Annotated in this window: 51 protein-coding genes (2 of these 51 running past the window's edge); 20 read left to right on the forward strand and 31 right to left on the reverse strand. The window is 74.0% G+C overall.

Going from position 1 to position 57,671, the window contains the following annotated elements; all coding sequences use genetic code 11:
• Window positions 1–1,105 carry the 3' portion of a hypothetical protein gene (locus tag OG989_RS04895; RefSeq protein WP_327029807.1) on the forward strand. 98 nt of this gene lie to the left of the window's left edge, so only the last 1,105 of its 1,203 coding nucleotides appear in the window; its start codon lies off the left edge, out of view; the stop codon is at window positions 1,103–1,105.
• Between the two features lie 98 nt (window positions 1,106–1,203).
• On the opposite strand, the gene OG989_RS04900 is transcribed toward OG989_RS04895, so the two are convergent.
• Together OG989_RS04900 and OG989_RS04905 are read right to left on the reverse strand one after the other, a co-directional pair.
• Entirely contained in the window at window positions 1,204–2,892 is a 1,689-nt protein-coding gene (locus OG989_RS04900; RefSeq protein WP_327029808.1) for a S8 family serine peptidase, read from the reverse strand.
• Window positions 2,893–3,025: 133 nt separating this feature from the next.
• Window positions 3,026–3,988 carry an EamA family transporter gene (locus OG989_RS04905; protein ID WP_151455301.1) on the reverse strand — a complete coding sequence of 321 codons (963 nt, stop codon included), beginning with the start codon at window positions 3,986–3,988 and terminating at the stop codon, window positions 3,026–3,028.
• A gap of 75 nt (window positions 3,989–4,063) precedes the next feature.
• Between OG989_RS04905 and OG989_RS04910 the strand changes: the two genes are divergently transcribed.
• Entirely contained in the window at window positions 4,064–4,609 is a 546-nt protein-coding gene (locus OG989_RS04910) for a CGNR zinc finger domain-containing protein (protein ID WP_151455300.1), read from the forward strand.
• Window positions 4,610–4,976: 367 nt separating this feature from the next.
• Here the strand turns inward: OG989_RS04910 and OG989_RS04915 are convergent, their stop codons facing one another.
• Window positions 4,977–6,386, reverse strand: coding sequence for a class II fumarate hydratase (locus OG989_RS04915; protein WP_192581441.1), 1,410 nt, complete (start codon window positions 6,384–6,386; stop codon window positions 4,977–4,979).
• 46 nt (window positions 6,387–6,432) lie between these two features.
• Window positions 6,433–6,573: a hypothetical protein gene (locus tag OG989_RS04920; protein ID WP_327029809.1), complete on the reverse strand. Its 141-nt coding sequence runs from the start codon at window positions 6,571–6,573 to the stop codon at window positions 6,433–6,435.
• A gap of 133 nt (window positions 6,574–6,706) precedes the next feature.
• Between OG989_RS04920 and OG989_RS04925 the strand changes: the two genes are divergently transcribed.
• Window positions 6,707–8,521, forward strand: a complete 1,815-nt coding sequence (locus tag OG989_RS04925; protein WP_327029810.1) for a hypothetical protein — start codon at window positions 6,707–6,709, stop codon at window positions 8,519–8,521.
• Between the two features lie 60 nt (window positions 8,522–8,581).
• Here OG989_RS04925 and OG989_RS04930 read toward each other — a convergent pair whose 3' ends face one another.
• From OG989_RS04930 to OG989_RS04940, 3 genes are all read right to left on the reverse strand, one after another.
• Window positions 8,582–10,249 (reverse strand): fumarate hydratase, encoded by a 1,668-nt coding sequence (locus tag OG989_RS04930; protein WP_151455297.1) that lies wholly within the window; start codon window positions 10,247–10,249, stop codon window positions 8,582–8,584.
• 67 nt (window positions 10,250–10,316) lie between these two features.
• Window positions 10,317–11,741 (reverse strand): outer membrane protein assembly factor BamB family protein, encoded by a 1,425-nt coding sequence (locus tag OG989_RS04935; RefSeq protein WP_327029811.1) that lies wholly within the window; start codon window positions 11,739–11,741, stop codon window positions 10,317–10,319.
• Between the two features lie 145 nt (window positions 11,742–11,886).
• On the reverse strand, window positions 11,887–12,375 hold the full coding sequence (locus tag OG989_RS04940; RefSeq protein ID WP_151457783.1) for an Lrp/AsnC family transcriptional regulator: 489 nt from the start codon (window positions 12,373–12,375) through the stop codon (window positions 11,887–11,889).
• Window positions 12,376–12,532: 157 nt separating this feature from the next.
• Between OG989_RS04940 and hppD the strand changes: the two genes are divergently transcribed.
• From hppD to hisC, 4 genes are all read left to right on the forward strand, one after another.
• Window positions 12,533–13,738, forward strand: a complete 1,206-nt coding sequence (gene hppD, locus OG989_RS04945; protein WP_151457782.1) for a 4-hydroxyphenylpyruvate dioxygenase — start codon at window positions 12,533–12,535, stop codon at window positions 13,736–13,738.
• 113 nt (window positions 13,739–13,851) lie between these two features.
• Window positions 13,852–14,478, forward strand: a complete 627-nt coding sequence (locus OG989_RS04950) for an RDD family protein (protein WP_327029812.1) — start codon at window positions 13,852–13,854, stop codon at window positions 14,476–14,478.
• Window positions 14,479–14,500: 22 nt separating this feature from the next.
• On the forward strand, window positions 14,501–15,568 hold the full coding sequence (locus tag OG989_RS04955) for an RDD family protein (RefSeq protein ID WP_442791907.1): 1,068 nt from the start codon (window positions 14,501–14,503) through the stop codon (window positions 15,566–15,568).
• Window positions 15,565–16,668 (forward strand): histidinol-phosphate transaminase, encoded by a 1,104-nt coding sequence (gene hisC / locus OG989_RS04960; protein ID WP_151454123.1) that lies wholly within the window; start codon window positions 15,565–15,567, stop codon window positions 16,666–16,668. Before OG989_RS04955 ends, hisC begins: the two co-directional genes overlap by 4 nt.
• An 83-nt stretch (window positions 16,669–16,751) precedes the next feature.
• Here the strand turns inward: hisC and OG989_RS04965 are convergent, their stop codons facing one another.
• From OG989_RS04965 to OG989_RS04990, 6 genes are all read right to left on the reverse strand, one after another.
• Window positions 16,752–16,877 (reverse strand): hypothetical protein, encoded by a 126-nt coding sequence (locus OG989_RS04965; protein ID WP_327029813.1) that lies wholly within the window; start codon window positions 16,875–16,877, stop codon window positions 16,752–16,754.
• A gap of 53 nt (window positions 16,878–16,930) precedes the next feature.
• On the reverse strand, window positions 16,931–18,211 hold the full coding sequence (locus OG989_RS04970) for an outer membrane protein assembly factor BamB family protein (protein ID WP_327029814.1): 1,281 nt from the start codon (window positions 18,209–18,211) through the stop codon (window positions 16,931–16,933).
• Between the two features lie 272 nt (window positions 18,212–18,483).
• Window positions 18,484–18,957: an SRPBCC family protein gene (locus OG989_RS04975; RefSeq protein WP_151454121.1), complete on the reverse strand. Its 474-nt coding sequence runs from the start codon at window positions 18,955–18,957 to the stop codon at window positions 18,484–18,486.
• A gap of 102 nt (window positions 18,958–19,059) precedes the next feature.
• On the reverse strand, window positions 19,060–19,269 hold the full coding sequence (locus tag OG989_RS04980) for a DUF397 domain-containing protein (protein ID WP_132239904.1): 210 nt from the start codon (window positions 19,267–19,269) through the stop codon (window positions 19,060–19,062).
• A 177-nt stretch (window positions 19,270–19,446) separates the two neighbouring features.
• Window positions 19,447–20,646: a fumarylacetoacetase gene (gene fahA, locus OG989_RS04985; protein ID WP_327029815.1), complete on the reverse strand. Its 1,200-nt coding sequence runs from the start codon at window positions 20,644–20,646 to the stop codon at window positions 19,447–19,449.
• Entirely contained in the window at window positions 20,643–21,515 is an 873-nt protein-coding gene (locus OG989_RS04990; RefSeq protein ID WP_327029816.1) for a hypothetical protein, read from the reverse strand. The genes fahA and OG989_RS04990 overlap by 4 nt, the downstream gene beginning before the upstream one ends.
• 95 nt (window positions 21,516–21,610) lie before the next feature.
• Here OG989_RS04990 and OG989_RS04995 point away from each other — a divergent pair, with 95 nt between their 5' ends.
• The 6 genes from OG989_RS04995 to OG989_RS05020 all read left to right on the forward strand — a co-directional run bounded on the left by OG989_RS04995 (window position 21,611) and on the right by OG989_RS05020 (window position 32,087).
• On the forward strand, window positions 21,611–22,777 hold the full coding sequence (locus OG989_RS04995; RefSeq protein WP_327029817.1) for a homogentisate 1,2-dioxygenase: 1,167 nt from the start codon (window positions 21,611–21,613) through the stop codon (window positions 22,775–22,777).
• Window positions 22,778–23,043: 266 nt separating this feature from the next.
• A complete protein-coding gene (locus OG989_RS05000; RefSeq protein ID WP_225852132.1) occupies window positions 23,044–23,280 on the forward strand; it encodes a thiopeptide-type bacteriocin in 237 nt (78 codons plus the stop codon).
• A gap of 110 nt (window positions 23,281–23,390) precedes the next feature.
• Window positions 23,391–26,180 carry a lantibiotic dehydratase gene (locus tag OG989_RS05005; RefSeq protein WP_327029818.1) on the forward strand — a complete coding sequence of 930 codons (2,790 nt, stop codon included), beginning with the start codon at window positions 23,391–23,393 and terminating at the stop codon, window positions 26,178–26,180.
• Between the two features lie 52 nt (window positions 26,181–26,232).
• Entirely contained in the window at window positions 26,233–27,360 is a 1,128-nt protein-coding gene (locus OG989_RS05010) for a lantibiotic dehydratase C-terminal domain-containing protein (RefSeq protein ID WP_151454116.1), read from the forward strand.
• A gap of 16 nt (window positions 27,361–27,376) precedes the next feature.
• On the forward strand, window positions 27,377–30,295 hold the full coding sequence (locus OG989_RS05015; RefSeq protein ID WP_327029819.1) for a TOMM precursor leader peptide-binding protein: 2,919 nt from the start codon (window positions 27,377–27,379) through the stop codon (window positions 30,293–30,295).
• 13 nt (window positions 30,296–30,308) lie between these two features.
• Window positions 30,309–32,087: a thiopeptide-type bacteriocin biosynthesis protein gene (locus OG989_RS05020; protein WP_327029820.1), complete on the forward strand. Its 1,779-nt coding sequence runs from the start codon at window positions 30,309–30,311 to the stop codon at window positions 32,085–32,087.
• A 136-nt stretch (window positions 32,088–32,223) separates the two neighbouring features.
• On the opposite strand, the gene OG989_RS05025 is transcribed toward OG989_RS05020, so the two are convergent.
• From OG989_RS05025 to OG989_RS05040, 4 genes are read right to left on the reverse strand one after another with little or no spacing between them, the layout of a single operon-like run.
• The gene (locus OG989_RS05025; protein WP_151454113.1) at window positions 32,224–33,249 is read right to left on the reverse strand and encodes a tetratricopeptide repeat protein; all 1,026 of its coding nucleotides are present in this window, start codon (window positions 33,247–33,249) and stop codon (window positions 32,224–32,226) included.
• A 10-nt stretch (window positions 33,250–33,259) separates the two neighbouring features.
• Entirely contained in the window at window positions 33,260–33,742 is a 483-nt protein-coding gene (gene ispF, locus OG989_RS05030) for a 2-C-methyl-D-erythritol 2,4-cyclodiphosphate synthase (RefSeq protein ID WP_089003124.1), read from the reverse strand.
• Window positions 33,743–33,758: 16 nt separating this feature from the next.
• Entirely contained in the window at window positions 33,759–34,454 is a 696-nt protein-coding gene (ispD, locus tag OG989_RS05035; protein WP_132239894.1) for a 2-C-methyl-D-erythritol 4-phosphate cytidylyltransferase, read from the reverse strand.
• A 56-nt stretch (window positions 34,455–34,510) separates the two neighbouring features.
• On the reverse strand, window positions 34,511–34,996 hold the full coding sequence (locus OG989_RS05040; RefSeq protein WP_007073334.1) for a CarD family transcriptional regulator: 486 nt from the start codon (window positions 34,994–34,996) through the stop codon (window positions 34,511–34,513).
• Window positions 34,997–35,322: 326 nt separating this feature from the next.
• Here OG989_RS05040 and OG989_RS05045 point away from each other — a divergent pair, with 326 nt between their 5' ends.
• A complete protein-coding gene (locus OG989_RS05045) occupies window positions 35,323–36,018 on the forward strand; it encodes a hypothetical protein (protein ID WP_327029821.1) in 696 nt (231 codons plus the stop codon).
• An 18-nt stretch (window positions 36,019–36,036) separates the two neighbouring features.
• On the opposite strand, the gene OG989_RS05050 is transcribed toward OG989_RS05045, so the two are convergent.
• The 4 genes from OG989_RS05050 to OG989_RS05065 all read right to left on the reverse strand — a co-directional run bounded on the left by OG989_RS05050 (window position 36,037) and on the right by OG989_RS05065 (window position 39,992).
• Window positions 36,037–36,825, reverse strand: a complete 789-nt coding sequence (locus OG989_RS05050) for a hypothetical protein (protein WP_151454111.1) — start codon at window positions 36,823–36,825, stop codon at window positions 36,037–36,039.
• A 2-nt stretch (window positions 36,826–36,827) separates the two neighbouring features.
• Window positions 36,828–37,916 carry a type III polyketide synthase gene (locus tag OG989_RS05055; protein ID WP_327031109.1) on the reverse strand — a complete coding sequence of 363 codons (1,089 nt, stop codon included), beginning with the start codon at window positions 37,914–37,916 and terminating at the stop codon, window positions 36,828–36,830.
• Between the two features lie 91 nt (window positions 37,917–38,007).
• Entirely contained in the window at window positions 38,008–39,174 is a 1,167-nt protein-coding gene (locus OG989_RS05060; protein WP_327029822.1) for an acyl-CoA dehydrogenase family protein, read from the reverse strand.
• A 44-nt stretch (window positions 39,175–39,218) separates the two neighbouring features.
• On the reverse strand, window positions 39,219–39,992 hold the full coding sequence (locus OG989_RS05065) for a methyltransferase domain-containing protein (protein WP_327029823.1): 774 nt from the start codon (window positions 39,990–39,992) through the stop codon (window positions 39,219–39,221).
• 45 nt (window positions 39,993–40,037) lie between these two features.
• Between OG989_RS05065 and OG989_RS05070 the strand changes: the two genes are divergently transcribed.
• The 4 genes from OG989_RS05070 to disA all read left to right on the forward strand — a co-directional run bounded on the left by OG989_RS05070 (window position 40,038) and on the right by disA (window position 44,675).
• Window positions 40,038–40,877, forward strand: coding sequence for a UbiA family prenyltransferase (locus OG989_RS05070; protein WP_327029824.1), 840 nt, complete (start codon window positions 40,038–40,040; stop codon window positions 40,875–40,877).
• Between the two features lie 139 nt (window positions 40,878–41,016).
• Complete coding sequence (locus OG989_RS05075; RefSeq protein ID WP_151454107.1) at window positions 41,017–41,805, forward strand: hypothetical protein; 789 nt, start codon at window positions 41,017–41,019, stop codon at window positions 41,803–41,805.
• A gap of 91 nt (window positions 41,806–41,896) precedes the next feature.
• Window positions 41,897–43,351, forward strand: coding sequence for a DNA repair protein RadA (radA, locus tag OG989_RS05080; RefSeq protein WP_151454106.1), 1,455 nt, complete (start codon window positions 41,897–41,899; stop codon window positions 43,349–43,351).
• Window positions 43,352–43,493: 142 nt separating this feature from the next.
• Window positions 43,494–44,675, forward strand: a complete 1,182-nt coding sequence (disA, locus tag OG989_RS05085; RefSeq protein ID WP_151454105.1) for a DNA integrity scanning diadenylate cyclase DisA — start codon at window positions 43,494–43,496, stop codon at window positions 44,673–44,675.
• 152 nt (window positions 44,676–44,827) lie between these two features.
• Here disA and OG989_RS05090 read toward each other — a convergent pair whose 3' ends face one another.
• The 3 genes from OG989_RS05090 to OG989_RS05100 all read right to left on the reverse strand — a co-directional run bounded on the left by OG989_RS05090 (window position 44,828) and on the right by OG989_RS05100 (window position 46,792).
• A complete protein-coding gene (locus OG989_RS05090) occupies window positions 44,828–45,550 on the reverse strand; it encodes a hypothetical protein (protein ID WP_327029825.1) in 723 nt (240 codons plus the stop codon).
• Window positions 45,551–45,698: 148 nt separating this feature from the next.
• Window positions 45,699–46,256: a peptide deformylase gene (locus OG989_RS05095; protein WP_327031110.1), complete on the reverse strand. Its 558-nt coding sequence runs from the start codon at window positions 46,254–46,256 to the stop codon at window positions 45,699–45,701.
• A gap of 23 nt (window positions 46,257–46,279) precedes the next feature.
• Window positions 46,280–46,792, reverse strand: coding sequence for a glycine cleavage system protein R (locus OG989_RS05100; protein WP_327029826.1), 513 nt, complete (start codon window positions 46,790–46,792; stop codon window positions 46,280–46,282).
• 143 nt (window positions 46,793–46,935) lie between these two features.
• On the opposite strand from OG989_RS05100, the gene OG989_RS05105 reads away from it, so the two are divergent.
• A complete protein-coding gene (locus OG989_RS05105; protein WP_327029827.1) occupies window positions 46,936–47,835 on the forward strand; it encodes an A/G-specific adenine glycosylase in 900 nt (299 codons plus the stop codon).
• A 105-nt stretch (window positions 47,836–47,940) separates the two neighbouring features.
• On the opposite strand, the gene OG989_RS05110 is transcribed toward OG989_RS05105, so the two are convergent.
• The 4 genes from OG989_RS05110 to lysS all read right to left on the reverse strand — a co-directional run bounded on the left by OG989_RS05110 (window position 47,941) and on the right by lysS (window position 54,293).
• Window positions 47,941–48,591 (reverse strand): C39 family peptidase, encoded by a 651-nt coding sequence (locus OG989_RS05110; protein WP_327029030.1) that lies wholly within the window; start codon window positions 48,589–48,591, stop codon window positions 47,941–47,943.
• 740 nt (window positions 48,592–49,331) lie between these two features.
• Window positions 49,332–51,863, reverse strand: coding sequence for an ATP-dependent Clp protease ATP-binding subunit (locus OG989_RS05115; RefSeq protein ID WP_151456722.1), 2,532 nt, complete (start codon window positions 51,861–51,863; stop codon window positions 49,332–49,334).
• 461 nt (window positions 51,864–52,324) lie between these two features.
• On the reverse strand, window positions 52,325–52,675 hold the full coding sequence (locus OG989_RS05120) for a histone-like nucleoid-structuring protein Lsr2 (protein ID WP_165947879.1): 351 nt from the start codon (window positions 52,673–52,675) through the stop codon (window positions 52,325–52,327).
• 109 nt (window positions 52,676–52,784) lie between these two features.
• Entirely contained in the window at window positions 52,785–54,293 is a 1,509-nt protein-coding gene (gene lysS / locus OG989_RS05125; RefSeq protein ID WP_327029828.1) for a lysine--tRNA ligase, read from the reverse strand.
• 91 nt (window positions 54,294–54,384) lie between these two features.
• On the opposite strand from lysS, the gene OG989_RS05130 reads away from it, so the two are divergent.
• Window positions 54,385–55,125 carry a class I SAM-dependent methyltransferase gene (locus tag OG989_RS05130; protein ID WP_327029829.1) on the forward strand — a complete coding sequence of 247 codons (741 nt, stop codon included), beginning with the start codon at window positions 54,385–54,387 and terminating at the stop codon, window positions 55,123–55,125.
• 13 nt (window positions 55,126–55,138) lie between these two features.
• On the opposite strand, the gene OG989_RS05135 is transcribed toward OG989_RS05130, so the two are convergent.
• The 3 genes in view from OG989_RS05135 to OG989_RS05145 are tightly spaced (at most 32 nt apart) and all read right to left on the reverse strand, a layout consistent with a single transcriptional unit that may run on beyond the window.
• On the reverse strand, window positions 55,139–55,897 hold the full coding sequence (locus tag OG989_RS05135) for a type III pantothenate kinase (protein WP_151456720.1): 759 nt from the start codon (window positions 55,895–55,897) through the stop codon (window positions 55,139–55,141).
• A gap of 32 nt (window positions 55,898–55,929) precedes the next feature.
• A complete protein-coding gene (gene nadC, locus OG989_RS05140) occupies window positions 55,930–56,826 on the reverse strand; it encodes a carboxylating nicotinate-nucleotide diphosphorylase (RefSeq protein ID WP_327029830.1) in 897 nt (298 codons plus the stop codon).
• A protein-coding gene (locus OG989_RS05145; RefSeq protein WP_327029831.1) for an L-aspartate oxidase crosses the window boundary here: on the reverse strand, window positions 56,823–57,671 show its 3' portion. 846 nt of this gene lie beyond the right edge of the window; 849 of the gene's 1,695 nt are visible here — the last part of the coding sequence; its start codon lies off the right edge, out of view — the gene reads right to left on this strand; the stop codon is at window positions 56,823–56,825. The genes nadC and OG989_RS05145 overlap by 4 nt, the downstream gene beginning before the upstream one ends.

Below are 57,671 nucleotides of genomic sequence, written 5' to 3' on the forward strand. Positions count from 1 at the left end.
CAGCTCGGCCTGGCTGCGCCTGCGCCACGACGTCTACGCCGACGCCCGGCTGGACCGGGACCACGCCCTGGCCTGCCGGGCCGCCGCCCTGCGGCTGCCGCCCGAGGCGGTCGTCGCCGGCCCTTCGGCGGCCTACCTGCACGGCGTCGAGCACGCCGCCTCCTTCGCCGACGACGTGCACGTCCTCGTTCCCAGGACGATGCGCCTCGGCCCGCAGCGGGGCCTGCGCGTGCACTCCACGGGCCCGGCCACCTCGCCGTCGTATGCATCCGCCCGGTCCCGAAAGGCTGGCGGCGGTCCGGGCCCGGCGGTCGGCCAGCCCGCTGGAAGCCTGGGCACGGCGTTCGGCCGGCCCTCGGACGGCCTGGGCGTCGCGGTCCGCCAGCCCGCCGTCCACCGGGACGTCCCGGTCCGCCCGGCCGCTGGAAGCCTGAGCACGGCAGCCCGCCCGCCCGACGGCCGCCCGAGCACGGCGATCCGTCAGCCTGAAGGCGGCCCGGCGGTCCGTCAGCCCTCGGGCAGCCGGCGCACCGCGGTCCGCCCGTCCCCGGGCGGCCTGCGGGTGGCGGACCTGCGGACCGCCGGCGTGCCGGTCGCCACGGATCCGACCTCGGCGGCGTGGGAGACGGCGGTCTGGTTGGAACCGCTCCGTGCGGTCGGCATCGTCGACTCGCTGCTCCGGCAGGGGTCGACCAGCCGCGAGGCCCTCGCCGACGTCGCCGACCGCAACGCCGACCGGCCCGGCGGCCGCCGGGCGCGCTGGGTGTTCGGGTTGGCGGATCCGGGCGCCCGGTCGCCGGCCGAGTCCGAGTTGCGGGTGCGGCTGGTGCTGGCCGGGCTGCCGCGCCCCGCCGCCCGGCACCCCGTCCGGGTCGCCTCCGGGCTGGTGCTGCACGTCGACCTGGCGTGGCCGGCGTACCGCGTCGCCGTCGCCCAGGACGGGCAGCACGCCGAGGCCGGCGGCGGGCACCTCGACCGGATCGCCACACTGGTCGGTGCCGGCTGGCTCGTGCTGCCCGTGACCGGCAGGCGACTGCGTCAGGACTTCCCCGGTGTCCTGCGCGAGGTTCGCGCCGCGCTCGGGGCCCGGGGCTGGCGCCAGTGACCGGGGCGCTCCCGCCACCCTCCGGCGGGTCGGCCGCCCACCGCCGGACATGCGAGGGGCCCGGCCGAACGAGTCGGCCGGGCCCCTGCCGTCCTGCCCTACGGGCGGGCGTTGGGCTTGAGCGGGGTCTTCACCGCCGCGTACGCGTCGACGATGCCGTAACCGTAGAAGCCGTTGAAGTTCAGCCCTCCGGCGCAGTAGGCGTCGAACTCGGCGTCCCGGCCCTCGTTGGCGTACGACTGCAGGCGCGGCTCCGGGCAGGCGTGCTCGGCCGCCGTCCGGTAGAGGTGCTGCTCCACCAGCTTCGGCGCCATGCCGAAGCCGCCGTGCCGCTCCTTCTTGCCGTGCTTGCTGACGATCAGCGCGGCGACGCCGGAGGCGTGCGGGGCCGCCATGGAGGTGCCCTGCAGGTAGGTGTAGTACCCGCACTCACCGTTGGCCTTGCACTGCTTGAAGACCGTCTCCTCGAACCCGGCGACGATGTTGCCGTTCGCGTCGACCGAGCCCTCCTCCTGGAGCACCTTCTTCGGGTACGTCGAGAGGATCATGTTGGCGTCGGTGCGGAAGGTGTCCGTGCCGAAGCCGTCACGGAACCAGCCGCCGGGTGCCGCCACGGCGGTCTGCTCGGTGCCGTAGTTCGAGAAGTCCGACTTCTTGCCCGACGGCCCGACCGCCGACACGCTGATCACGTTGGGGCCCTCGGTGGGCAGGTCCCAGCAGCTGTCGTTGTCGATCTCGCGCGGGTAGGGCGCGGTGTCGCCGTAGTCCGGGCTCGACACGTCGGTGCGCGGGGCGCCCAGGTCCTCGTGGTTGTTGCCCAGCGCGCCGACCAGCGTGACGCCCCGGTCGTGGGCGAAGTTCAGCGCCCGCTTCATGGCCTTGATGGTGGCCCGCTGCTCGGCCTGGTCCTCGGGGGAGTCGGCCGGGTTGGCGGTGCAGTTGTAGAGCCAGGGGTCGACGTAGAAGGACATGTTGACCACGTCCAGGCCGACCTTGCCGGCGTGCAGCAGGCTGTTGACCACCGGCTCCAGGAAGAAGTAGCCGGAGTCCTGGCCGCCCTTGAGCTCGACCAGGGAGATGTTCGGGGCGACGCCGGAGAGGCCGAAGCCGTTTGCGGCGGCGCCGATCGTGCCGGCCACGTGGGTGCCGTGCCCGCCGTCGTCGGTGCCGACCGGGTCGAGGCAGCTCGCCACCTCGCACGGGCCGTCGACGTCCACCATGTCCGGGGCGAAGTTGCGGGACAGCGCCCAGTTGAAGTTCGGCGCGATGTCGGGGTTGCTGGCGTCGACGCCGGTGTCCAGCACGCCGACGGTGACCCGGCGGTCGCCCGGCTCGACCTTGCGGGCCTGGTCCGCCCGGATCATCTCCAGGCCCCAGAGCTTGTCGTCCAGCGGATCCATCTTCTTGCCACGCTTGGCGCCCGCGCCCTTGGCCGCAGCGGCGGCCAGCAGGTGCTCCTGCTCGACCCGGTCCAGCTTGGGCTTGCGGCCGATGGCCCTCTGCTCGGTGGCGCCGATCAGCGCGGTCGCGGCGGTGGCCTTCGTCGCGAAGTCGGCCCGGTCGCTGGTCACCCGGAACATGCCGACGTCGTCGGAGCGGGAGACCACCGTGCCGCCGGCCGACCGGATGGCGGCGATCGCGGCGTCCGCCGAGACGCCGTCCTCGGCGACGACGGTGAAGGTACGGGCACTGCTCGGCTCGGCGCTGGCCGGCACGCTCATGCCTGTCACCGCAAGTGCCAGCGCCGTCGCGGACGCGACGGCACCGGCGGTGAAGCGCTTGCTCACCACATCGGATCCTCTCGTTGAGGGACGTGGCAGCCATCAGACAACACCGCGGCACTTTCCGCCATAGCAACGTCGGCTGTGGCGTGAATCTGTCTTTCATCCGTGGTGGGCGCCGTCGGACGGCCCGTTCGAGTCACGGCAGGGCGGGCTCGGCGACCTCCGGCCGCGGGTCGTCAGCACGGGGAGCGCGCAGCTCGTCGACGCGCACCAGGGCGACACCGGCGACGATCAGAGCGCCGCCGAGCAGTTGCACCACGGTGGGCAGTTCGCCCAGCACCAGCCAGGCGATCAGCACGGCGAACATCACCTCGGTCAGCCCGACGAACGACGACAGCCGGGCGCCGAGGATCCGGGTGCCGGCGATCCCGGCGAGGTACGCGACCACGGCGGCGACCAGCGACAGCCCGATCACCGGCACCAGCCAACTGGTGCGCTGCCCGGCGAAGGTGACCTCGCCGAGGGACACCCGCAGCGGCAGCGCGCCGACCGCGCCGAGCAGCAGCAGGATGGCGGCTCCGACGGCCATGCCGCCGCTGGCCATGGCCACCGAGGGCAACTCCTCGTCGACCCGCCCCGCGAGCACGAAGTAGCCGGCGAGGCCGACCGCCGCCCCGAGCCCCCAGAGCACGCCCACCGGGTCGAGCCCGCCGGCGCCGGTCAGGTCCAGGACGAAGAACAGGCCGGCGAGGGCCGCCACCGAGCCGACGACGGTCAGCCGGCGGGGACGCTGCCGGTGGACCAGCCACATCCAGCCCACCACCAGGACGATCCCGAGGTACTCCAGCAGCAGCGCGACGCCGACCGGCAGGTAGCGGACCGCGTTGAAGAAGCAGACCTGGGCCGTGGCGACCCCGAGCAGCCCGAACACGCCGATCGCGGCGAGGTTGCGGCGCAGCACACCCCACCTGCCGCGCAGGGACAGCACGGCCGGGACCGCCACGACCAACGCGGCGACGCCGACCCGGGCGGCCACGGCGGCTTCGGCCGACCAGCCGGCGTCGATGAGGGACCGGGCGAACGTGCCGGACGTGGCGAAGGTGACTGCGGAGAGCAGGGCGAGGCCGAGACCGAGCCCGGCGGCGGGTGGTTGACGCATCGATCCACTCCCACTGTCATTGGTAAACTGCCACTATGCTCATGACGCTAGGCGGGCGCCACGACAGGAGTCAAGTTGCTCTTCACCCATGACACGGAATGTTCCCTGACTGCCGTGGCCGCGCTGGTCAACACCGACGGCCGCGCCGGTGAGGGCCTGCCCGACGTCGCCGCCCTGGACGCGTTCTTCGTCGCCCACACCTACAGCGGGCGGCACGAGCACAGCGAGGACGAACTGCGGGCGGTACGCGACCTCCGACCCCGGCTGCGCCGCCTCTGGTACGCCGACACCGAGGGGATCGTCGCCATCGTCAACGGGCTGCTGCGCGAAAACGACGCGCTGCCCCAGCTCATCACGCACGACGACGAGCCGTACCACATCCACGCCGTGCCGCGGGACGCGCCGCTGGCGACCCGGATGGCCGTCGAGGCGGCGATGGCGCTGGCGGATCTCGTACGCACCGGCGAGCTGCGCCGGCTGCGGATCTGCGACCACCCGGACTGCGAGAACGTGCTGGTCGACCTGTCCAAGAACCGGTCCCGACGGTTCTGCGACGCGGGCTGCGGCAACCGCGCCGCCGTCACCGCCTACCGCGCCCGCAAGGCCGCGGACGGGCGCTGAACCGAAAGCGGGGACTCGTCAGCGACATCGACGACATGGTCGCCGCCGCGCTCAAGTGGGAGGGCGGCTACGGCACGGCCCGGGACCGGCTGCCCCGACCTGTGGAACTGATGTCGCAGACGACTCACGCTGGATCGACAACAGGCGCCGAGGGCGAGAGCACACCGGACGGCACCACACGTCGGCGACGCGAGGGCCGTGATGTCGTAGACGATTCAGCTCCAAAGGCTCGCGGCAGCATGCCCCGCTGGGCATCAAGGTCGCCGCCAGCTCGCCTCGGCCCGGCCCCGCCGGCATCGCCTTCCGCAGCGCCGCCGACGTGCCGAACCCCACCGGGCCGGACCAGCCGGCGGCACCGGGCGCGCGGTCAGGGGTGGGTCATCCGGAGCAGGTCGAGTGCCTCGTCGAGCTGGGTCTCGCTCAGCCTGCCCGAGTCGACGTGCCCCCGGGAGACGACCACCTCGCGGATCGATACCTGCTTCGCCAGTGCCTCCTTGGCGATGGAGGCGGCCTCGTCGTACCCGAGGTAGCGGTTGAGCGGGGTGACGATCGACGGCGAGCCCTCCGCGTACGCCAGGCAGACCTCGGCGTCCGCGACCAGGCCGACCACCAGTCGGTCGGCGAAGAGCCGGCTCGACGCGGCGAGCAGGCGGACCGACTCCAGCAGGTTGCGGCCCATAACGGGGAGCATGACGTTCAGCTCGAAGTCGCCCTGGGAGCCGGCGAAACCGACGGCGGCGTCGTTGCCGATGACCTGGGCGCAGACCTGCCGCACCGCCTCGGCGACCACCGGGTTGACCTTGCCCGGCATGATCGACGAGCCGGGCTGGAGGTCGGGGATGCGCAGCTCGCGCAGGCCGGCGCGGGGGCCGGAGCCCATCCAGCGGATGTCGTTGGCGATCTTGTAGAGACCGACGGCGACCGTACGCAGCTGCCCGGAGGTCTCCACCAGCGCGTCCCGGGCGCCCTGCGCCTCGAAGTGGTTGCGCGCCTCGGTCAGCGGCAGCCCGGTCGAGCCACGCAGCTTCTCGATGACCTTCGCGGCGAAGCCGAGCGGGGTGTTGATGCCGGTGCCCACCGCCGTGCCGCCCAGCGGCAGCTCGGCCAGCCGGGGCAGTGCCCCCTCCAACCGCTCGATGCCGTAGCGGACCTGGGCGGCGTACCCGCCGAACTCCTGCCCGAGGGTGACCGGGGTGGCGTCCATCAGGTGCGTACGCCCGGCCTTCACCACGGTCTCGAACTCCGCCGCCTTGCCCTCCAGCGCCTCCGCCAGGTGGGCCAGCGCGGGCAGCAGGTCCCGCGCGACGGCCTCGGTGGCGGCCAGGTGGATCGAGGACGGGAAGACGTCGTTGCTGGACTGCGAGGCGTTCACATCGTCGTTCGGGTGCACGTCCCGGCCCAGCTCCCGGCTGGCCAGCGTGGCGATGACCTCGTTGGTGTTCATGTTCGACGACGTGCCGGAACCGGTCTGGAACACGTCGATCGGGAACTGGTCGTCGTAGCCGCCGTCGGCCACGTGCGCGGCGGCGGCGGCGATGGCCGCGGCCACGTTCGCGTCGATCACGCCCAACTCGCCGTTGACCTCGGCCGCCGCCCCCTTGATCTGGGCCAGCGCCCGGATCTGGGCCGGCTCGATGCCCCGGCCGGAGATCGGGAAGTTCTGCACCGCACGCTGGGTCTGCGCCCGCCACAGCGCCTCGGCGGGCACCTCCACCTCGCCCATCGAGTCGCGTTCGATCCGGTAACCCGTCGCCTCTGGAGTCGTCACGCGTACCATCCTGCCGCGCCGCGCGCCGACGTGCAGATGATCGCGGCGAGCCGGGTCAGCGCAGCTCGGCCAGCATCCGGGAAACCTCGTGCCGCTCCGGTGCCTCCATCTGCCGGAACAACGCGAGCGCCCGGGTCCAGTGCGACCGGGCCGCAGCCGGGTCGTCCGCCCGGAGGCAGCGGGCGATCCCGTCCAACGCCCGGGCCTGCTCGTACCGGGCGCTCGAAAGTGGAGCGCGTTCCGCGTGGTCACACGCCTAGGATCGTGGAATCGACTCCACTCCCATCGGAGGGCCTTTCACCTTGCACGAAGAACGGGGTTCCACCGGCGTGCCCGCCGTACGCCGCAAGCGCGCTCCGCGCCGGCTCCTGGCCACCGGCCTCGCCGCCCTGCTCACCGCCACCAGCGTCCTGGTCGTGACGGCCGCGCCGGCAACCGCCGGGCCGAGCCGGTTCATCCTGCCGACCAGCGGCAGTTGGACCGACGCCCACCAGCCGTCGACCGCCACTGTGGAGACCGACGGCACCGTGCCGGTCGGCACCTGGAAGTCCGGCGACGACAAACACACCTCGCGGGCCTACTTCACCTACAACCTTGCTCCGTTCCAGGGCAAGCACATCATCCGTGCCCTCGGTGTCACCGAGGAGACGGCGGTCAACGACTGCTCGAAGCCACGCGAGATCGAGCTGTGGCGGACCGACGTACCGACCAGCGCACCGACCTGGGAGACGTCACCGACGGTTCGAGAGAAGGTCGCTGACATCGCGCCGAGCGCTCCTTGTCAGGGCCAGCTGGAAGTGCTGCTCACCGAGGCGGTACGGCAGGCGGTCGAGGCCGGACAGACCTCGATCACCTTCATGACACGGATCGCCGGCCACCACGAGAGCAAGCTGCCCTACGGCCGCTGGATCAGGGAACTCGGCATCTCCATCGAGGCGAACACGCCGCCGGACGTACCGACCGAGCTGGGAATCAACGGGTACCCGTACGCCTGCGAGTTACAGATCGGCACGACCACGCCGTACCTGGCGGCGAAGGTCACCGACCCGGACGCGGCACCGTCGAACACCGAGCCGGTGACCGCCACCTTTGCCTGGTGGCCGGTGGACGACCCCACCATGCGGACCGAGTGGACATCCCCGGCCAAGGCCGCCGGGTCGATCTTCCGGTACGACGTTCCGGCCGGTCAGATGACCGACGGGAGGTACGCCTTCGCCGTCCGCGCCACGGACGGGGTCGGCAACACCTCCGCCTGGTCGGCGGAGTGCCGGTTCACCGTCGACACCACCAGCCCCACCCCGCCGACGGTCAGCTCCACGGACTACCCGGCCGACGACGGCTGGTACGGCGGTCCCGGCATCCCGGGCCAGTTCACCTTCTCGGCCGGCGGCGACACCGACACGGTGAAGTTCCGCTACAGCCTGTCCGGGCAGCCGACGACCGAGGTGGCGGCCGACGCGCCGGGCGGCTCGGCGGCCGTCACCATCGCCCCGGACCGGGACGGACCCAGGACGCTCACCGTCGAGGCGATGGACCTCGCGGGCAACCGCTCCCCCGCCACGAGCTACGTGTTCCGGGTGCGCACCACCAGCCCGACGATCACCGACGCCAACCCGACGGCCGGGTACGGCCAGCCGCGCACCCTGACGTTCGCGCCCCGCATGGAGGACGTCGTCGAGTACACGTACCGGCTCGACGACGGGCCGGAGCAGACCGTGCCGGCGGCCGTTGACGGCACGGCCACGGTCACGATCACGCCGGCGAAGCCGGGCTACACCACCGTGTACGTGCGCAGCCGGACGGCCGGTGACCTGCCGTCCGGCGAGGGCAGCTACCGGTTCCACCTGGCGACCAAGCCCACGGTCAGCTCGGTCGAGTACCCGATCAACAAGTTCCAGGGGGCGGTCGCCGGCACGCCGGGAACGTTCGTCTTCGAGGCCGGCATGCCCGGGGTGACGGAGTTCGTCTACTCCCTCGACGGCCGCCCGGCCGAGACGGTCGCGGCGGGCGCCGACGGGTCGGCGTCGGTGGCTTACACCCCCATGACCGCCGGAATCCGCCGGGTCACCGTCTACACGCGGACCGGCGACGGGACCGTGTCGGAGACCTTCAGCGGCACGTTCTACGTCAGCCGGGCGAGCTGACGTAGGAAGACGACGAGGGGCGCCGGGCAGTGGCCCGGCGCCCCTTCGCGTACGCGTGGATCAGCGGCGACCGACGGTCAGCACCGGCTTGGTGACCTCGGCGAAGAAGTCGTTGCCCTTGTCGTCGACCACGATGAAGGCCGGGAAGTCCTCGACCTCGATCTTCCAGACCGCCTCCATGCCCAGCTCCGCGTATTCGAGGACCTCGACGTGCTTGATGCAGTCCTGCGCGAGCCGGGCGGCCGGGCCGCCGATCGAGCCGAGGTAGAAGCCGCCGTGCTGCTGGCAGGAGCGGGTGACCTGGGCGGAACGGTTGCCCTTGGCGAGCATGACCTGCGAGCCGCCCGCGGCCTGGAACTTCTCCACGTACGCGTCCATCCGGCCAGCGGTGGTCGGACCGAACGAGCCGGACGCGTAGCCCTCCGGGGTCTTGGCGGGGCCGGCGTAGTAGACCGCGTGGTCGCGCAGGTACTGCGGCATCGGCTCACCGGCGTCCAGCCGCTCCGCGATCTTGGCGTGCGCGATGTCGCGGGCCACCACGAGCGGGCCGGTCAGCGACAGCCGGGTCTTCACCGGGTACTTCGACAGCTCGGCGCGGATCTCGTCCATCGGCCGGTTGAGGTCGACGCGGACCACCTCGGACGCGTCGAGCGTCTCGTCGGTGACGTCGGGCAGGAAGCGCGCCGGGTCGGTCTCGAGCCGCTCCAGCCACACGCCCGACGGGGTGATCTTGGCGACCGCCTGCCGGTCGGCCGAGCAGGAGACGGCGATCGCCACCGGGCAGGAGGCGCCGTGCCGGGGCAGCCGGACCACCCGCACGTCGTGGCAGAAGTAGCGCCCGCCGAACTGCGCGCCGATGCCGAAGTTGCGGGTCAGCTCCAGCACCTCCGCCTCCAGCTCCAGGTCGCGGAAGCCGTGCGCGGTCATCGAGCCGGAGGTGGGCAGCGCGTCGAGGTACTTGGCGCTGGCGTACTTGGCGGTCTTCAGGGCGTACTCGGCGGAGGTGCCGCCGATGACGATGGCGAGGTGGTAGGGCGGGCAGGCGGCGGTGCCGATCAGCCGCAGCTTCTCCTCCAGGAACTGCATCATCCGCGTGGGGTTCAGCAGCGCCTTGGTCTCCTGGTAGAGGTACGACTTGTTCGCCGAGCCGCCGCCCTTGGCCATGAAGAGGAACTTGTACGCGTCGGGCTGCCCGTCCGGGTCCTCCGCGTAGAGCTCGACCTGGGCCGGCAGGTTGCTGCCGGTGTTGCGCTCCTCCCACATGGTCAGCGGGGCGAGCTGCGAGTAGCGCAGGTTGAGCCGGGTGTAGGCCTGGTAGACGCCGCGCGAGACGGCCTCGGCGTCGCTGCCGTCGGTGAGCACGTGCCGGCCGCGCTTGCCCATCACGATGGCGGTGCCGGTGTCCTGGCACATCGGCAGCACGCCGCCGGCCGCGATGTTGGCGTTGCGCAGCAGGTCGAGCGCGACGAACCGGTCGTTCGGCGAGGCCGCCGGATCGTCGATGATCGCCCGCAGCTGGGCCAGGTGCGCGGGGCGCAGGTAGTGCGCGATGTCGTGCATCGCCTCGGCGGTCAGCGCGGTGAGCGCGGTCGGCTCCACGGTGAGGAACCGGCGACCCCCCGGCCCGTTGACGACGTCGACGCCCTCGTCGGTGACCAGGCGGTATTCCGTCTGGTCCGGGCCGGTCGGCAGCAAGGGAGCGTACGAGAACGCGGCGGCACTGCTCATGAGCGGAAAGCCTAGGGCAGAAGGGTCGATCAGTCCCACCCGCCGGGTGGGTCCTGGGACGTCGCTCTCACCCGGGGCACAGCTCCCGCTTCGGGCCGCAGCTGTCCTCCGGCCCGGGTACGCCCGCCGTGCCGCCGGGACCGGGTACGCCGCCGTCGCGCGGCGGGACGGGGGCGCCCCGCGCGCCGCCGAAGCGGACGTAGCCGATCTCCCGCCCCTCGCCGATGATCATGCCGCTCGGGCCGACCGCGAGGGCGTTCGCGGAGGTGCGCAGGCTCGCCAGTTCCCGCCCGGTACGCGGGTCCAGCGCCATCAGCCGGGACGGCTTCTCGTCGGCGATCACGGCCGCGTACGGGGTGAGCGCCGCGCCGGCCTTCGGCCCGGTCGGGCGGGTCCACCGGACGCGCCCGGCGCCCAGCTCCCGGCCGACCACCGCGCGCTTGTCGGCCGGCCGGACCAGGGCGTACCGGTCGTCGACCGCGAGCAGCTTCTCCCCGGCGGAGGTGACCAGCAGCAGCCGCCCGTCGTAGCCGTCGAGGACCGCCTCGCGGGCGTCCGGGGCCACCCCGATCAGCACGTTGCGCGCGCCGTGCGGGTCCTCCCGCTGCACGCAGCCGGCGTTGTCGGCGGTTCGCAGGTTGATCCCGGCCCGCTGCCACGTCTCCTGGCCGGTCGCCGCGTCCCGGCCGGAGATGGCGAAGTAGCAGGTGCCGTCCTGGGAGCGGGCGGTGATCCGCAACAGCCGGCCGCCGACCACGGACAGCCGTTCGTCGCGGCCGGGCTCGACGTCCTGGAGCACCCGCCCGGTGGCGGTGTCGAGGACGTGCACCCGGCCGTCGATGGGGAAGCCGAGCAGCGGCGGTACGGGCTCCGGGCCGGCCACCTCGTCGTCGATGCGGACGGCGTCGAGCCGGCGGGTGTCGAGCAGCCCCGGGTTGTCGCCGAGCAGCCCGCTGCGCACCCCGGGCACGAAGGCCGTCCAGAGCGGGGCGGTGCCGCGCGCGTCCCAGGCGCTCACCGTGCAGTCGGTGGCCTCGACGCAGCGGGCGTCGAGCAGCATGTTGCGGTACGTCCAGACGGCCACCGCGTCGCCGTTGCGCCGCCGGGTGGCGCCGGTCGTCGGGTCCAGCACCTCGTAGCCCTTGACCAGCAGCTTGCCCACGACGACGACGGAGTCCCGGTCGCCGCCGGCCACCGCGGCCCAGTCGGCCTTGCGCTCCCACAACTGGGCGCCGGTGGCCAGGCTGCGCGCCTCCACGCGGGTACGCTGCTCGACCACGACGGTCTCGCCGGCGATGGTCACGCTGCGCGGGGTGCCGCCGACGCGCTGCTGCCAGACCACGTCCGGCTCGGAGATGGGCTGGCTCCGGTTCACCCAGTCCCACATCCCGGGGAACGGGTTCCACACTCCGGTCGCGGCGAGCGCGACGACGAGGACGAGCGCGAGCAGCAGCCCGCCACGCCACCCCCCGAGGCCGCCCGCCTTCGCCACACGGACACGGTAGCGACGACCGCCGCGCCGCCGCCGTCCCGCGCCGCCGTGTCGCCGCCCTTTCTCGCGCGCCCCGGGTGCAAGGAAGGGCCCCTTCCTATCGCCTTCTGTAGACGAAGGGGCCCTTCCTTGCACCCTCACCTGCTCAGCGCTGGGCGGCGGAGCGGACCAGGGGGAGGGTGCGGTAGGTGATCTGCTCGGCCAGGGCGATGATCGTCGAGGCGCGGCGGATGCCCTCGTACGAGACGATCTGGTCGATCACCCGCTGGAGGTCCGTGTTCGAGCGGGCCACGATCCGGCAGAGCAGGTCGCTGGAGCCGGTGATGGTGTGCGCCTCCAGCACCTCCGGGATCGCGGCCAGGTGCGCGGCGACCAGGTCGTGCCCGTCCCGCTGGCTGATCTCCAGGGTGACGAAGCTGGTCACCCCGAACCCGATCGCCGCCGGGGAGATCTCCGGCCCGAAGCCCGAGATGACGCCCCGCTCGACGAGCTTGTCCAGCCGGGCCTGCACGGTGCCCCGGGCGACCCCGAGGCGCCGTGAGCACTCCAGCACGCCGATCCGCGGCTCCTCGGCGAGCAGTTCGATCAACCGCGCGTCGAGGGCGTCGAGCTGTACACCCTGACCAGCACTCATGGCATATCACCCTACTGAATGCGCAACCTGACCAGGCATAGGCGCGACAGTTGCCCAGTGCGGCCCTTCCCCGCGATCCTCGCCACAGCACCACCGCACCACGCACATGACCGACGGCGGCGGCCACGGGGCCGACCGGAACTTGAGGGAGACCGCGATGACCCAGGCGATCGACCGACCCCAGGCGTCCGACGACGTCGACGTCGACGTGCTCGTCGGCGCCGTCGACCACGACATCAGCCGCGACCCGTTCCCGGTCAAGGGCCTCGACCACGTGCACTTCCTGGTGGGCAACGCCAAGCAGGCCGCGCACTACTACTCCACCGCGTTCGGCATGACCTGCGTGGCGTACCGGGGCCCCGAGCAGGGCTACCGGGACCACGCCCAGTACGTGCTGACCAGCGGCTCGGCGCGGTTCGTGCTGACCGGCGCGGTCCGCCCGGACGCCGAGGGCGCCGAGCACGTGACCAGGCACAGCGACGGCGTCTCCGACATCGCGCTGGAGGTGCCGGACGTCGACGCCGCGTACGCGCACGCCACCGCGCAGGGCGCCACCGGCCTGACCGAGCCGCACGACGTCAGCGACGAGCACGGCACCGTCCGGATGGCCTCCATCGCCGCGTACGGCGACACCCGGCACACGCTCGTCGACCGCTCCCGCTACACCGGCCCGTTCCTGCCCGGCTTCGTGGCCCGCAAGCCGATCGTGGACCGGCAGCCGATGATCGACGCCGGCCTCCAGCCGAAGCGCTTCTTCCAGGCCGTCGACCACGTGGTCGGCAACGTCGAGCTCGGCCGGATGGACGAGTGGGTCGAGTTCTACAAGCGCGTCATGGGCTTCTCGAACATGGCCGAGTTCATCGGCGACGACATCGCCACCGACTACTCGGCGCTGATGAGCAAGGTCGTCGCGAACGGCACCCGCAAGGTGAAGTTCCCGCTCAACGAGCCGGCGATCGCCCGCAAGAAGTCGCAGATCGACGAGTACCTGGAGTTCTACCAGGGCCCGGGCGCCCAGCACATCGCCGTGGCCACCAACGACATCCTGGCCAGCGTCGACGCCATGCGCGCCGCCGGCGTCGAGTTCCTCGACACCCCGGACTCGTACTACGACGACCCGGAGCTGCGCGCCCGGATCGGCCAGGTGCGGGTGCCGATCGAGGAGCTGAAGGCCCGCAAGATCCTGGTGGACCGGGACGAGGACGGCTACCTGCTCCAGATCTTCACCAAGCCGGTGCAGGACCGCCCGACGGTCTTCTTCGAGCTGATCGAGCGGCACGGCTCGCTCGGCTTCGGCAAGGGCAACTTCAAGGCGCTCTTCGAGGCCATCGAGCGGGAGCAGGAAGCGCGCGGCAACCTGTAACACTGACGAGCGTGACGCAGCCTCCGACGTACCCGACGCCGCCGGCCGGTGGGCCTCCGCCCGCCGCCGGCGGCTTCGCGCCGCCTTCCGGTCCCTCCAGTCAGGGGTACGCGGTGCCACCGCAACACGCCCCGCCGCCCGGTCAGGTCCCGCCCCCGGGCTGGAGGCCGCCGCCCCCGGGCTGGGCTGGGCCGCCCCGTCCGGCCCCGGCGCTCGGGCCGGGCGGCCAGCCGCTCGCCAGCTTCGGAGACCGGCTGCTCGCCGCGCTGATCGACGTCGCGCTGAGCACGGCGGTGGCGATGGTCCTCTTCCTGCCGCCGTTCCTGATCCTGATCTGGAACATGATGGACGACCTGACCCGGACCAACCCGGACGGCACCCTCGCCGATCCCGACCCCGCGTCGTTCCTGACCGACTTCATGTTGCCGATCCTGCTGCTCGAACTGGGCCTGATGGTGGTCATGCTCGGGCTCTACTGGCTCTACCACGTGGAGTACATGAAGCGCACCGGGCAGACGTACGGCAAGCGGGTGATGAAGCTGCGGGTCGTGCCGCTCGACCCGGCCGCCACGCTGGACCGGCGGATCGCCGGCAAGCGGTACGCCGTGCAGTACGTCGCCGCCATGTTCCTGCCCGGCCTCAGCTACCTCGACGGGCTCTGGCAGTTGTGGGACAAGCCCTGGCAGCAGTGCCTCCACGACAAGTTCGCCGGCACCGTCGTCGTTAAGGTGTCTGCGTGAGCGAGCGCAGCGAGGCCAGGCCATGAGTGTCGGACCGGGATGGTACGTCGACCCGGCTGATCCGGAGACCCGACGTTACTGGGACGGCGAGGGCTGGATCGGCGCACCGATCCCCGTCGACGCCACCCCGCCCGAGGGGCCGCCGCCGGCCGAGCCGCCACCCGCACCCGCCCCGACGTCACCCGCGGCCCCGGTGCCCGCGTCGGGCGCCCCCGCCGGCGGGCAACCCCTCCCGGGTCAGCCACACCCCGGGCAGCCACACCTCGGGCAGCCGCAGCCTGGGCAGCCTTACCCCTGGCAGCCGCCGCTGGGGCCGGGCCACCCGCAAGGGCCGGGCCACCCGCAGGGCCCTCCGCCCGGCTGGCCGCCCGGTGGCGGTCCGCCGCCCGGCTGGCCGCCCGGTGGCTGGCCCGGACGGCCGCCGGAGCCGCGCCCGCACGGGCTCCCGCTGGCCGGGTTCGGCGCCCGGCTGGTCGCCCGGCTGATCGACTTCACGGTCGTCTTCGCGCTGAACGCCGTGGTGAACGGCTGGTTCGTCTGGCGGCTGGTCGAGGAGGTCACGCCGTACTGGCGGGAGGTGTTCCGGCGGGCCATGGCGGGCGACAGCTCCACCGACAACCTGCCGCAGCCCAGCGAGCAGGCCGGCGGCCTCCAGGTCGTCATCCTGCTGATCGCCACCGCCCTCTGGCTCGCGTACGAGGTGCCGACGACGGCCTCGGGCGGGCAGACCTTCGGCAAGCGGCTGGTGGGCGTCAAGGTGCTGCCGGTGAGCGCGGACGAGCCGCTCGGCTTCGGCCGGGCGCTGCGCCGGTGGAACACCCTCGGCCTGCCCACCCTGCTCTGGTACTGCTGCGGCCTGGGCCTGCTGCTCCAACTCGTCGACGCGCTCTCCCCGCTCTTCGACCACCCGCTGCGCCAGGCGCTGCACGACAAGCGGGCGCAGACCGTGGTGGTCCAGCTCCCCCGCGGCAACCGCGGCACCACGGGCGAGCGCGGCACGCCGGACGACCGCACCAGCACGCACGAGCCCACCACCACGGACGACCGCACCCCCGACGACCGCACCGACCCCTCGGGAGACACCCCATGACCGACCCCGGACGTCACCAGCCGGAGCTGCGGCTGACCCGCCCCGACCTGGACGCGCTGCCCAACTACGTGCCCGGCCGCAGCCCGGCCGACCTGGCCCGCGAGCTCGGCCTCCCCGAGGCGATCAAGCTGGCCAGCAACGAGGTGCCGTACGGGCCGCTGCCCGGCGTGGTGGAGGCCGTCGCCGGTGCCGCCGCCGGGGTGCACCGCTACCCGGACATGGGCGCGCTCGCGCTGCGCGAGGCGCTGTCCGAGCGGTACGGCGTGCACGTCGACCAGATCGCCACCGGCTGCGGGTCGGTGGCGCTGGCCGAGCACCTCGTCCGGGCCACCTGCCTGCCCGGCGACGAGTTCCTCTACGCGTGGCGCTCCTTCGAGGCGTACCCCATCATCGCGGCGACCAGCGGCGCGACCAGCGTGCGGGTGCCCAACGACGCCGCACACGGGCACGACCTGGCGGCGATGGCGGCGGCGGTGACCGACCGGACCCGGCTGATCGTGGTCTGCAACCCGAACAACCCCACCGGGACGTCGGTGCGCCGGGCGGAGCTGGACCGGTTCCTGGACACGGTCGGCGAGGACGTGCTGGTCGTGATCGACGAGGCGTACCGCGAGTTCGTCACCGACCCGGACGTGCCGGACGGCCTCACCTACCTCGACCGGCCGAACGTGGTCGTGCTGCGCACGCTCTCCAAGGCCTGGGGCCTGGCCGGCCTGCGGATCGGCTTCCTGGTCGCCCAGCCGGCGGTGGCGGCGGCGATCCGCAAGGTCGTGACGCCGTTCTCCAGCAACATGGCCGCGCAGGCGGGCGCGCTCGCCGCGCTGGCCCAGGAGGACGAGGTACGGCGGCGGTGCGCCCTCGTGGTGACCGAGCGCGACCGCGTGACGGAGGCGCTGCGCAAGCTCGTCCCGGACGTGCCGGACAGCCAGGCGAACTTCGTCTGGCTGCCGCTGGGCGACCGGGCGGTGGACTTCGGCAAGGCGTGCGAGGCGCGCGGCGTGATCGTCCGGCCGTTCGCGGGCGACGGGGTCCGGGTCACCATCGGCACCCCGGCCGAGAACGACGCCTTCCTGGCGGCAGCGGAGACCGCGCTGGCCTGAGGCGGGTGCCGGTCCGGTCCGCCATCCCCTTGCGGACCGGACCGGACTCTCAGGCGACCGCCACCGGCCCGGAGCCGCACCCGTCAGGCGGCGGGACGGGTGTCGGCATCTTGGTGGACGACGCCGACCGGGCCGGTCGGCGCGGCGTCGGCCGGCGAAGCGGTGACGAGGATGAGGATCGCGCCCAACAGGGCGACCAAGAAACGCACAAATGAACTCTAAGTAACTTATGTCCGTTTTGTCGAGCAGCCGAGTCGGCGTTTCACGTCGCGGCGAAGACCATCGGCTCCGAGGTCAGGTAGTAACGCTGGTCGTCCGCCGCCGGGTCGACCGGCTTGCGGAGCCGCTCCACGGCCACGAACCCGCCGGCCGCGTACACCGCGCCGGGCACCCAGCCGATCCCGTCCGAGCCCACGTTGAGCGCGAAGAAGGACCGCTGCGCCCCCGTCGCCGGGTCCAGCGTCAGCAGGTCGTTCGTCTCCGTCAGCAGGTGCACCCGGTCGGGCTGGACGGCGAGCAGCCGCGCCTGCGACAGGCCGGGACGGCGCCACAGCTCCGCGCCCGTACGCGCCGAGCGGCCGACCGCCACCCCGTCCACGACCGCCACGGCCGTCCCGCCGACGAGTTCGGCGTCCGGCCGGTCCAGGGCCGGAGCGGCGACCGGTTCCCCGGCGCCGAGCAGCCAGCCCCGGCCCGCGTCGTCGCCCGGCCTCGCCGTCCGCAACCCGGTGCACCCCGTCCGGCCGGTGCCGCAGCCCACCAGGGTCGCCACCAGCTCGTCGCCGGCATCCGGCGGCCGCCAGCGCAGGCCCACCGCCCCGGTCGCGGCGTCGCGGAACTCCACCGTCGCCGGCCCCGCGCAGGAGTCGACGGTGATCAGGTGTCCCGACGCGGTCGTGCCGAGCGCGTCCCGGCACCCGGCGACCGTGTCGCCCGGCGGCAGCGTGACGGTGACGTGCGACCGCCACAGTTCGCGGCCGTCGGCCAGGTCCACGGCACGCGCCCACTCCGCCCCGGCCGCCACCACCACCTGCCGCCCGTCGGGCGCGGGGGCCACGAAGATCCCCTGCGGATCCCAGACCGTCGCCGCGCCGGTGCGCCGGACCGCCTGCTCCCCGACCGGCGCCGGCCCGTCCGCCCGCCAGGCGACCCGGCCCGTCCGCGCGTCCAGCGCCACGAGCCGCCCGTCGGACCAGCGGGTGACCACCGTCGTCCCGCTCGCCACGACCCCGTCGAGCGCCGCCGGCCAGCGGCGGTACGACCAGTACGGGGTCGTCCGGTGCCGGCCGTCGACCGGGCGGTCGGCGTAGACCTGACGGTGGGCCGCATAGACCCGCAGCCGGCCGTCGACGACGAGCGGGGCGACGGGGAGCCGGCCGATCACGCCGGCTGAGGGGGACGCGGCAGCCGGGTACCCGGCCCGCGCGGGCGTGCTGACCTCGGCGGGGGCGAGCACCCGGTAGACCGTCGCCGCGACGGCGACGGTGCCGAGCAGCGCCGCGACCGCCACCGCGATCCGCCGCCGGCCGTTCGGGAACCCCATGCCGCACCTCCGCCCGGCACCCTACCCAGCGGAGCCGGTCAGGGCCCTGTCAGGTCACCGGCGCCCGGGCGCTCCGGCGGTGACCTGCCGGGGGCATCCACGGACCGCCCAGGGCATGCGCCTCGGACCACCCGGCGTGCGCCTCGGGCCGTCCGGCAGGCGCCTCAGGCCGTCCGGCAGGTGCCTGAGGCCGCCCCGCTTCGCCTCGGGCCAGCCCGGCGTGCGCCTCAGGCCGTCGGGCGTGCGCCTCTCGGACCTCCCCGGCGTGCGCCTCAGGCCGCCTCGGTCGCGTTGGTGGCCGCTGCGGCGGCCAGGTCGGCGAGGTCCTGCCGCAGTGCGCGCTCGACCGCCCGGGCCGCCAGCCCGCCGAGCAGCAGCGCGACCACCCGGCTGTACGGGGCGGTCGGCACCGCCTCCTGCTCGACCGTGACCGCGGTGCAGCCCCGGCGACGCCGCTCGACCGGGCGCAGCGCCCAGGTGATCCGGTAGTCCACGCCGGCGCCCCGGGAGCCGAGCACCAACCGTCGGGGCGGCTCGGCCTCGATGACGAGGAACTCCTCGACCAGCGCGGTGCCGTCGGGCTGGGAACGGGTCTCCCGCCACACGGTGCCGGGGCCGAACGGGCCGGGGGTGAGCACCTCCACCGGCCCGGTGAAGCGCCGGGTGCGGGTGGTCAGGTCGGTCAGCAGCCGCCAGAGGTCGACGTCGTGCGCCTCCACGAACTCCGTGACCGCCACCGTCGACATGCCACCTCCCGTGGCCTCGACGGTACGCCGGGTGAGCGCGGATCGGGGCCCCCGGAGCGGATTTTCCACCGCCGGGAGCCCCGATCCGGAGCGATCGACCCGTCAGCGACCGAACTGGCCGGCCCGGATCGCGCCGACGAAGGCCGCCCACCCCGGCGGGCTGACCGCCAGCGTGGGGCCCGCCTGGTCCTTCGAGTCGCGTACGCCCACCACGCCGAGGGCGTCGACCAGGTTGTCCGCCACCTCCACGCAGAGCCCCTGGTCGTTGGAGCGGCTGCTGGTACGCCAGACCGCGCCCGGGAGATCGTTCATCGTCGTCACCTTCCTGTCGTCGGTACGCCAACCGGCGGCCGGGCCGGGACCGGAAGGGGGCGTCCGGCCCGGCCCCGGCGCGGCATGGCGACGGAATCCGCGACGATCAACGCGCAAGCAACGGTCCCCGGTCGCACCAACTGTGCGACCGGGGACCGTCGATGATCGGAAGGTGGGTCAGCGGGCGGCGAGGACCTTCCCGGTCACCTCGCCCAGGGCGATGGTGGTGCCGTCCGGACCGGGCGCGGTGGCGGTGATCGTCACCGTGTCGCCGTCCTCCAGGAAGGTGCGGGTCCCGCCGTCGGCGAACTTCACCGGCTCGCTGCCGCCCCAGGTGAGTTCCAGGAACGAGCCGACCTGTCCCCGTTCCGGCCCGGAGACGGTGCCCGAGGCGTAGAGGTCGCCGGTGCGCAGCGAGGCGCCGTTGACCGTGAGGTGGGCCAACTGCTGGGCCGGCGTCCAGTACATGGTCGCGAACGGCGGCTCGCTGACCCGCTCGCCGTTCCACTCCACCGACAGGCGCAGGTCCAGCCCGAGGTGCGGCACGTCGCGCAGGTAGGCGGCGACCGGCGGGTCCTGGTCGGGGGCGGGGACGAAGGCGTCGCCCAGCGCGTCCAGCGGGGTCACCCAGGCCGCGACCGAGGTGGCGAAGGACTTGCCCAGGAACGGGCCGAGAGGCTGGTACTCCCAGGCCTGGATGTCGCGGGCCGACCAGTCGTTGACCAGCACGACACCGAAGACGTGGTCGGCGAAGTCGTCGACGGAGACCCGATCGCCCAGCGGGCTGGGCACGCCGACCACGAAGCCGACCTCGGCCTCGATGTCGAGGCGTACGGACGGGCCGGTGACCGGGCCCTGCGGGGTGGCCCGCTGCCCGCTCGGCCGCACCACCGGCGTGCCGGAGACGACCACCGTGCCGGCCCGACCGTGGTAGCCGATCGGCAGGTGCTTCCAGTTGGGCAGCAGCGGCGGCTGACCGGGGCGGAATATCTGGCCGACGTTGGACGCGTGGTGCTCGGAGGAGTAGAAGTCGACGTAGTCGGCGACCTCGAACGGCAGCTGCATCCGCACCTCGGCCAGGGGCACCAGCAGCGGCTCCACCGCCGGCCGGTGGGCGGCGTCGGTGAGCAGCTCGGTCACCCGCTGCCGGACGGCCGTCCACTGTGGGCGACCGAGGGCCATGAAGTCGTTGAGGGTGGGCCGACCCAGCGTCCCGGCGGCCAGCACCAGGCCGGCCTCCTCCGCGCCGGCCAGGTCGAGCACGAAGTCGCCGATGCGTACGCCGACGCGCGGCGCGCCCTCCGCGCGGCGGAACACCCCGTACGGGAGGTTGGCGACCCCGTACGACGAACCGTCGGCACCCGTCACCCAGGTCATGCTTGAAAGCCCCCGTTCACCAGCCCCAGCCGGATCAGATCGGTCAGTGGTTCCAGGATGCTGCACGAGCCGAAGCCGATCCACAGCGGGCGCGGGCCGTCCAGCCCGGCCTCGGCGTACTGCACCAGCGGGCGCGGGTCGGTCGCGGTGAGCAGCTCGGCGACCGACTCCACGGTGGCGCCCCCGGCGGCCGCCAGCGTCGCCGCCAGCACGTTGACGAAGCCGTGGTGGGTGAAGCCGGTCTCCGGGTCGAGGTGCCGGACCGCCTGGTGCAGCCCGGCGGTCAGCTTGAACGGCAGGTCCCGGTCCCGGCAGGCGCAGATCACGGCGGCCAGCTCCGCCGGGGTGGGGAACAGCTCGGCGGCCAACCCGCCGGTGCGGAACTTCGCGGCGATCGGCAGGCCGTCGGCGCGGGCGGCGGCGAGCGCGTCCAGCGCCCCCATCAGCCCGAACGTGAGCGGCAGCTCGGCGTAGACGGCGTCGAGGGTGGCTGGACCGGCACCGGCGCGGCAGGCCAGCGCCACCAGCTCGGTCAGGCCGGGCAGCGGGTCCTCGCCACGCTTGGCGACCGCCGCCTCCACCTGGCGCACGCGGACGCGCGGGTCGGCCGTGGCCCGCACCTCGTCGAGCCGGTCGAGGGGCACGTCGCCGATCACCCCGACCGCGATCCGCTCGTCGGCGCCGAGCAGGCCCGCCACCTCGGGCAGCCTCGTGGCCGGGACCAGGAGCGGGCCGACCAGGTCGGCGTACCAGGAGGTGCGGTGCCGCCGGTGCGCGGCGACGGCGTCGGGCAGCGGCGCGCTGCCGGGCGGGAAGACGGCGGCGTCGTCGACGAGGCCGTCGACGAGCGCGGGCACCTGCGTTGACACGAGACAAGAATGTACGGGACGCTACAAGGAACGGACAACAGCGTCCGATTATCGGACGCCGTTGGATCGGTGAACGGGACGAACCGGGAGGCGAGATGCCGTACTACCGCAGCGTCGGCGAGGTGCCGCGCAAGCGCCACACCCAGTTCCGCCAGCCCGACGGCAGCCTCTACGCCGAGGAGCTGATGGGCCAGGAGGGCTTCTCCTCCGACTCGTCCCTGCTCTACCACCGGCACGCGCCGACCGCGATCGTGGCGGCCGAGGAGTTCACCCCGCCGGCGTTCACCCGGGTGCCGAACCTTCCGCTCAAGCCCCGCCACCTGCGCACCCACAAGCTCGACGGCACCGGCGTCGACCCGGTGCTCGGCCGGCAGTACCTGCTCGCCAACGACGACGTGCGCATCGCGTACGTGCTGGCGGACCGGCCGTCCCCGCTGTTCCGCGACGCCACCGGCGACCACTGCCTCTACGTGGAGTCGGGCACCCTGCGGGTCGAGTCCACGTTCGGCGTGCTCGACGCGGTGCCCGGCGACTACGTCGTCATCCCCACCTCGACCATCCACCGGCTGGTGCCCACCGGCGACGCGCCGACCAGGCTGCTCGCCGTCGAGGCGGCGGGGCACATCGGCCCGCCCAAGCGCTACCTCTCCGTGCGGGGCCAGTTCCTGGAGCACTCGCCCTACTGCGAGCGCGACGTCCGGGGGCCGGACGCGCCGCTGCTGGTCGACGGCGAGGACGTGGAGGTGCTGGTCCGGCACCGCCGCGGCTGGACCCGCTACGTCTATGCCCACCACCCGTTCGACGTGGTCGGCTGGGACGGGCACATGTACCCGTGGGCGTTCTCCATCCACGACTTCGAGCCGATCACCGGCCGGATCCACCAGCCGCCGCCCGTGCACCAGACCTTCCAGGGCCCCAACTTCGTGATCTGCTCGTTCGTGCCCCGCAAGGTCGACTACCACCCGGACGCGATCCCGGTGCCGTACAACCACCACAACGTCGACTCCGACGAGATGCTCTTCTACACCGGCGGCAACTACGAGGCCCGGCGCGGCTCCGGCATCGAACAGGGCTCGATCTCGCTGCACCCGTCCGGCTTCACCCACGGCCCGCAGCCGGGCGCCGCCGAGCGTTCCATCGGCGCCGACTTCTTCGACGAACTTGCCGTCATGGTCGACACCTTCCGGCCGCTGGACCTCTGCGACGCCGCGACCGCGTGCGAGGACGACGGCTACGCCTGGACCTGGGCCCGCCGCCCCTAGGCGGACGATTCCGGGTGAGCGGTGCCGCGGTCCGGCAGGGGCGGACCGCGGCACCTTCGTGCGCGCGGGGGCGGGCGGGCGTCGACCGCTCCGGCAGCCGCGTCCGCAGCGCCTCCGGCCTCCCACACATCAGCCGCGGGAGCGCACTTCCTTCTCATCGTCCGTCCACAGCCGTCGTACGGCCATCGGCGACTGGACGCTCGGACGAATAGTTCGTGGGCGGAGCTGACTAACATCTTGCGCACTGTCCATCTTGTCATCGACAAGTGCGCTTGTTCGTCGACGACATCCCCCTGGAACCGGAGTACACGATGCGCGACATGACGGCCACGCTGGCCGACCTCGAAGACCTCAACCTGGCCGACCTGGAGGTGTCCGACCTGCTGGAGGTGCACGCCGTGCGCGACGCGGTGGCCCTGCCGGAGACCGGCGCCTCGGCGAGCACCTCCGCCGTCTGGCAGTGGCTGGGCTACTCGTCCTGCGCCGCCCAGCTTCCCCAGTAGTCGTACCGGACCGGGGCTGACCGGTGGGGCCGGGGGACGCCGACACCGGCGTTTCGCGGCCTCACCGGCTCGACCGGGGTCGGTGCCGACGACCGCGTACGGAGGAGACCGTGACAACCACCCGCCAATCCCCTGCCCCGCCGGTGTCGCCGGCACCGGGCGGCCGAGTCGCGCCGGAGGTCCAGGTCGCCCCGTACGTGCTGATCCGCAGGACGGCGGTCGACCTGCCGGCTGCCGGTCCGGCCGGACGGCACCTGCGTCGCCTCCAGGACCAGCTCGTCGATCGACTGGTCGAGTGCCGGGCCCTCGGCCCCGAACTCACCGAGGAGCTGTACCGGCTCGGTGGTCAGGCCCCGACGGCGTACCGCCGGTCGGTCCTGCTACCGCTGCGGCGGGACGTACACAACGACCGGTCGCCGGCCAGCGACCTGCGCGCCCGGCTCGGCGACCTGCCCGACCGGCTGCCGGCGCTGGGGCGCTGGTTGCGGGCCCGGGCCGAGATCGACCGGCTCACCGGAGCCGTCGAAGCCGGGTCGGCTGCGGCGCTGGCCGAGGAGCGCGTCGCACTCGCCGCCCTGTGCGGCAGCGAGCCGTTCGGCCGGGCGGTCGCGTTGACCAGCCCTGAGCTGTTGGCAGCGGTGCAGCGGACGGCGGCGCGCGGCGGCGAGCCGGACGCCAGGGGTCGCAAGTCCGAACCCACCGTGCTCCGCTACGCGTTGCGCGCCACCACCCGGACCAGCCCGCTCTCCTGGTTCACCATCGTCGGCTGGGCCCCCTGGCCGGATGCGGAAGCCGTCCCCGCCCCGCTGGCGTCCCCGCCCAGCGAGGCGCCGCCGACCCACCTGGACCTCGCGGCGGGCCTGGACGTGACGACGGCGGGGGAACCGGTGGCGGTGACCCGTCCTCCCGCCAGCCTGGTCGCCAGCCTCTTCCTGGCCGGGACCAGCCGCCCGGACGAGATGCTGCGCACCCCGCACCGGCTCGCGCCCGGCACCCGCGTGCAGGACGGGCACGTCGTGTTCTACCGCGAGCACCCGACGACCGGCGCCGACGGCATGCCGGTGATCCGGGAGGAACGGGTCCGGATGCCGCTGCGGCCCGCACTGGCCGCGATCATCCGGGTGCTCCGCGCCGCACCCGACGGACACCCGCCGGCGGCGCTCGTGGCGGCCCTCGGCCGAGGCGCCGCGCGCCCCGCCACGGACGCCGCCGAGGCCGAGCGGCTCGCGCAGCGTCTCGTCACCCAGCTCTGCGACGAACGCCTGCTGATCCCGGTACCGCCGACCACCGAGCACGACCCGGCGGCGCTGGCGGCGATCGCCGACTGGCTCAACGACACCGGTGCCCGCGCCCTCGCCGACCAGGTACGGCACCTCGACAGGGACATCCGGTCGCTGGCGGACGTCGACGCGGCGCGGCGCGGCCAGCTCGTACGTCGGATCGACGCCGGCTGGCACGAGGCCCTGTCGCAGCTCGGGGCCGCCGCGCCGGCCCAGGCGCCCGTCACCGAGGATGTCGTGCTACCCGGGCCGGTACGCCTGACCCGCCGGCCCGCGGACACCGCCGACCTGACCGCGCTGACCAGCCTCGCGCTGCTGTTCGACGAGGACCAGGTGCTGCGCCGGCTCCTGCGACACCGGTTCGTCGAGCGCTACGGTCCCGGGGCCCGCTGTGCCGACCTCGGCCAGTTCTTCGCCGAGATCGGCGCCGGCTTCGACGACCTGCCGACGGTGACCCCGGAGGGGGCCCTGGCGGGCGGTCCGATCGCCCGGGTGCCCGAGCTGGCCCAGCTGGCCACGCTGCGGCAGGAGGTGGTCCGGGCGGTACGCGCCGACGGCGGGAACGACGGCGTGGAGACCGTCATCGGTGCCGACCTGGTGGCCGAGGTGGCCGCGGCACTGCCCCGCTGGCTGCGGGCCCGGCCGGTGTCGTACGCCTTCTTCGGCCAGCACGGCCCGGACGGGTCGCTGCACCTCAACCACGTCTACGGCGGCTGGGGCCGGTTCACCAGCCGCTTCCTGGACCTCTTCGGCGACAGCGGCATGCGCGCCGCGGTGGCCGCCCAGCTCCGCCGGGTGCTGCCCGGCCGGGTGGCCCAGTTCCGGCCGGTGCACGGTTTCAACGCCAACCTGCACCCGCTGCTGCTCGGCGAGGACATCGGCGACGACCAGCGGCTGGGCGGGCTCGACCTCGCCTCGGTCGAACTGGTGCACGACCTGGCCGGCGACCAGATCCGGCTGCGCGATCCGGCCACCGGTGACCTGCTCGACGTGCTGTACCTCGGGTTCCTCTCGCCGCCGGCGCTGCCGGCCCGGGTGGCCGCGCTGCTCGGCGACCTGGGCAGCGGCGAGGTGGGGCTCCGCCACCTGGCCGCGACCCGGACGGTGGCCGGTCCGGGCGGGCAGGCCGTCGTCTCCGACCGGCTCCGCTGTGGCCGCGTCGTCCTCGCCCGCCGGAGCTGGCGCTTCGACGACGAGGCCGAACGGCACCTTCGCGAGCTCGGCTCGCCGTCGGTCGCCGCCGCCGCGGCACTGCGGGCGGGCTGGGACCTGCCCGACCAGGTCTTCCTCAACCAGGGCAGCCGGCGCGACGGGCAGCCGCCCGCACCGGGCCACGCCGCGCAGCACCCCGGCGCCCCGGCCCGGCAGCCGTCGGAACGTCCGTCCGCCCCGCCGCCTCCCCCGGCGATCGCCGGGCTCCGGGAGGCGGTCGCCCGGCCCAAGCCGCAGTTCGTCGACCTGGCCAGCCCGCTGCACCTGCGCTGCGTGCCCCGCTGGCTCGGACGGATCACCGGCCGGCTGGTCGTCGAGGAGGCCCTGCCCCGCCCCGCCGGCCACGACCGGCCGCACCGGGTCACCGAACTGGTCGTCGAGACCTACCTCCCGGCGGCCCCCCGGTGACCGGCCGGGCGCCGGCGTGCGACCGCACCACCGAGCCGAGTGGAGTCCAGCCATGACCGAGCCGAGCACGACCGGACTGACTCCGACCATCGACGTCGTGTGCCACTACCACGAGGAGGCCAAGGCATCGCTGCTGCGCGACGCCGTCCTGCCCGTCGCGGAGCGGTTGCGCGGTGCCGGGCTGGCCGTCCACCTGGAACGGCACTGGTTGCACGGCCCGCACGTGCGCCTGCGGCTACGCGGCCCCGAGGCGCAACGGGCCACGGCCGCCGCCGAGGCCGCCGAACGGTTGCGTGGTCACCTGGCGGTGGCGCCGTCCCGGGCCGGGCTCGACGAGGAGCTGCTGCTGCGCCGGTCCGAGGCGGCCGGCCGGGCGGAACTCGTACCGCCCCCGTACGACCCGATCCACCCGGACAACACGGTGCTGGTGACCGACGGCGACCAGAGTGCGCTGGCCGCGCTGCTGGGCACGCCGGGCGCGGTCGAGTGCCGTGCCGACGTCCTCGCCGCCGGGCTGGCTCCGGTGCGGGTGTCGCTCGACCAGCTCGCCCTCGTCGGGGACGCCCAGGCCGCCCGGGTGGGCGTCGTGGTCACCGCCATGGCCGCGCACGCCGACACCTGGCCGGGACGGCTGCTGTCCGGCTACCACACCTTCCTGTCGCACCTGGAGGACTTCCTCTTCGGCGAGCGCGACGACCTCCTGCGCCCACGCTTCGCCGCCTTCGCCGACCGGGCCGGCGGGAGGTACCACGACCTGGTCCGCCAGGCGTCCACGCCGGACACCACCGAGCCGGTGGCTGCGGCGTGGCGGGCGTGGAGCGCGGCGGCGTGGCGGATCGCCGAGCGGGCGTACGACGCGGGCGCGCTCGACGGGGCGTTCTCCGCCGAGTTCCGGCGGCGTACCACCTCGTTCGACGACGCCACCGCGATCCGGTGGGACCTGAGCCGTCGCGGGGCGAGCGCCTACCACCAGGCGCTGGAGGCGTCGGGCTTCCAACGGATCGCCGCGAGCCGCGAGTTCCAGGTCTACCGGTTCTGCACGAACATGCTCTACCAACTGCTGACGCTCTGCGACGTCGCGCCGCTGGAGCGGTACCTCGGGGCCCACCTGCTCGCCGAGGCCACCCAGGAGATCCACGGCGTGACATGGCAGGACGCCCTCACCGCCCGCACCGGGTGACCCGGGTGGAGGCGACGTGGGTGAGGTGACCCTGCGACCGGGCACCCTGGTCCGGGCGGTCGAGGGCGGGCTCCTCGTGAGCGGCTGGCGGGCCAGCTCGGTGGTGACCTGCCCGCCGGTCGCCGGCGAGCTGTGGCAACGGCTGGAGCCCTCCCTCCGCCGGGGGCTCGACCCGGCGACCGCCACCCTGGGACTGCCCGACCGGACCGCCAGGGCGGTGGGCTGGCTGCTCGGTCTCCTCGCCGAGCACGACGTCCTGGTCGACGTCCGGGTGCCGCTGGACGGCCATCCGTTGGCGGCCTGGCTGGCGGGACTCGCGCAGGATCCGGCCGACGCGTTGGACGCGGTGTCGCGGTGCGCGGTGGCGGTCACCGGCGAGGGCGACCTTCCACCGGCCGTACGGGCGGCACTGACCGCCTCCGGGCTCTCCACCGCGCCTGGAGAGGCTCTCCGTGCCCTGCGGGAGGTGCCCGGGGACGGCGGCGGCGCGGACCTGGTCGTGTGGGTCCGGACGGAGGACCCCGGCGAGCGTCGGGAGCCGCCCGTTCCCCCGTGGCCGGAGGCGGCACCGCGACAGCCCGGCTCCCTGCGGCCCGCGGTGCTGCCGGTGACGATCCGGCCGGACGGCGCACTGATCGGCCCGCTGGCCCCGGCCGGTCACCCGGCCGCCGCCGGCCAGGCCGTCGCAGGCCAGACCGCCCCAGGCCAGACCGCCGCAGCCACGGACGCCGGTCCGGCCGGGTCGGCGACCGACCACCGGCTGCTGCCGTTCCTCGTGGCACACGAGGTGGTACGCGTGCTGGCCGGGCTCGCCGACGGCACGGCGCTGTCACTGCGCGGCGGGGTCGTCCAGCGCGTCGGCGAGCCGACCGACCCACAGCCCTGGCCGCCGGCCGCTCGGACCGAGGCGCTTGCCGCGCGGACCGGGGCACCCGCCACGCGGACCGGGGCGCCCGCCGGTGACGCGGCGCTCGCCGGTGACGGGGCGCCGGGCACCGGACCGACGGCGGGAGCGGTGCCGGCCCGCCCACCGGTCGGCCTCGACACCGCGTCCCTCGGTTCGGGCGCAGCGGAGGACGGCCCGGTGCGGGTCGTCGGGGACGACGACCGCCTGGTCCGGGCGATCGCCGTCAGCGCCTCGACCGTACGGCGGACGGATCGGCCCGTGGTGGTGGGCGTCGCGGCGGACTGGCCGGTGGCCCGGCACCTGGCCGAGCAGCGGGCCGCCCACGCGGCCGGCAGGGCGTACCTGCCGGTGCGGGCGCGCGGGACGGCGATCGAGGTCGGCCCGTTGAGCAACCCCGGTGCCGGCGGCTGCCTGCGGTGCGCCGACGCCCGGCGGGAGGCCGTCCTCGGCGCCGGCAGCACCGCCACGCTGCTCGCCGGCGGCCGGTCGCTGCCGCTGCCGCCGTACTGGCACGGGCTGGTCGGCGAGCTGGTCGCCGGCCAGCTCGCCGACCACGCCGATCCGCGCGTGGCCAGCGTGCTGGCGGTGCGCGACGGCGCGATCAGTCGGCACCTGATCAGGGCGGTGCCGGACTGTCCGGACTGCCCCGCCCTGCCACCCGACTCGGCCGGGGCCGCCACGATCGCCCTGCGCCCCCGCCGGCAGCCCGCACCCGACCGCCTGCGGGTCCGTCCGGGACCGCCGGACCTGGCGGTGCTCCGCGCCGAACTGGTCGATCCCCGCTACGGGCCGGTGACGCACGTCCACACCGACCGGCAGGGCCCGCTCGCGCTGGCGGCGGCCGAGATGCCCGTCCCCGGCCGCTCCGGTCGGGTCGGTGGATACGGGCGCGCGGCGGACCAACCGACCGCGCAGGTGCTGGCCCTGCTGGAGGCGGTCGAACGGGAGGCCGGCCGCTGCCCGCAGGCCCGCCGGACGACCACGCTGGGCAGTTACCGGGAACTCGCCGCCGACGCCGTCGCTCCCGCCCGGCTGGGCCTGCCGGAGCCCGAGGCGGTCCGCCACCCCGGGTACCGGCTGGACCCCTTCACCCCGGACACGGTGACGTCCTGGGTGTGGGCGTACGACCTGGCGGGTGATCGGCCCGTCCTCGTGCCGGAGCACGCCGCCTACTACGGGGTGGACCGTGCCGGGGCCGCCCGGTTCCTCTACGAGTCCTCCAGCGGCTGCGCCGTCGGTGGCTGCCTGGAGGAGGCGATCCTGCACGCCTGCCTGGAGACGATCGAGCGGGACGCCTTCCTGCTCACCTGGTACGCCGGCCGTACGCCGCCGGCTCTGGCGCTGCCGCCCGACGTCGATCCGCTGACCCGGCACCTCGCGGACCGGATCGCGGCGGAGGGCTACCGGTTGCACCTGCTCGACATCACCAGCGACGTCGGGATACCGGCCGTCTGGGCCCTCGCCGTCACCGACCGACCCGACCGGGGCGCGACCTTCTCCGCCGCCGGGGCGCATCCCGATCCCCGCCGGGCCGCCGCGGCGGCGGTCCTGGAGGTCGGCGTGAACGTGACCGTCGCGCCGAAGGTGGCCCGCCCGCCGCGGGACCGACTGCTCGCCATGCTCGCCGATGCCGACCTGGTCGGGGATCTGGGGGACCACGCCGCGCTGCACCTGCTGCCGCAGGCCCTGCCCCGGTTCGACTTCGCGCTGCGGGAGGCCGCCGCCGGCCCGGCGCGACCGTTCGACGAGCACTTCGCCGGCTGGCGCGAGCGGTGGCTGCACCCCGACCTGACCGAGGTGCTGCGCAGGGTCGTCGACGCGATGGCCGCCGCCGGAACGCCGCCGCTGGCGGTGGACCAGACCGGGCCGGGCGAACGACGCCTCGGCCTGGCCGCCGTGAAGGTCCTCGCGCCCGGGGCCGTGCCGATGACCTTCGGGCACCTCAACCGGCGGGTCGACCTGCCGCGCCTGCGGCAGGCCCGGCTCGCCGCCCCCGACCACCTGATCCTGCCCCACCCGTTCCCCTGAAGGAGAGCCGAGCATGGCTCGCTGGTCCGCCCTGCACGTCCACCTGCACGCCGGCTCCGAGTGCACCGAGACGGTGCTGCGGGAGCACATCGTGCCGACCACGACGGACCTGCTCGCCCGGGGCGAGATCTCCTCCTGGTTCTTCGTCCGGTACTGGGAGGGCGGCCCGCACCTGCGCTGGCGGGTCGCCGACGCGACGCCGGAGACGGTACGGCGGATGCGCGCCGGGCTGGTCGAAGCGGTGGCCGCGCTGCCGCCACCGGCCCGGGAACTGCGCCCGGCGGACTGGTACGCCCAGTTCGGAGTGCACACCTCCGCCCAGTCCGACGACACCGACCAACCCGACGGGACCGACCGGCCCGACCGGCCGGGCGTGGGGCAAGAGACCGGCGATGGGCCGGAGCTGGGCTGGCAGCCGCACGGCACGGTGGTCGAACAGCCGTACCGGCCGGAGGTCGACCGGTACGGCGGCCCGGACGCGATCGACGCGGCCGAGGAACTCTTCGCCGCGTCCAGCCGGGTCGCCGCGGCTGTGCTCGGCGCGCCACCCGCCCGCCGCCGGTCGACGGCCGTGGACCTGCTGTTCGGGTTCCTCACCGCCAGCGGCCTCACCGGGCACGAGGCGGTCCGGTTCCTGCGCGGCTACGCCAACGGGTGGACGCTGGTGCCCGAGGCGAACGGTCAGGACCTCGGCCTGGCCCTGATCGCGGCGGAACGCGACTTCCACGCCGACGCGTCCGTCTACCCGGCCCGGCAGCGGCTCATCGCCGACATCGTCACGCGCGGCAGGGGCGCCGCCACCTCCGTGAACTACTGGGCGGACGAGGTCGCCGCCTACGTCGAGCGGCTACGGGCGCTCGACGGGCAGGGCCGGCTGCACGGCACGGTGCCCGGCATCCTCGCGTCGCAGCTGCACATGCTGCACAACCGCCTCGGACTGAGCATCCCGGCCGAGTGCCACCTCGCCTGGCTGGCGTCGCTGGCGTACGGCGCACCGGCCGCAGCGCCGGACTTCCACGCCGACGGGATCGACGCCCCGGACCGCGCGTACCACCAGGGGTCGAAGTTCGTCCGTACGCGGTGGCCGAGCCAGCGTCCCCGTACCGTCGAGCCCGCACCGGGTCGCCCCCTCCCGTCCGACGCCGTGACCCTGGCACTGCCCGAGCCGACGCCGGGCGCGCTCGCCGACACCACGCTCGCCACGGTGTTGCTGGAGCGCCGCACCCGGTACGACTTCGGCCGAGCGGAGACCGGCGTGGCGGACCTGGGCCGGCTGCTGCGCTATGCGGCGGGTGACACCGCGCCAGCGGCCGACGGTCAGCGACGACTGGCGTACCCGACGCCGGGCGCCCTGGCGACCACCCGGCTGCTGGTGCTTCCCCGCCGGATCGCCTCGGTGCGGGCGGCACTCTACGAGTACCTGCCGGAGCGGCACGCCCTCCGGCGGGTGGCAGCCGATCCGGGCACCGACCGGCTGTCCCGGGTCGCCCCGCAGTTCGCGCCCACCGGTCCCGACGTCGTCCCCGGCGCCGACGGGCTCGACGTCGAGACGGTGCCGCTCTGGCTGTTCGTGGTCGCGGACCTGCGCCGGGCCCGGGCCCGGTACGGGCTGCGCGGCTACCGGTTCTCCGCCATGGAGACCGGCCACCTCGCCCAGAACCTGCTGCTCGCCGCGACGGCCCTCGGGCTCTCCGCCGCCCCGCTCGGCGGATTCTTCGACGACGAGCTCAACCACCTGCTGCTGCTCGACGGGCTGGACGCCAGCGCCCTCTACGCCCTCGCCCTCGGCTGAGGGCGGGTCCTGCGGGCCAGCCGACGGACCGGGCGGTCCCCGTCAGGCCAGCCGACGGATCAGGTGGTGCCGACGGATCAGGTGGCCCCGACCGGCCAGCCGACGGATCGGGTGGTGCCGACCGGCCGGTGCCGGCTCACGCCGTGGTGCGGGACAGCACGGCGAGTTCGGCGGCGACCGCGGCGAGGATGGCGAGCACCAGCGGCCACGGGGTGCCGACCAGGGCGTAGAGCAGGATCAGGGCCGGGGCGGCGGCCGCCGCGTAGACGGCCAGGGCCAGCGTGCGGTCGGAGCGGAGCAGGCTCGGCAGGATGGTCCGGGACAGGCCGGGCAGCCGGGCGGCGAAGCGCCAGACCACCAGCGCCCCGCCGAGCGCCGCGAACGCCGCCGCGACGCGGGACAGCCCGGCGCTGCCCGGCGCCATACAGGCGATCAGCACGGCGGTGATCATCGTCCAGCCCGCGCCGTAGACCACGAGCTGGCGCAGGCCGAGCGAGATGGTCCGGCCGGAGTCGACCCGCCCGGGGCTCATCGACGCGGCCTCGGCGAGGTGTTCCAGCGCCTCGCTCCAGCGCCGCTGCTCCAGCCGGAGCACGCCGATGTCGTGGCGGGCCTCGGCGAGCTGCGGGTCCAGCCGCAACGCCTCCCGGTAGGCGCGCTCGGCCAGGTCGAACATCTGCATGTTCGCCGCCACCAGCCCGAGCACCAGGTGCGCCTGGGGATTCTCGGGTGCCAGCTCGATCCCGCGCCAGGCCGCGTTCAGCGCCGGCTGCCCGTTGCGCGAGCCGGCCAGGATCGCGGCGGCGCTGCTCTGCGCGTACGCGTCGTCGGGGCCCAGCGCCAGGATCCGGTCGGCGGTCCGGGCCGCCTCGGCGTACTCCTCCAGATCGCCGAGGGCGAGGGCGCGGGCGACCAGCGCCGGAACGCTGTCGGGGGCGGCGGCGACCGCGGCGTCGGCGGCGGTGCGCGCCTCCGTCGGCCGCCCGGCCGCGAGGTGGACCCGGGACAGCATGGTCAGCGCCCCGGCGTCGGCCGGGTCCAGGGCGACGGCGTAAGAGACCTCAGCCGCGGCCTCGTCGTAGCGACCGAGTTCGGCGAGGAGCTGGGCGCGTTGGAGGTAGCCGTCGGCGGCGGAGCGGTCTGAGGTGGCGTCGCTGGACATCGCGGCGAGCCTAGGCGGCCGGAGCCTCGTACACCAGGGCCACCGCGATGCCGGTGAGCCCCTCGCCGCGCCCGGGGAAGCCGAGGCCGTCGGTGGTGGCCGCGGAGACGGTCACCGGCGCGCCGACCGCCTCGGAGAGCACCCGCTGGGCCTCCTCACGGCGCGGGCCGATCTTGGGCCGGTTGCCGACCACCTGCACGGACACGTTGCCGATCGCGAAGCCGGCGGCCCGCACCCGGCGGGCGCTCTCGGTGAGCAGGGCGACGCCCGACGCGCCCGCCCACTCGGGCTGGCCCACGCCGAAGTTGGCGCCCAGGTCCCCGAGGCCGGCCGCCGAGAGCAGCGCGTTGCAGGCGGCGTGCGCGGCCACGTCGGCGTCCGAGTGCCCGGCCAGGCCGTCCTGGTCGGGCCAGTGCAGGCCGGCCACCCAGCACGGCCGGCCCGCCTCGAAGGCGTGCACGTCGGTGCCGATGGCCACCCGGGGAACGATCATGAGAAGAGGGTACGCGTCAGGCGCCCGTGGCGAGCAGATGCTCGGCCAGCGCCAGGTCGAACGGGCGGGTGACCTTCAGCGCGTACTCGGAGCCGGGGACGCAGGACACCGGGACGCCCTGCTTCTCGACCAGGCCGGCGTCGTCGGTGAGCGGGTCACCGGCGGCGGCGTGCGCGGCCGTCAGCACCGCCCGGCGGAAGCCCTGCGGGGTCTGCACCGCGCGCAGGGCGGAGCGGTCGACGGTGCCGAGGACGACCTCGTCGGCGCCGACCTCCTTGATCGTGTCGACGACGGGCAGCACCGGGATCACCGCGTCGTGTCCGGCGCGGACGGCCGCCGCGACGGATTCCACCAGGTCGGGCGGGGTCAGCGCCCGGGCGGCGTCGTGCACGAGGACGATCTCCGGGCCGGCGGGCACCGCCGCGAGGGCGGCGGCCACCGACGCCTGCCGCTCGGCGCCACCGGGCACCACGGTCACCGGGGCGACCGGGGCGAGCAGCTCACGTACCGCCGCCACCTCGGCGGCCGGGGCGGCCACGACGATGGTGTGCACCGACGGCGCGGCGGCGAGCCGGCGGACCGCGTGCACCAGCAGGGGTTCCCCACCGAGCAGGCGCAACGCCTTGGGGCGGCCGGGGCCGAGCCGTACGCCAGCACCGGCCGCAGGCACGAGGACCGCGACGTCACCGCACGGATTGAGCTGCGCGGTCACGTCGCGGTCCTCGGTGGTTTGTTCGCTACGCATCGGGTACGACGATGCTGCGGGGACTAGGCCTCGGTCAGGACCTTGTCGAGCAGCGTCTCCGCCTCGTCCTTGGTGCTCTTCTCGGCCAGCGCGACCTCGCCGACGAGAATGTCACGGGCCTTAGCGAGCATGCGCTTCTCACCCGCGGAGAGACCCCGCTCCCGCTCCCGACGCCACAGGTCGCGGACGACCTCGGCGACCTTCAGCGGGTTACCGGAGGCCAGCTTCTCCAGATTCGCCTTGTAACGCCGCGACCAGTTGGTCGGCTCCTCGGTGTGCGGTGCACGGAGCACGTCGAAGACCTTGCCGAGGCCCTCTTCGCCGACCACCTCGCGCACACCCACGATCTCGGCGTTCTCGGCGGGCACCCGGACCGTCAGGTCACCCTGTGCGACCCTCAGGACGAGGTATTGCTTAGGCTCGCCCTTGATCACCCGAGTCTCGATTGCCTCGATGAGTGCGGCCCCGTGGTGGGGGTAAACAACGGTCTCGCCGACACTGAAAACCATAGGTTCGAAACCCCTTTCGCTGTGTCTAGGGTAACACGCTCAGGCACCGATGTCTCACCGCTGTCCTGACCGTTGGCGCAGCTCAGGGGCCCTGTGAGAGGTCTTTCTTCAGCTTGACAGACCGCCAAACCAGTGGTTTGACCACGCTCCGTAACGCTCGGATGACGTCCCGGTACGAGTGACGCGAACGTCGAGATCAAGGGCTATGCGCTCCTCCCATGGTAGCCCGCCGGCCGGGTACGCGCCCAGGTGTAGCGGCAGCCCGCCCCGTGCGGGACGCTGGAGACCGAGCCGCTGTCCGCTCGCCGAGACGTCCTGGGGGTCCGATGGGCAAGCCCGACGCAGACGGCCCTGGACTGCCCGACCTGCCACCCGAGTGGGGCCGGGTGGTCGTGCCGGACGACGCCTCCGCGCTCGCCGCCGAGGCCGAACAGCTCCGCCGCGAGCTGGGTGGCACGCCCCGGCACGCCGTCCCGCCTCCGCCGGCCCGGTCCCCGTTCGCCCTCGCCCTGCTGGTGCTGCTGGTGGCGGTGCTGACCACCCTCGCCGGCCTCGCGGCGGTCACCTGGCCCCGGCCCGGCCGGTCCACCCCGGAGCCCACCCCCACCCCGTACGCGCCGCCGGCCGGGGCGGCCGGTCGACCGCTGCCCGCGCTGGACCTGGTCGACGCCGGCCAGTCACCGGTGCCCCTGCGCGGACTGGTGCCAGCGATGATCATCCTCGTGGACGGCTGCCCCTGCCCGGCCGACGTGGCCACCGCCGCCACCCTGGCACCGGCCGGCGTCACGGTGGTCACCGTCGCCGGCACCCGGCCCGTACGCGCCACGCCACCGCCCGCCGGGGCCACGGTGCGACCGCTCGCCGACCCGGCCGGCGGGCTGCGCTCGTTCCTGCACCTGCCGGCCCGCCCCGGCGCCGTCACCGCGCTGCTGGTGGACCGGACCGGCGTCCTCGTCAAGGTGGTCCCCGAGATCCACTCCGCCGAGGACTACCGCGCCGACCTGAGCCGCCTCGCCGCCTGAACCGCCCCGCCGGGGTGGTCAGGGCAGGGCGACCAGCTGCGCATCGACCCGCAGCGGCTCCGCGTTGGCGCTCGACAGCGAGACCTGGAACGGCCCGCCCCTGCCGGTGACCTCCGTCGACGTGACCGAGCCGTCGCAGGCGCTGGTGATCGGGTCGGCCGCCCAGGCCCCCTCGACCACGATCAGCAGCTCTCCCGGGCCGACGCAGCGGTACTGGAGCAGGTGACGCGCCCCGCCCTCGGCGGAGGCCCTCTTGACGAGACCCTCCGCCGGACTGAGCACGGCCCGGGCGGTCCAGACCGTGTCGGGGAAGCTGGCCAGCCTGCCCCGACGCCCGTCGCCCGCCTGGAGCGGGTCGTCCCCGGCGCGGCGCTGCTCCGGGTCCTCGACGTCCACCCGCACCGTCGCGCCGCCGCGCGGGTCCACCCGCACCGTCGTGCCCTCACGCGTCTCCGTCCGGACCGTCGCGCCGCCACGCGGATCCGTCCGCACCGTCGCGCCGCTGCGCGGGTCGACGAGCCAGAAGCTGGCGGGCCGTCCGGATCCCTCAGCGGGCACGACGAACCGGACGTGGGCGTCCGGCGGGGCGGCGAACCGGACCCGGTCCGCCGGTGCGACGTTCGACAGGTCCGGCACGGGGCCGGTGCGGGGCGCCTCGGCCTGCCACCACCAGCCGCCGCCGACCAGCGCGGCCAGCCCCGCCACGGCCAGTACGGCGCCGCGCAGCCGATCGTCGGCCCCGACGCCAGCCGTGTGCCCACCCGCGTCCGGCCCGGTCTCCGGCCGGTCTGCCGCATCGGCGTCCATCATCAGAGGGTAACCGTGCCGGGCGAACCGCTCACTCCTGTCCGTTCCAGCAACGCGGCGAAGAGGGTCAGGCCGGGGCCGAACGCCAGCATCACCACCCGCCGCGGCGGCGACGCGGCCCGGCGCAGCCGGTCCAGGATCAGCAGCACCGTCGGCGACGAGCAGTTGCCGTGCTCGTCCAGGGTCGCCCGGGACGCCGCCAGGCCCTCCGGCGGCAGGGCCATCTCCCGCTCGACCACGTTCAGGATGCGCGGGCCGCCCGGGTGCACCGCCCAGCCGTCCACCTCGGACAGCGTCGTGCCGTGCCGGGCCAGCAGCCCCTCGACCAGGCCCCGGACGTGCGTGGAGAGCACCTGCGGCACCTTCGGCGACAGCCCCATCCGGAAACCCGTGTCGGTGACGTCCCAGGTCATGTGGTCGGCCGTCGAGGTGTCCGTGACGGACGTGACCTCGCGCAGCGCGTACCCCCGGCCGCCGGGAACGACCACGGCGGCGACCGCGGCGTCCGAGAAGAGCGCGTGGGAGACGATCTGCTGGGTGTCCACCCGGGCGCTGGAGGGCTGGATGTGCAGGCTGGTCAGCTCCGCGCAGAGCAGCAGCGCGGGCCGGCCCCGGGCGGTGACGAAGTCGCTCGCCGCGCCCAGGCCCGGCAGCGCGGCGTAGCAGCCCATGTGCCCGACGAACAGGCGCTGCGTGTCCGGGGCCATGCCCAGGTCCCGGGCGAGCAGGATGTCCAGCCCCGGGGTGGCGTACCCGGTGCACGAACAGACGACGAAGAGCCCGACGTCGCCGGCGGAGAGGCCGGCGGCCGTCAGCGCCCGGCCCACCGCCTCCTTGCCCAGCGGCAGCGCCTCGACCAGGTAGCGGCGCATCCGCCGTTCCGTGGGCCAGTCGGATACGTCCTCCAGCAACGGGTTCACGGCAGCCTGCCGGTGGGTGACCCCCGAGTGCGCGAAGATCCGCTGCGCCAGCGCCCGCGTGCTGCCGGAGAAGTGCTTCGAGAAGAAGCCCTCCCACAGGTCGTCCTGCGCGGCCGACGGCGGGTGTGCCGTCCCCAGCCCCGCGATCACCGGTACGGCCACCATGCCCACCTCTCGTCCGGCCTTGCGCACCGGGCGGTCGAACCGCCCCTGGACGGGCCGTGCGCCCGCGCGTCCGCCGACCCGGCGGACCCCCCCACGCTCACCAACGAGGCACCGTTCCGTCGCGGTCCGGGTCACCGCCCAGCGCGGCGACGCCCAGCCAGTCCGCGCAGACGTCCGACGTCGCCGGGTGCAGCGAGCCGCAGCGGGCGTCCCGGTAGAGCCGCTCCAGCGGATGTCCCCGCCGGGTCGCGGACGTGCCGGCCGCCTCCAGCACGGACGCGGCCACGTCGGCGGCGGTGGTGCCGGCGAGCAGCTTCGCCCGCCAGACCCAGCGGTTGGTCTCCGCGTCGCCCGGCGCCTCGTCCACCCGGCGGGCCGCCTCCGCGACCACCAACTGGGCCGCCGCCACCGCCGCGTCGGCCCGGCCCAGGCGGGACCGGACCGCCGGCAGGCCGGCGAGGTTGCGGGCGTTCAGGTGCTCGGCCGCCGCGTCGAGGGCCGCCCGGGCCACCCCCACGTAGACGGCGGCGTAGCTGGCCACCAGCCAGTGCGGCATGAGCTGGGCGACCACCAGGGCCAGCCCCTCCACGCCGCCGAGCAGCCGGTCGGCCGGCACGGTCACGTCCAGGTGCAGGTCGTGCGAGGAGGTCGCGCGCATGCCGAGCGAGTCCCACGTGGGCTCGACGGTCAGCCCGTCGCCGGCCGGCACCAGGAACTGGGAGACCACCGACTGGTCGACGGCGCTGCGGGCGGCCACCAGGTAACCGTCCGCGTGCCCGGCCCCGGAACAGAACGTCTTGCTGCCCTTGAGGTGCCAACCGCCGTCGGCCGGCTCGTAGACGGTGCTGAGCTGGGAGAGCCGGGCACCGGCGCCGCGCTCGCTCATCGCCACGGCGTACCAGGAGCCCTGGGCGGCGGCGGTGAGCAGCCGGTCCCGGGCGGCCAGCGCCTCGGCCGGGACGCCGAGCGCCTCGGCCAGTTCCTCGGTCACCGCGCCGAGCGCGCCGGTGACCGAGGCGTGCATGTTGAAGACCAGGGCCGTCGCGCCGTTGCCCCGGGCCAGCTCGGTGGCGACCGCCGCGTACTCGGCGAAGGTGGCGCCCATCCCGCCGAGTGCGGTGGGAACCATCAGGCCGAAGAGCCCGGCCTCGCGCAGGTCACGGAAGTCCTCGACCGGGAACGAGCCGTCCCGGTCGTGCTCGGCCGCCCGGGCGGCCAGCCTCGGTGCCAGGCGGCGAGCCGCCTCCAACGCGTGCTGCGCCATACAGCCCCCTTCTCGGCCCTCTCCCTACCCAGGGACGGGCACCGCTATCCGCTCCGCGTACCACGCCCCTGGTAGAGCACGGCCGTCGACCAGGTCGGCACGATCCGCGGCGGCGGGCCGGCGACCGTCGCGTGCGGACGGTCGGCCGGGACCGCGTACGGGCGGCCGGTGGCGCGCATCCGGCGGACCAGCCAGCCGAGCAGGCCGGGCATCCCCGGCCGGATGCCCCGCAGGCGCAGGTCGACCCCGTGCCGGGCGCACTCCGCCACCAGCGCCCGGGAGTCCACGAACAACCGTGGATCGTGGATGCCCTTCGGCACCGTGGGCAGCCGCTCGGCGATCCGCACGGCCAGCAGGCGGCTCAGCGCCGTGTCGTTCAGCGTGTCCAGGACGAGCAGGCCGCCGGGCCGCAGCAGGCGGCACGCCTCGGCCACCGCGCGCCGCCAGTCCGGCACGTGCTCCAGCAACTCGCCCGCCGCGACCACGTCGGCGCAGTCATCGGCCAGCGGTACGGCGGTCACGTCGCCGTTGACCACGGTCACCCCGTGCGCGGCGGCCTGCGCCAGGGCCGACCGGGTGAGGTCGACGCCCACGTGCCGGTAGCCCTTGCCGGCCAGGTGCGGGGCGAGCAACCCGGCGCCGCAGCCGAGGTCGACGAGGAGGGCGCCGGGGCGGGACGCCGGCGGCACGAGCGCCGCGCGGGCCTCGGCCAGCCAGTGCAGCATCGCGAACGCGCCGTCCGGCCGCCACCACTCGCCGGCCAGGTCGTCGTACTGGCGCGGATCGTTGCGTGGCAGGGTGCGGCCCGCGTCTGGCATGGACCGAGCGTGGCACGACTGCCCGGTAACGACCAGACTTTCCTCATGTCGCCAACGGTGCTAGGGCTGGTCAGGGCGAGTCACCCGGAGCCGGCCGCCGCGGTCACCACGGTGGCCGGGCTGCTCGCGTGGGGCGTCGGGCACCGGCCGGGCGGGATCCTCGCCGTGGTGCTCACCGTGGCGGCCAGCCAGCTCGCCGTCGGCTGGGCCAACGACGCGCTCGACGCCGACCGGGACGCCACGGTGGGGCGTACCGACAAGCCGGTCGCCGCCGGCGCGGTCGGTCGGCGCGCCACGGCCATGGCCGCGGCGGTGGCCGCGCTCGCCACCCCGGCGCTGGCGCTGGCCACCGGCCCGGCCGCCGCGCTCTGCGCCACCCTCGGGCTGGTCTCCGCGCTGCTCTACGACTGGCCGCTGAAGTCGACCCCGGTCTCGGTGCTGCCCTACGCGGTCTCCTTCGGCTCGCTGCCCGCCTTCGTCGTGCTGGCGCTGCCCGGAGCGGTGGTGCCGCCGGTCTGGCTGGTCGCCGCCGCGGCCTGCCTGGGCGCCGGGGCGCACTTCGCCAACGTCCTGCCCGACCTGGCCGACGACGCCCGGACGGGGGTGCGTGGGCTGCCGCACCGGCTCGGTCCGGCCGGCAGCCGGGCCGCCGCCGCGCTGCTGCTGCTCGCGGCGACCGCCACGCTGGTCCTCGGGCCGCCCGGGCCGCCGTCGGGGGTCGGCCTCGCCGCGGTCGTGGCCGCCGTCGTGGTGCCGCCGCTGAGCTGGTACGCGGGACGCGCCACCACCCGGGCCGGCGGCCGGCAGGTGGCCGCCTTCCGGGCCGTGATGCTGGTCGCCCTCATCGACGTCGTCCTGCTCGTCACGAGCGGCCGACTGGTGTGACGCGCGTCCCCCCGGGTGCCATCTCCGGGTCGGCGTGCGGGCGTGGATCAGGCCCAACTACCCTGGAGCGCGGTCTGCGCGGGCATGGCCACCATGCCCGGCGTGAGCACCGGGTGGGATCGTGACGAGGAGGACCGACGTGACGCGCTCGATCAGGGGTTCCCGGCGGGCGGCCCTGCTGCTGTCCGGGATGGCCGCGGCGACCGGGCTGCTGCTGTCCGGCTGCGGCGCCGGCCAGGTCTCCGAGACCGCCAACAAGGCGCCGTCGGTCCAGGGCGTCAACCTGTCGGCCGGCAACGGCGCCTACGCGGTCCGCGGCCTGCTGGTCGAGTTCCCCGGCACCGAGGGCTACAAGGCGGGTGCCAACGCCGTCCTGAGCGCCGTGATCTACAACGACTCGCCGAACCCGGTGACCGTGACCGTGACCACCGACAGCGCGCGCGAGGTGGTGATCACCGGCACCGGCGCCTCGGCCAGCCCGTCTGCGTCCCCGAGCGAGTCGGAGTCGCCCGCCCCGTCCGGGTCGCCCTCGCCGGCGGAGTCGGCCAGCCCGGGCGCCCCCGAGAGCCCGTCGGGATCGGCCAGCCCGGGCGCCTCCGAGAGCCCGTCGGAGTCGGTCAGCCCCGGTGCCCCGGAGAGCCCGGCCCCCGAGAGCCCGGCCGCGCCGGCCGGCGAGCCGGCCCGGATCGAGATTCCGCCGCTCAGCTACGTGCAGCTCAGCGCCCAGTCGAACCGGGTCTTCCAGCTCATCGGCCTGAACGAGGCGCTGCGCTCCGGCCAGAACGTCACCCTGACCTTCGATTTCGGCAACGGTGCCACGGTCACCGGCCCGGCCCCGGTCGCCGTGCCGCTCACCCCGGCCGCGCCCCCGTCGAAGATCGTCGAGCGCCTGGGCGGCTACGAGGAGAACGAGGGCGGCGGTCACTGACCCTCCGCCCCGCTGTTTCCGACGACACCGTCGGCGTGGTGACCGCCACGCCGGCGGTGTCTTCGTCATACCGGGGGACTAACGTCCCGGTGTGACCACCTCCCGATCGAGCTCCCCCCGCGCTGGCGGGGCCGGCGGGCGCGGCCGGGCCGCCGCTCGCGAGCCCCGGCCGGCCTACGAGTGCGACGCCTGCGGGCACCAGCCGCCGAAGTGGGTCGGGCGCTGCCCGGAGTGCGGCGAGTGGGGCTCGGTGGTCGAGTGCACGGTCACCGGCCCGACGGTCTCCGGAAAGGTGGTCAGCTCCCGGATGCCGGCCGAGCCGGCCCGGCCGATCGCCACCATCAGCGCCGCACCGGCAAGGGCCCGCCCCACCGGGGTCAGCGAGCTCGACCGCGTCCTCGGCGGCGGCCTGGTCCCCGGTGCGGTGGTGCTGCTCGCCGGGGAGCCGGGGGTCGGCAAGTCCACCCTGCTGCTCGACGTGGCCCAGCAGTGGGCCGCCGGCGCCGGCAGCCCCTCGCTGGTGGTCAGCGGCGAGGAGTCGGTCAGCCAGGTCCGGCTGCGCGCGGAGCGGATGGGCGCCCTGCACGACCAGCTCTACCTCGCGGCCGAGAGCGACCTCGCCGCGGTGCTCGGTCACCTCGACGCGGTCAAGCCGGGCCTGCTGGTGCTCGACTCGGTGCAGACCATCTCCACCAACAACGCCGAGGGCGTGTCGGGCGGGGTGACCCAGGTGCGGGCGGTCACCGCCGCCCTGGTCGCGGTGGCCAAGGAGCGGGGCATCGCCACCGTGCTGGTCGGCCACGTCACCAAGGACGGCCAGGTGGCCGGGCCCCGGGTGCTGGAGCACCTGGTCGACGTGGTGCTGCACTTCGAGGGCGACAAGCACTCCTCGTTGCGCATGGTGCGCGGCGTGAAGAACCGGTTCGGCGCCGCCGACGAGGTGGGTTGCTTCGAGATGCACGAGGGCGGCATCAGCAGCCTGGCCGACCCGTCCGGGCTCTTCCTGACCCGCTATTCGGAGCCGGTGCCCGGCACCTGCGTCACGGTGGCGATGGAGGGGCGCCGGGCACTCGTCACCGAGGTGCAGGCGCTGATCGGCGCGACCGTGGCCGGTTCGCCCCGGCGGACGGTCTCGGGGCTCGACTCGGCCCGGCTCGCGATGGTGCTGGCCGTGCTCCAGCGACGCACCGAACGCCTGACCCTGCACGACCGGGAGGTCTTCGCGGCCACCGTCGGCGGCATCCGGGTGGTGGAGCCGGCGGCCGACCTCGCCGTGGCCCTCGCCGTCGCCTCGGGCGGGCTCAACCTGGCCATCGCGCCGCACCTGGTGGCGATCGGCGAGGTCGGCCTGACGGGCGAGGTGCGCCGTGTCGGCGCCGTGCCGCGCCGGCTGGCCGAGGCGGCCCGGCTCGGCTTCCGGCTCGCGCTGGTGCCGACCGGCTGCGGCCCCGAGAGCACCGGCGTCACGCCGGAGCACATGCGGGTGATCGAGGTGACCGACGTACGCTCGGCGCTCCAGGCCGTCGCCCGGGCCTCCGCCGAGTGACCGCCGAGAATGGTCGGCGGAACGTCCGGTCCGATACCGGACAGCCCGGACGCCAGCCCACGGTCCGGGCGAGGTGGGGCATCGTGACACATCACAGTAACCACGACAGCACCCACCGCAGGGCAGTCCGTAGACTGTGTCCGTGCCGATCGACCGCGACACCGCCAAGCCTGCTGGCGCGACACCCCACGCCCGCACCGGCGCCGTGGGCTCCCCCGCCCGCGCGATCAGCGTGACCGTGACCGGCGGCGCCGGGGGCGCCGGTGACCCGTTGCGGGCGAACCTGGCCCTGATGGCCCCGGGCACCGCCCTGCGCGACGGCCTCGAGCGCATCCTGCGCGGCCGGACGGGCGCGTTGATCGTCCTCGGCTACGACAAGGTGGTCGAGGGTCTCTGCACCGGTGGGTTCCCGCTCGACGTCGAGTTCTCCGCCACCCGGGTGCGGGAGCTGTGCAAGATGGACGGCGCGGTCGTGCTCTCCAGCGACGGCACCCGCATCGTGCGGGCCGCCGTGCACCTGATGCCCGATCCCACCATCCCGACCGAGGAGTCCGGCACCCGGCACCGCACGGCGGAGCGGGTGGCCCGGCAGACGGGCTACCCGGTCATCTCGGTCAGCCAGTCGATGCGGATCATCAGCCTCTACGTCAACGGCCAGCGGCACGTGCTGGACGACTCGGCGGCGATCCTGTCCCGTGCCAACCAGGCGCTCGCCACGCTGGAGCGCTACAAGCTCCGGCTCGACGAGGTCTCCGGCACCCTCTCCGCCCTGGAGATCGAGGACCTGGTCACCGTACGGGACGCGGTCGCGGTGGTGCAGCGGCTGGAGATGGTCCGCCGGATCGCCGACGAGATCGCCGGCTACGTGGTGGAGTTGGGCACCGACGGTCGCCTGCTCGCCCTCCAGCTCGACGAGCTGATGGCCGGCGTCGACGCCGACCGCACCCTGGTGATCCGGGACTACCTGCCGGCCGGCCGGAAGTCCCGCACCCTCGACGAGGCCCTGGTGGAGCTGGATCTGCTCGGCGCCACCGAGCTGATCGACCTGGTCGCGGTCGCCAAGGCCATCGGCTACCCGGCCGCGTCCGACGCGCTCGACGCGGCGGTCAGCCCGCGCGGGTTCCGGCTGCTGGCGAAGGTGCCCCGGCTGCCGGTCGCCGTGGTCGACCGCCTCGTCGTGCACTTCGGCAGTCTCCAGCGGCTGCTGGGCGCCACGGTCGAGGATCTCCAGGCCGTCGAGGGGGTCGGCGACGCGCGCGCCCGGGGCGTCCGCGAGGGGCTGTCCCGCCTCGCCGAGGCGTCGATCCTCGAACGCTACGTCTGACCCGGCCGTACGCCGGCCCGGCCCACACGGTCACAGCTTCCGGGGCCACACCGCCACCGCCATCCGTCGGGCGGGCCCGGCCCGGCCGACCGCGCGGCGGCCCGGTCTGTCCGGCAGCCCAGTGTCCGGCTGGCCGCCCGGCCCACGGGTGGTCAGTCGGTGACGGTGAGCTTGACCGGCTCGCTGAGCTTGGTGCCGACCCGGGCGTAGACCTGGTAGGTGCCGGCCGGCGGGTTGGGGCCCGCCGCCACCCCGTTGGCGCACTTGGTGGTGTCGCGGCCGTTCCAGCCCACCTGGTAGGCGCGCTCGAAGCCCGGGGTGAAGGACTGCACGTCGGAACCCTGGGCGGTGCCGCACGTGTCGGACGACCAGACCTTCTCGGCCCCCGACTTGATGAACAGCTCCTGCACGGAGGCGCCGACATCGCGGCTGCACGTCCGCTCGGAGCGATTCTTGATCTTGAGCCGGAGGTCCACCACGGCCCCCCGGACCACCGAGGCGGGCTGGGCCACCGGGGTCACCGTGATCTCGGCGTCCGTGCAGGCGCCGTCACCGGCGGCCGGCACGACGGGTGCCACCGGCGGCGAGTCGGTGGTGACCGGCTCGCCCGACGGATCTTCGGCGTCAGGGCCGTCCGCCGCACCCGGCGAGGGCCCCCCGGTCTGCGGGGCGAGCACCGAACCGGTGGGTTCCGGCGAGGCACCGGACGACGTCGCGCCCGGAGTGGGCTGCGCGTCACCGCCCTTCTTCGCGTTCCGGTCCGATCCGGTGCACGAATAGAGCAGGACAATCAGGAAGAGAAGCCCGGCTCCGAGTACGACGGCGCGACGCCGCCAGTACACGGCGGGGGACAGGGGGCCGACCGTCAGACGCATGATGTCCCCACCGTAGCGGCGCGGGGCACGCCAGCCCCGCACGACGCGCCGAGTCGCCCACCGCTCACCGCACCGACCCTCCACATGCGACGGCTCCGGCTGCCGACCGTGTCCCGCCGGCGACGCTGGGTCGCCGCGCCGCCGGCACTCAGAGGTACACCTTGCGCTGGTAGATGGCGTGGGCACCCGCGACCCGGTCCAGGAAGAGCAGGCCGGCGCAGTGGTCGATCTCGTGCTGGAGGGCCCGCGCCTCGAACCCGTCCGTCACCAGCCGTACGGGCCGGCCGGTGCCGGGCAGGACGCCCTCCACCACCAGCCGGCTTGCCCGCTTGACGTCCCCGGTCAGGTCGGGCACCGACATGCACCCCTCGCGCGCCACCTTCCACCGGCTCGCCTCGACGACCCGGGCGTTGCACAGCACGAAGGTGCCGTGCACGGTGAGCGCCTTCGGGTGGCCCGTCACGTCCACCGCGAAGACCTGCGCACCCACACCGACCTGCGGGGCGGCCAGCCCCACGCAGCCCGGGGACACCCGCATGGTGGCGATCAGGTCGGCGGCCAGCCGTACCGTCTCCGCCGCCGTCGGATCCACCTCGCTGCCGGAGCGGCTGAGCACCTGCTCCGGCGCGCACACCACCGGCCGCACCTCCCCCGGAACGGCCAGGGACTCCGGGGTCCAGTCGCCGAGGCCGACGTACGCCTCGATCTCCGGTCCGCGCCCCGCGCCGGTCACAGCAGGTCCGGATCGGCCGGCCGGAGGGTCACCCCGACGCCCAACTCCTCGGCCGTCGCCGCCAGCCGCCCGGCCAGCCCGTCGGCCGTGCCGGGCGGCAACTCCACCTCGGCGACCACCACGTACAGCGAGCCGGTGAGGCGGGTGCTCAGGTCGGTGACGTTGCCGCCGGCATCGGCGAGCACCCGGGTCATGGCCGCCACGATGCCCATCCGGTCCGCGCCGTGCACCGCCAGCACGTACGGCTCGCCGGCGGGAGCCGTCTCGCCGTCGGGGGTGACCGCGCGTACGGTGGCCAGCAGTTGACCGTCGGCGGAGAGCGGCACCAGCGCGGCCTCGACGTCGCCGGCGGCCGGGCCCACGCAGATCAGGGTCATCGCGAAGTGCCCCCGCAGCCGGGTCATGGTGCTGTCGGTGAGGTTCGCGCCGAGCCGGGCGAGCAGCTCGGCGACGTCGGCCACGATGCCTGGCCGGTCCCGGCCGATGACGGTGATCGCGAGCTCGTTCATCCGGGCATTCTGCCCGATCCGTCCGCCGCCGCGGCAGCGCCCCGCCCGGACCGCCCAGCCAGCGGGACGGTAGTGGCGCCCCGTCGTGGCACCGTCGCCCGCACCGCCCCGGCGACGGGACGCGTGACATCATCGGCGACGCGATGTCTGAGCCCACTTTCGCCACCCTGGTAAGCCGGTGGTACGAGGAGAACGCCCGCGACCTGCCATGGCGCGGACCCGACGTGACCCCGTGGGCCATCCTGGTCAGCGAGGTCATGCTCCAGCAGACGCCTGTCGTACGCGTGCTCCCCGCCTGGGAGGCCTGGCTGGCGCGCTGGCCCGAACCGGCAGCGCTGGCGGCGGACAGCCCCGCCGAGGCGATCCGGATGTGGGGGCGGCTCGGCTATCCCCGTCGGGCGGTGCGGCTGCGCGACTGCGCGCTGGCGATCGTCGAGAGGCACGGCGGGCAGGTCCCCGACCGGCTGGACCAGTTGCTGGCGCTGCCGGGCGTCGGCACGTACACGGCCCGGGCGGTGGCCGCGTTCGCGTACGGTCAGCGGCACCCGGTGGTCGACACCAACGTGCGGCGGGTGGTCTGCCGGGCGATCGCCGGCGAACCGGACGCCGGCCCGGCGACGCGCCCGGCCGACCTGGTCGCCACCGAGGAACTGCTCCCCGTCGAACCGGCCGCCGCCGCCCTGGCCAGCGCGGCCTTCATGGAGCTGGGCGCGGTGGTCTGCGTCGCCAGGTCGCCCCGCTGCGGCGTCTGCCCCGTCGAATCGGTCTGCGCCTGGCGCGCGTCCGGCCGCGAGGCGCCCGCGGGTCCGACCCGCCGCCCCCAGCGGTACGCCGGCACCGACCGCCAGGTACGCGGGCTGCTGCTCGGCGTACTACGGGAGACGACCGGGCCGGTGCCGCACCAGCGGCTCGACCAGGTGTGGGCCGACGACGTCCAACGGTCCCGGGCGCTCGCCGGACTGGTACGGGACGGTCTCGTGGAACCGGTCGGCGAATCCTCGTTCCGCCTCGTCGGCGACGGGCCACCCGTCCCGGTGGGCTGACCCGGCGCGGACGCTGGGCGGCGCCGGGTCGGCGTGGGCCAGCCCCGGCGTGACGAAAGGGCCGGCCCCCTTGTGGGGCCGACCCTTGTCGTTGGGTGTGGTGTGTCAGGCGGTGTAGCCGCGGGTGGCGATCCAGTCGGCGAGGTTGTCGACGCTCATCCGGTAGGAGGCCTGGTCGGGGTTGGCGGAGTCGGCGATGGTGACGGTGTTGCCGTTGTCGCGGTAGCCGACGACGCTGATGTAGTGCCCGCCCTCGAAGGAGTGGGTGGTGCCGTCGGTGTCGGTGGCGGTGCCGGCGATGTTGGCGACCACGGCGTGGCCTTCGTCGATGGCGGTGACGATGTCGCCGCGCAGCTTGTCGGTCTGCTTGTCGTCGGCCTTGGCGCCGGGGATCTCCACCGACTGGTAGGCGTCCTTGCCGCTCTCCTTGTTCAGGACGGGGGTGATGTCGTTGATGGAGTTGGTGCCGGCTTCGGTGGTGCCCATGCGCTGGGCCATGCCGTCGACGTCGATGTTCTTGCCCTGCACGCTGAGGGCGTTGCGGGCGGCGGCGGGGCCGCAGTAGTAGAAGTTCGGCTGTGCCTCGTAGCGCACGCCCAGCTCCCGCTCGCCACCCTTGCGGTCCTGTGCGACCGAGGCCGACACGGGCGTGGTGGGGGCGGCGAGGGCGGTGGTGACGGGGCCGGCGATGGCGCCGCCGGTGAAGGCGAGCCCGGCAGCGGTCAGAGCGGTCTTACGCAGAATGTCGGTACGCATGATGGCAGCACCTTTCGATCGGGGGTACGCGACACACACCGCGGGGGACGGGTGGCGTCGCGGGCTGAGGGAAAGGTCGAACCAGGTACGCCCTCGACGAGAGGGTGGGGCGCGTCCGGGGGGATGTAACGACACGGGCCCGGCCGGCATTCCCACCGGCGACCCCGGCCATCCCGGAGGGCTCAGGGGTGGGGCCCGGGGTTACGCGCTCACGGTGGTTACAACGACCCGGCCCCCCGACCCATGCCCACCGGGCGCGTGACCGAGGCCACCACAAACCCCCAGCAAACGGACGGATTATCTGATCGGCCCCGCCACCGACGCCGCCCACGAACCGGACGCGCGCCCCAGACCGGCCGTCACTTCCGCCGAGCGCGCCGTGCGCCGGGCCGTCACCTGCCGGAGCTTCCGGAGCCCGCCCGGCACTCGCCGACGCTACCGACGACCGGACGCCTCAGTCGGGGATGCCGGCGTGGACGTCGGTCACGGCGGCGTTGACGGCGGGCGATCATGCAGGTGTGGTGGTGCGTAAAACGCCTGAATGGGCAGTTACCCGGCACCACGACTGCATGATCGGCGCGGGCAGGGGGTGGCGAGGGTGGCCGCGGGCAGGGGTGGCGGGGGTGGCCGGGCGCGGGGCGGGCGGGGGTGTGGGGGGCCGGTGAGCGGGGGTGGGTGGAAAGAAGGCGGCGGCCCGGTGGCTGGTGCCACCGGGCCGCCGCCCTCGTGCTGTTTCGGTCCTACTCGTCCGCGCCTGCGGCGGCGGTGCCACCGAGGTCGGCCGGGACGGCGTCCGGCACGGTGGCCGGCCGGTCCGCGCCCGTGAAGATGAGCTTGGACTTGTCGATGTCCTCCGGATCGCCCTCGCAGTCCACCACCACGATCTGACCCGGGATCAGCTCGTTGAAGAGGATCCGCTCGGACAGGTTGTCCTCGATGTCGCGCTGGATCGTGCGACGCAGCGGACGCGCACCGAGGACCGGGTCGAAGCCCTTCTTCGCCAGGTACTTCTTGGCGTTGTCGGTCAGCTCCAGACCCATGTCCTTGTTCCGCAGCTGGCCCTCGATCCGCTGGATCATGATGTCGACGATCGACAGGATCTCCAGCTGACGCAGCTGGTGGAAGACGATGGTGTCGTCGATCCGGTTGAGGAACTCAGGCCGGAAGTGCTGCTTGAGCTCGTCGTTGACCTTCTGCTTCATCCGGTCGTAGTTGGACTCGGAGTCCTCCGACGCCTGGAAACCGAGCGAGACCGCCTTGGCGACGTCGCGGGTGCCCAGGTTGGTGGTCAGGATGATGACCGTGTTCTTGAAGTCCACGATCCGGCCCTGACCGTCGGTGAGCCGACCGTCCTCCAGGATCTGGAGCAGCGTGTTGAACACGTCCGGGTGGGCCTTCTCGATCTCGTCGAAGAGGACCACCGAGAACGGCCGACGCCGCACCTTCTCGGTCAGCTGGCCGCCCTCGTCGTAGCCGACGTAGCCGGGAGGGGCACCCACCAGCCGGGAGACCGTGTAGCGGTCGTGGAACTCGGACATGTCCAGCTGGATGAGGGCGTCCTCGCTGCCGAACAGGAACTCGGCGAGCGCCTTGGAGAGCTCGGTCTTACCGACACCGGACGGGCCGGCGAAGATGAACGAGCCCGACGGACGCTTCGGGTCCTTCAGGCCGGCCCGGGTACGCCGGATCGCCTTCGAGACCGCCTTGACCGCGTCCTCCTGGCCGATGACGCGCTTGTGCAGCTCGTCCTCCATGCGCAGCAGGCGCGAGGTCTCCTCCTCGGTCAGCTTGTAGACCGGGATGCCGGTCCAGTTGCCGAGCACCTCGGCGATCTGCTCGTCGTCGACCTCGCTGACGACGTCCAGGTCACCGGCCTTCCACTCCTTCTCCCGCTGGGCCTTCTGGCCGAGGAGCTGCTTCTCCTTGTCGCGCAGCTGGGCGGCGCGCTCGAAGTCCTGCGCGTCGATCGCGGACTCCTTGTCGCGACGCACCTGGGCGATGCGCTCGTCGAAGTCGCGCAGGTCCGGCGGCGCGGTCATCCGGCGGATCCGCATCCGGGCGCCGGCCTCGTCGATCAGGTCGATCGCCTTGTCCGGCAGGAAGCGGTCGGAGATGTACCGGTCGGCCAGCGTCGCGGCGGCCACGAGAGCCGCGTCGGTGATGCTGACCCGGTGGTGCGCCTCGTAGCGGTCGCGCAGGCCCTTGAGGATCTCGATGGTGTGGGCCAGCGACGGCTCACCCACCTGGATCGGCTGGAAGCGGCGCTCGAGGGCGGCGTCCTTCTCCAGGTGCTTGCGGTATTCGTCGAGCGTGGTCGCGCCGATGGTCTGCAGCTCGCCACGGGCCAGCATCGGCTTGAGGATGCTCGCCGCGTCGATCGCGCCCTCGGCGGCACCCGCGCCGACCAGGGTGTGGATCTCGTCGATGAAGAGGATGATGTCGCCGCGGGTGCGGATCTCCTTGAGCACCTTCTTGAGGCGCTCCTCGAAGTCACCGCGGTAGCGGGAACCGGCGACCAGGGCACCGAGGTCGAGGGTGTAGAGCTGCTTGTCCTTCAGCGTCTCGGGCACCTCGCCCTTGATGATCTTCTGGGACAGCCCCTCCACCACGGCGGTCTTGCCGACGCCGGGCTCACCGATCAGGACCGGGTTGTTCTTGGTGCGGCGGGAGAGGACCTGCATGACCCGCTCGATTTCCTTCTCGCGCCCGATGACCGGGTCGAGCTTGCCCTCGCGGGCGGCCTGGGTCAGGTTGCGGCCGAACTGGTCCAGCACGAGGCTGGTGGACGGTGCGGCCTCGCCCGGCGTGGCGCCCGCCGCGGCCGGCTCCTTGCCCTGGTAGCCGGAGAGCAGCTGGATCACCTGCTGGCGGACCCGGTTGAGGTCGGCGCCGAGCTTGACCAGCACCTGGGCGGCGACGCCCTCGCCCTCGCGGATCAGGCCGAGCAGGATGTGCTCCGTGCCGATGTAGTTGTGGCCGAGCTGCAGCGCCTCGCGCAGCGACAGCTCCAGCACCTTCTTGGCCCGCGGCGTGAACGGGATGTGCCCGCTCGGCGCCTGCTGACCCTGGCCGATGATCTCCTCGACCTGCTGCCGCACACCCTCCAGGGAGATGCCGAGGCTCTCCAGAGCCTTGGCGGCGACGCCCTCACCCTCGTGGATCAGGCCCAGCAGGATGTGTTCCGTACCGATGTAGTTGTGGTTGAGCATCCGGGCCTCTTCTTGGGCCAGGACGACAACCCGTCGCGCTCGGTCGGTGAACCGCTCGAACATGCCCTCGTGCTCCTCACGTGCCGTGCGCACTCGATCTTGATGGTCAAGAAGTCGTGGCGGGGCCGGTGCGCGGACGACCGGGACGGGCGTCCGTGCCTCCTTACTCTATCGCCGCGGACCGACTCCGCTGAGGTCGTGTGTCCCCGTCGGAAGCCGTGTACGCGTCGTTTTGCACAACCGTCCGCGCTCAGGGGGTGTTCCGGTACCCCTGCCTGTACGCGCAGAGCGAAATTCGACCCCGGTCCCGGACCCGTCGTGCGGGTCGCGCCGGTGCCGACGCGGCCCGGATCCGAGCCGTTCGGGAGTTGTCCACAGGCTGTGGACAGACTCTCCACCGGCTGTGGACAACGACCGTCGGGACGGAATTCTTCCCCCTCGGACGCGACCCGGGGCGGATACGGCGACGCCGGCCCGGAGTCGTGCTCCGGCCCGGCGTCGGTGTCGCCCGTCGGCGGTCTCGGTCAGTGACCGGCCTTCGCGTGGTACTCGTCGACGATCTCCTGGGGGATCCGGCCCCGGTCGGAGATGTCCTTGCCGGCCTTCTTGGCCCAGGCGCGGATCGCCTTGTTCTGCTCCCGGTCGGCGGTGGCGCCACCCCGGCCGCGCGCGGCCCGGCCGCCGACGACGACGCCGCCCCTGCCCACCTTGGTGCCGTGGGCGATGTACGAGGCGAATACGTCGCGCAATTTCTCGGCGTTGGAGCTAGACAGGTCGATCTCGTACTGAACGCCGTCGAGCGCGAACTTGACCGTCTCGTCAGCGTCCCCGCCGTCCAGGTCATCGACCAGCTTATGAATGATCTGCTTGGCCACGTCCCACATTCCTTTCGAGCAGGGTGCTCCTGCAAACTGTAAGCACAATAACCCGCGCGGCGCTTGCCGCGTCAATAGGATGCGGTAACGACCCGGTGGAGATGCGCGGCTACTCCGGGCGAACCAGGGGGAAGAGGATGGTTTCCCGAATTCCCAGGCCGGTGAGCGCCATCAAGAGCCGGTCGATTCCCATTCCCATACCCCCGGCCGGCGGCATTCCGTACTCCATCGCCCGGAGAAAGTCCTCGTCCAGCCGCATGGCCTCGTCGTCGCCGCGGGCGCCGAGCTGGGCCTGGGCCACCAGCCGCTCCCGCTGCACCACCGGGTCCACCAGCTCGGAGTACGCGGTCCCCAGCTCGAAACCGAGCACGTAGAGGTCCCACTTCTCGGCCAGCCCGGGCTCGCTGCGGTGCGCCCGGGTCAGCGGGCTCGTCTCCTCCGGGTAGTCGCGGACGAAGGTGGGCGCCTGGAGGCTCGGCACCACCAGCTCCTCGAACAGTTCCTCCGCCAGCTTGCCCGGCCCCCACTTCGGGTCGACCGCCAAACCGACCTTGTCGGCGTACTCCACCAGGCGGGCGCGCTCGGTGCGTGCCGTGACCTCCTCGCCGAGCGCCTCGGAAAGCACCCCGAAGAGGGTCACCGAGGGCCACTCGCCGCCCAGATCGAACTCCCGGCCGTCGGCGTGCGTCACCACGGTCGAGCCGCTGACGGCGATCGCCGCCTGCTGCACGAGATTCCGGGTCAGCTCGGCCATGGTGTCGTAGTCGCCGTACGCCTCGTATGCCTCGAGCATCGCGAACTCGGGCGAGTGCGAAGAGTCGACACCCTCATTACGGAAGTTGCGGTTGATCTCGAAGACCCGGTCGACGCCGCCGACGACGGCCCGCTTGAGAAACAGTTCCGGCGCGATTCGCAGATACAGATCGGTGCTGAGCGCATTGCTGTGGGTCACGAATGGCCGGGCCGCCGCGCCGCCGTGCAGCAGCTGGAGCATCGGAGTCTCCACCTCGATGAAGTCCCGGCCGTGCAGCGTCTCGCGCAGGCTGCGCACGGTCATGGCCCGGGTACGCACCATCTGGCGGGCCTGCGGCCGGACGATCAGGTCCACGTAGCGCTGCCGGACCCGCGCCTCCTCGCTCAGCGGCTTGTGTGCCACCGGCAGCGGGCGGAGCGCCTTCGCCGTCACCGCCCACTGCTCGACCAGCACGGACAGCTCGCCGCGCCGGCTGGTGATCACCTCGCCGGTCACGCCGACGAGGTCACCGAGGTCGACCAGGCGCTTCCAGTCGTTCAGCCGGTCGGGGCCGACCCGGTCGAGGGAGAGCATGGCCTGCAACTCCGTGCCGTCGCCGTCCCGCAGGGTGGCGAAGCAGAGCTTGCCCGTGTTGCGTACGAAGATCACCCGGCCGGTGACCGAGACCTGGTCCCCCGTGGCGGTGTCGGTGGGCAGCTCGGCGTACTTCTCGCGGATCTCGGCCAGCGTGCTGGTCCGGGGGAATCCGATGGGGTACGGCTCGACGCCCTCGGCGAGCATCCGGTCCCGCTTCTCCCGGCGGACCTTCATCTGCTCGGGAAGGTCGTCGGCGGGATCGACTGGCACGGGGTTCTGCTCGGTCACGGCACGCTTCCTCAGAAGGAGATTTCGGGCGGGGTCAGGCCCCGAGCGTACTCAAGGCCCCAGCGAGGCGTTACGGGATAACCTGCCCGCCATGACGGACCCCACTCCCGCCCTGTCGTTCGGGGTCGCCGCACGCGAGTACGACCGGTTTCGACCCCGCTATCCGGAGGCCGCCCTGCGGTGGGCGCTCGCCGGGGTGGAGGCGCCCGCCCGCGTCGCCGACCTGGGAGCCGGCACCGGCATCCTCACCCGGGGCGTGCTCGCTCTCGGCCACGAGGTGGTGCCCGTGGAGCCGGACCCCGCGATGCGCGCCCAACTGGAGGTAGCCACCCCGGGCACGACTGCCCTGGCCGGCAGCGCCGAGGCGGTGCCGCTGCCCGACGGCACGGCCGACGCGGTGCTCGTCGGGCAGGCGTACCACTGGTTCGACCGGGAGCGGGCGCACGCCGAGGTCGCCCGGCTGCTCCGGCCTGGCGGGACGTTCGCCCCGATCTGGAACACCCGGGACGAGCGCGTCGACTGGGTCGCCGAGTTGAGCCGGATCGCCCACCTCGGCGACAACGCGGGCAGCGTGGTGGAGAAGTACGGCGACTTCGGCTCCGCCTTCGAGCCGACGGAGCTGGGGGAATTCGCCCACACCACGACGCTCACCCCCGACGAGGTGGTCGCGATGCTGCACACCCACTCCTTCTGGCTGACCGCGTCCATCGACGAACAGGACAGGATCGACCGGGAAATCGGCGAACTCTTCGCGAGCCACCCCGACCTGGCCGGTCGGGAGTCCGTCGAACTCCCCTACCGCACGTTCGTCTTCCGCGCCCGACGCCGCTGAGCCACCGCCACGCTCATAGGTTGCGCTCGTAGACCATCCGCAGGCCGATCAGGGTGATCATCGGCTCGTGATGCGTGATCGTGTGGCACTCGTTGATCACCAGCGAGGCCAGCCCGCCCGTGGCGATCACCGCGCTCACCTCGCCGATCTCCTCGATCATCCGCTCGACGATCCGGTCCACCTGCCCGGCGAAGCCGAAGTAGAGGCCGGACTGGAGGCACTCGACGGTGTTCTTGCCGATCACCGAGCGGGGCTTGGCCGCCTCCACCTTGCGCAGCTGGGCGGCCCGGGCGGCGAGCGCGTCGAAGGAGATCTCGATGCCCGGGGCGAAGGCGCCGCCGAGGAACTCGCCCCGGGCGCTGATCACGTCGAAGTTGGTGGTGGTGCCGAAGTCCACCACGATCGACGGCCCGCCGTAGAGGGTGTACGCGGCCAGGGTGTTCACCACCCGGTCGGCGCCCACCTCCTTCGGGTTGTCGATGGCGAGCTGCACCCCCGTGCGCACGCCGGGCTCGACGATCACGCTCGGCAGGTCCGCGTAGTAGCGGGCGAGCATGTTGCGCAGCGAGCGCAGCGCGGCCGGGACCGTGGAGCAGGCCGCGACCCCGGTGATCTCGACGGCGTCCGCGGCGAGCAGGCCCCGGAACTTCAGGCCCAGCTCGTCGGCCGTCGCCCGCGCATCGGTCTTGATCCGCCAGGAGTGCACCAGCTTGTCGCCGTCGAAGGTCGCCAGCACGGTGTTGGTGTTTCCGATGTCGATGCAGAGCAGCACGCTCGCAGCCTAGACAACGCCCGGCCGCCGGTTCACGCGGTGCGCAGGTCCATGGCGATGTCGAGGATCGGCGAGGAGTGCGTCAGGGCCCCGACCGACAGGAAGTCGACGCCGGTCGCCGCGTACCGCGCCGCCACGTCGAGGGTCAGCCCGCCGGTCGCCTCCAGCTCCGCCCGGTCCCCCACCAGGGCGGCCACCTCGGTGAGCATCTCCGGGGTCATGTTGTCCAGCAGCAGGAAGTCCGCCCCGGCCTCGACCGCCTCCACCGCCTCGGCGACCGTGTCCACCTCGACCTGCACGGGCACGTCCGGGAAGGTCTCCCGGACCCGGCGGAAGGCCGCCGTGATGCCGCCCGCCGCGAACTTGTGGTTGTCCTTGATCATCGCGACGTCGTGCAGGCCCATCCGCTTGTTCGTGCCGCCGCCCGCGCGGACCGCGTACTTCTCCAGGGCGCGCAGGCCCGGGGTCGTCTTGCGGGTGTCCAGCACCATCGCCTTGGTGCCGGCCAGGGCGTCCGCCCAGGCCCGGGTGTGGGTGGCCACCCCGGACATCCGGCAGAGCAGGTTGAGCGCCGTGCGCTCGGCGGTCAGCAGCAGCCGGGTGGGGCCGGTCACCGTGGCCAGCACGTCGCCGCGCGCCACCCGCTCGCCGTCGCGGGCCACCACCGACACCTCGACCGTACGACCGGCGCCGGTCGCCTCGCCGACCAGCTCGAACACGGCCGCCGCCACGGCCAGCCCGGCCACCACGCCGTCGGCGCGGGCCACCAGGTCGGCCGTGTCGGTCTGCCCGGCCGGGATGGTGGCGACGCTGGTGACGTCCAGGAGATCCGGGCCCAGGTCCTCGGCGAGCGCGGCCTCGACCGTCCGCCGCACCTGCGCCGGATCCAGGCCGGCGTCCCGCAGTGCCCGTTCCGTCGACTCCGTCATCGGGTTCCCTCCCACGTTTGCGTCAGCCGGCCCTGCGCCCCTACCGCGCCGACCAGGTGGCCGTGCCACCGCTCGTCGGCCGTCGGGAAGTCCTCCCGCCAGTGGCAGCCCCGGGTCTCCCGGCGGGCGTACGCGGCGGCGACCAGCGCCGACGCCACGGTGATCAGGTTCGTCGCCTCCCAGTCGGCCGTCCGGGGCCGGCCCCGGCCCTCGCCGAGCCCGGTCAGCACGCCGGCGGTCGCGGCGAGGGTCTCCGCCGAGCGGAGCACGCCCGCGCCCCGGGTCATCGCCCGTTGCAGCGTCGGCGTCGCCTCGGCCGGCACCACCCAGCCCTCGCCGCCCACCCAGGCGCCCGTCGCCGCCGGCTGGGCCTGCTCGGGCAGCCCGGCCGCGATGTCCTCGGCGATCCGGCGGGAGAAGACCAGCCCCTCCAGCAGCGAGTTGCTGGCCAGCCGGTTCGCGCCGTGCACGCCGGTGCAGGCGACCTCGCCGCACGCGTACAGCCCGGGGATGGAGGTGCGGCCGCGCAGGTCCGTGCGGACGCCGCCGGAGGCGTAGTGGGCGGCAGGGGCGACCGGGATCAGGTCGGTCCCCGGGTCGACCCCGATGGCCAGGCAGGACGCGACGATGGTCGGGAAGCGCCGGGCCAGGAAGTCACCGCCCAGGTGCCGGGCGTCGAGGAAGACGTGGTCCGCGCCGGTGGCCAGCAGGACCCGGTGGATGCCCTTGGCCACCACGTCCCGGGGCGCCAGCTCGGCCAGCTCGTGCTGCCCGACCATGAACCGCTTGCCGTCGCCGTCGACCAGGTGGGCGCCCTCGCCGCGCAACGCCTCGGAGACCAGCGG

Source organism: Micromonospora sp. NBC_01740 (assembly GCF_035920365.1).
GTDB classification, from domain to species: Bacteria; Actinomycetota; Actinomycetes; order Mycobacteriales; family Micromonosporaceae; genus Micromonospora; species Micromonospora reichwaldensis.

Coding starts and splice junctions, on each gene's coding strand:
- OG989_RS04905 (WP_151455301.1), bottom strand. CDS start 3,988: ATGCGTCAACCACCCGCCGCCGGGCTCGGTCTCGGCCTCGCCCTGCTC.
- OG989_RS04915 (WP_192581441.1), bottom strand. CDS start 6,386: ATGGTACGCGTGACGACTCCAGAGGCGACGGGTTACCGGATCGAACGC.
- OG989_RS04930 (WP_151455297.1), bottom strand. CDS start 10,249: ATGAGCAGTGCCGCCGCGTTCTCGTACGCTCCCTTGCTGCCGACCGGC.
- OG989_RS04940 (WP_151457783.1), bottom strand. CDS start 12,375: ATGAGTGCTGGTCAGGGTGTACAGCTCGACGCCCTCGACGCGCGGTTG.
- hppD (WP_151457782.1), top strand. CDS start 12,533: ATGACCCAGGCGATCGACCGACCCCAGGCGTCCGACGACGTCGACGTC.
- OG989_RS04955 (WP_442791907.1), top strand. CDS start 14,501: ATGAGTGTCGGACCGGGATGGTACGTCGACCCGGCTGATCCGGAGACC.
- hisC (WP_151454123.1), top strand. CDS start 15,565: ATGACCGACCCCGGACGTCACCAGCCGGAGCTGCGGCTGACCCGCCCC.
- OG989_RS04970 (WP_327029814.1), bottom strand. CDS start 18,211: ATGGGGTTCCCGAACGGCCGGCGGCGGATCGCGGTGGCGGTCGCGGCG.
- OG989_RS04975 (WP_151454121.1), bottom strand. CDS start 18,957: ATGTCGACGGTGGCGGTCACGGAGTTCGTGGAGGCGCACGACGTCGAC.
- OG989_RS04980 (WP_132239904.1), bottom strand. CDS start 19,269: ATGAACGATCTCCCGGGCGCGGTCTGGCGTACCAGCAGCCGCTCCAAC.
- fahA (WP_327029815.1), bottom strand. CDS start 20,646: ATGACCTGGGTGACGGGTGCCGACGGTTCGTCGTACGGGGTCGCCAAC.
- OG989_RS04995 (WP_327029817.1), top strand. CDS start 21,611: ATGCCGTACTACCGCAGCGTCGGCGAGGTGCCGCGCAAGCGCCACACC.
- OG989_RS05010 (WP_151454116.1), top strand. CDS start 26,233: ATGACCGAGCCGAGCACGACCGGACTGACTCCGACCATCGACGTCGTG.
- OG989_RS05020 (WP_327029820.1), top strand. CDS start 30,309: ATGGCTCGCTGGTCCGCCCTGCACGTCCACCTGCACGCCGGCTCCGAG.
- OG989_RS05025 (WP_151454113.1), bottom strand. CDS start 33,249: ATGTCCAGCGACGCCACCTCAGACCGCTCCGCCGCCGACGGCTACCTC.
- ispF (WP_089003124.1), bottom strand. CDS start 33,742: ATGATCGTTCCCCGGGTGGCCATCGGCACCGACGTGCACGCCTTCGAG.
- OG989_RS05040 (WP_007073334.1), bottom strand. CDS start 34,996: ATGGTTTTCAGTGTCGGCGAGACCGTTGTTTACCCCCACCACGGGGCC.
- OG989_RS05045 (WP_327029821.1), top strand. CDS start 35,323: ATGGGCAAGCCCGACGCAGACGGCCCTGGACTGCCCGACCTGCCACCC.
- OG989_RS05050 (WP_151454111.1), bottom strand. CDS start 36,825: ATGGACGCCGATGCGGCAGACCGGCCGGAGACCGGGCCGGACGCGGGT.
- OG989_RS05060 (WP_327029822.1), bottom strand. CDS start 39,174: ATGGCGCAGCACGCGTTGGAGGCGGCTCGCCGCCTGGCACCGAGGCTG.
- OG989_RS05065 (WP_327029823.1), bottom strand. CDS start 39,992: ATGCCAGACGCGGGCCGCACCCTGCCACGCAACGATCCGCGCCAGTAC.
- OG989_RS05070 (WP_327029824.1), top strand. CDS start 40,038: ATGTCGCCAACGGTGCTAGGGCTGGTCAGGGCGAGTCACCCGGAGCCG.
- OG989_RS05090 (WP_327029825.1), bottom strand. CDS start 45,550: ATGCGTCTGACGGTCGGCCCCCTGTCCCCCGCCGTGTACTGGCGGCGT.
- OG989_RS05100 (WP_327029826.1), bottom strand. CDS start 46,792: ATGAACGAGCTCGCGATCACCGTCATCGGCCGGGACCGGCCAGGCATC.
- OG989_RS05105 (WP_327029827.1), top strand. CDS start 46,936: ATGTCTGAGCCCACTTTCGCCACCCTGGTAAGCCGGTGGTACGAGGAG.
- OG989_RS05110 (WP_327029030.1), bottom strand. CDS start 48,591: ATGCGTACCGACATTCTGCGTAAGACCGCTCTGACCGCTGCCGGGCTC.
- OG989_RS05115 (WP_151456722.1), bottom strand. CDS start 51,863: ATGTTCGAGCGGTTCACCGACCGAGCGCGACGGGTTGTCGTCCTGGCC.
- OG989_RS05130 (WP_327029829.1), top strand. CDS start 54,385: ATGACGGACCCCACTCCCGCCCTGTCGTTCGGGGTCGCCGCACGCGAG.
- nadC (WP_327029830.1), bottom strand. CDS start 56,826: ATGACGGAGTCGACGGAACGGGCACTGCGGGACGCCGGCCTGGATCCG.